Origin of the sequence: Pelomonas margarita (genome assembly GCF_043555875.1) — a bacterium.
Classification (GTDB): domain Bacteria; phylum Pseudomonadota; class Gammaproteobacteria; order Burkholderiales; family Burkholderiaceae_C; genus Pelomonas; species Pelomonas margarita.
This window is the reverse complement of record NZ_JBIGHW010000002.1, coordinates 164,996-221,933: the sequence shown is the minus strand read 5'-3', so window position 1 is coordinate 221,933 and position 56,938 is coordinate 164,996. Positions and strand designations below refer to the sequence as shown.

42 protein-coding genes (2 of these 42 cut by a window edge) are annotated in these 56,938 nt (G+C 69.4%); 26 read left to right on the top strand and 16 right to left on the bottom strand.

Going from position 1 to position 56,938, the window contains the following annotated elements; genetic code table 11:
- From ACG0Z3_RS04565 to ACG0Z3_RS04540, 6 genes are all read left to right on the top strand, one after another.
- Positions 1-734: the 3' portion of an SIR2 family protein gene (locus ACG0Z3_RS04565; RefSeq protein ID WP_394395719.1), read on the top strand. The gene continues 133 nt to the left of window position 1, outside the view; 734 of the gene's 867 nt are visible here — the last part of the coding sequence; the start codon falls outside the window, past its left edge; its stop codon occupies positions 732-734.
- Positions 735-1,121: 387 nt separating this feature from the next.
- On the top strand, positions 1,122-1,343 hold the full coding sequence (locus tag ACG0Z3_RS04560) for a hypothetical protein (protein WP_394395717.1): 222 nt from the start codon (positions 1,122-1,124) through the stop codon (positions 1,341-1,343).
- A 1,132-nt stretch (positions 1,344-2,475) separates the two neighbouring features.
- Complete coding sequence (locus ACG0Z3_RS04555) at positions 2,476-2,769, top strand: hypothetical protein (RefSeq protein ID WP_394395716.1); 294 nt, start codon at positions 2,476-2,478, stop codon at positions 2,767-2,769.
- Positions 2,770-2,793: 24 nt separating this feature from the next.
- A complete protein-coding gene (locus tag ACG0Z3_RS04550; RefSeq protein WP_394395714.1) occupies positions 2,794-3,249 on the top strand; it encodes a GNAT family N-acetyltransferase in 456 nt (151 codons plus the stop codon).
- Positions 3,250-3,309: 60 nt separating this feature from the next.
- Positions 3,310-3,705, top strand: coding sequence for a VOC family protein (locus ACG0Z3_RS04545; protein WP_394395711.1), 396 nt, complete (start codon positions 3,310-3,312; stop codon positions 3,703-3,705).
- A 226-nt stretch (positions 3,706-3,931) separates the two neighbouring features.
- Positions 3,932-4,609, top strand: a complete 678-nt coding sequence (locus tag ACG0Z3_RS04540) for a helix-turn-helix transcriptional regulator (RefSeq protein ID WP_394395709.1) — start codon at positions 3,932-3,934, stop codon at positions 4,607-4,609.
- 98 nt (positions 4,610-4,707) lie between these two features.
- On the opposite strand, the gene ACG0Z3_RS04535 is transcribed toward ACG0Z3_RS04540, so the two are convergent.
- The 4 genes from ACG0Z3_RS04535 to ACG0Z3_RS04520 form a co-directional block, all read right to left on the bottom strand.
- Positions 4,708-5,064 carry a cupin domain-containing protein gene (locus ACG0Z3_RS04535; protein WP_394395707.1) on the bottom strand — a complete coding sequence of 119 codons (357 nt, stop codon included), beginning with the start codon at positions 5,062-5,064 and terminating at the stop codon, positions 4,708-4,710.
- 23 nt (positions 5,065-5,087) lie between these two features.
- On the bottom strand, positions 5,088-7,865 hold the full coding sequence (locus ACG0Z3_RS04530) for an ATP-binding protein (protein ID WP_394395706.1): 2,778 nt from the start codon (positions 7,863-7,865) through the stop codon (positions 5,088-5,090).
- 7 nt (positions 7,866-7,872) lie between these two features.
- Entirely contained in the window at positions 7,873-8,952 is a 1,080-nt protein-coding gene (locus tag ACG0Z3_RS04525) for an acyltransferase family protein (RefSeq protein ID WP_394395704.1), read from the bottom strand.
- A gap of 71 nt (positions 8,953-9,023) precedes the next feature.
- Positions 9,024-9,830: a ParB N-terminal domain-containing protein gene (locus tag ACG0Z3_RS04520; RefSeq protein ID WP_394395703.1), complete on the bottom strand. Its 807-nt coding sequence runs from the start codon at positions 9,828-9,830 to the stop codon at positions 9,024-9,026.
- A 91-nt stretch (positions 9,831-9,921) separates the two neighbouring features.
- Between ACG0Z3_RS04520 and ACG0Z3_RS04515 the strand changes: the two genes are divergently transcribed.
- From ACG0Z3_RS04515 to ACG0Z3_RS04500, 4 genes are all read left to right on the top strand, one after another.
- Complete coding sequence (locus ACG0Z3_RS04515; RefSeq protein WP_394395702.1) at positions 9,922-10,251, top strand: thioredoxin family protein; 330 nt, start codon at positions 9,922-9,924, stop codon at positions 10,249-10,251.
- Between the two features lie 85 nt (positions 10,252-10,336).
- Positions 10,337-12,112, top strand: a complete 1,776-nt coding sequence (locus ACG0Z3_RS04510; RefSeq protein WP_394395700.1) for a hypothetical protein — start codon at positions 10,337-10,339, stop codon at positions 12,110-12,112.
- Positions 12,113-12,170: 58 nt separating this feature from the next.
- Positions 12,171-13,151 (top strand): XdhC family protein, encoded by a 981-nt coding sequence (locus ACG0Z3_RS04505; protein WP_394395699.1) that lies wholly within the window; start codon positions 12,171-12,173, stop codon positions 13,149-13,151.
- 9 nt (positions 13,152-13,160) lie between these two features.
- A complete protein-coding gene (locus tag ACG0Z3_RS04500; protein WP_394395698.1) occupies positions 13,161-13,787 on the top strand; it encodes a glutathione S-transferase family protein in 627 nt (208 codons plus the stop codon).
- A 37-nt stretch (positions 13,788-13,824) separates the two neighbouring features.
- On the opposite strand, the gene sppA is transcribed toward ACG0Z3_RS04500, so the two are convergent.
- The gene (gene sppA / locus ACG0Z3_RS04495) at positions 13,825-15,705 is read right to left on the bottom strand and encodes a signal peptide peptidase SppA (RefSeq protein ID WP_394395695.1); all 1,881 of its coding nucleotides are present in this window, start codon (positions 15,703-15,705) and stop codon (positions 13,825-13,827) included.
- An 85-nt stretch (positions 15,706-15,790) separates the two neighbouring features.
- On the opposite strand from sppA, the gene ACG0Z3_RS04490 reads away from it, so the two are divergent.
- On the top strand, positions 15,791-17,443 hold the full coding sequence (locus ACG0Z3_RS04490) for an FMN-binding glutamate synthase family protein (RefSeq protein ID WP_394395693.1): 1,653 nt from the start codon (positions 15,791-15,793) through the stop codon (positions 17,441-17,443).
- Positions 17,444-17,550: 107 nt separating this feature from the next.
- Positions 17,551-18,198 (top strand): hypothetical protein, encoded by a 648-nt coding sequence (locus tag ACG0Z3_RS04485; RefSeq protein WP_394395690.1) that lies wholly within the window; start codon positions 17,551-17,553, stop codon positions 18,196-18,198.
- A gap of 17 nt (positions 18,199-18,215) precedes the next feature.
- On the opposite strand, the gene ACG0Z3_RS04480 is transcribed toward ACG0Z3_RS04485, so the two are convergent.
- Entirely contained in the window at positions 18,216-18,842 is a 627-nt protein-coding gene (locus ACG0Z3_RS04480; protein WP_394396251.1) for a glutathione S-transferase family protein, read from the bottom strand.
- Between the two features lie 199 nt (positions 18,843-19,041).
- Here ACG0Z3_RS04480 and ACG0Z3_RS04475 point away from each other — a divergent pair, with 199 nt between their 5' ends.
- Genes ACG0Z3_RS04475 through purB form a run of 3 tightly spaced genes read left to right on the top strand, consistent with a single transcriptional unit; the run spans position 19,042 to position 22,668 of the window.
- A complete protein-coding gene (locus ACG0Z3_RS04475; RefSeq protein ID WP_394395689.1) occupies positions 19,042-20,232 on the top strand; it encodes a YjgN family protein in 1,191 nt (396 codons plus the stop codon).
- Positions 20,232-21,257 (top strand): M48 family metallopeptidase, encoded by a 1,026-nt coding sequence (locus ACG0Z3_RS04470; RefSeq protein ID WP_394395688.1) that lies wholly within the window; start codon positions 20,232-20,234, stop codon positions 21,255-21,257. Before ACG0Z3_RS04475 ends, ACG0Z3_RS04470 begins: the two co-directional genes overlap by 1 nt.
- Positions 21,258-21,291: 34 nt before the next feature.
- Entirely contained in the window at positions 21,292-22,668 is a 1,377-nt protein-coding gene (gene purB / locus ACG0Z3_RS04465; protein ID WP_394395685.1) for an adenylosuccinate lyase, read from the top strand.
- A 4-nt stretch (positions 22,669-22,672) separates the two neighbouring features.
- On the opposite strand, the gene ACG0Z3_RS04460 is transcribed toward purB, so the two are convergent.
- A complete protein-coding gene (locus ACG0Z3_RS04460; protein ID WP_394395682.1) occupies positions 22,673-23,185 on the bottom strand; it encodes a GNAT family N-acetyltransferase in 513 nt (170 codons plus the stop codon).
- A 72-nt stretch (positions 23,186-23,257) separates the two neighbouring features.
- On the opposite strand from ACG0Z3_RS04460, the gene ACG0Z3_RS04455 reads away from it, so the two are divergent.
- From ACG0Z3_RS04455 to ACG0Z3_RS04440, 4 genes are read left to right on the top strand one after another with little or no spacing between them, the layout of a single operon-like run.
- Positions 23,258-25,501: a putative bifunctional diguanylate cyclase/phosphodiesterase gene (locus ACG0Z3_RS04455; protein WP_394395680.1), complete on the top strand. Its 2,244-nt coding sequence runs from the start codon at positions 23,258-23,260 to the stop codon at positions 25,499-25,501.
- A 48-nt stretch (positions 25,502-25,549) separates the two neighbouring features.
- A complete protein-coding gene (gene pyrF / locus ACG0Z3_RS04450; RefSeq protein WP_394395678.1) occupies positions 25,550-26,353 on the top strand; it encodes an orotidine-5'-phosphate decarboxylase in 804 nt (267 codons plus the stop codon).
- A gap of 2 nt (positions 26,354-26,355) precedes the next feature.
- On the top strand, positions 26,356-29,655 hold the full coding sequence (locus ACG0Z3_RS04445; RefSeq protein WP_394395675.1) for a PAS domain-containing hybrid sensor histidine kinase/response regulator: 3,300 nt from the start codon (positions 26,356-26,358) through the stop codon (positions 29,653-29,655).
- Positions 29,656-29,685: 30 nt separating this feature from the next.
- On the top strand, positions 29,686-30,402 hold the full coding sequence (locus ACG0Z3_RS04440) for a queuosine precursor transporter (RefSeq protein WP_394395673.1): 717 nt from the start codon (positions 29,686-29,688) through the stop codon (positions 30,400-30,402).
- Positions 30,403-30,504: 102 nt separating this feature from the next.
- Here ACG0Z3_RS04440 and ACG0Z3_RS04435 read toward each other — a convergent pair whose 3' ends face one another.
- Positions 30,505-33,327 carry a TonB-dependent receptor plug domain-containing protein gene (locus ACG0Z3_RS04435; RefSeq protein ID WP_394395671.1) on the bottom strand — a complete coding sequence of 941 codons (2,823 nt, stop codon included), beginning with the start codon at positions 33,325-33,327 and terminating at the stop codon, positions 30,505-30,507.
- Positions 33,328-33,681: 354 nt separating this feature from the next.
- On the opposite strand from ACG0Z3_RS04435, the gene ACG0Z3_RS04430 reads away from it, so the two are divergent.
- A complete protein-coding gene (locus tag ACG0Z3_RS04430; protein WP_394395670.1) occupies positions 33,682-34,347 on the top strand; it encodes an alpha/beta hydrolase family protein in 666 nt (221 codons plus the stop codon).
- Here the strand turns inward: ACG0Z3_RS04430 and ACG0Z3_RS04425 are convergent, their stop codons facing one another.
- The 3 genes from ACG0Z3_RS04425 to ACG0Z3_RS04415 form a co-directional block, all read right to left on the bottom strand.
- Positions 34,348-36,069 (bottom strand): M14 family metallopeptidase, encoded by a 1,722-nt coding sequence (locus ACG0Z3_RS04425; protein ID WP_394395669.1) that lies wholly within the window; start codon positions 36,067-36,069, stop codon positions 34,348-34,350.
- Positions 36,070-36,156: 87 nt separating this feature from the next.
- The gene (locus ACG0Z3_RS04420) at positions 36,157-36,924 is read right to left on the bottom strand and encodes a LytR/AlgR family response regulator transcription factor (protein ID WP_394395666.1); all 768 of its coding nucleotides are present in this window, start codon (positions 36,922-36,924) and stop codon (positions 36,157-36,159) included.
- A complete protein-coding gene (locus tag ACG0Z3_RS04415; RefSeq protein WP_394395665.1) occupies positions 36,921-37,991 on the bottom strand; it encodes a sensor histidine kinase in 1,071 nt (356 codons plus the stop codon). The genes ACG0Z3_RS04420 and ACG0Z3_RS04415 overlap by 4 nt, the downstream gene beginning before the upstream one ends.
- Positions 37,992-38,106: 115 nt before the next feature.
- On the opposite strand from ACG0Z3_RS04415, the gene ACG0Z3_RS04410 reads away from it, so the two are divergent.
- From ACG0Z3_RS04410 to pcaF, 3 genes are read left to right on the top strand one after another with little or no spacing between them, the layout of a single operon-like run.
- On the top strand, positions 38,107-38,904 hold the full coding sequence (locus ACG0Z3_RS04410) for an enoyl-CoA hydratase-related protein (RefSeq protein WP_394395663.1): 798 nt from the start codon (positions 38,107-38,109) through the stop codon (positions 38,902-38,904).
- Positions 38,901-40,313, top strand: coding sequence for a 3-hydroxyacyl-CoA dehydrogenase (locus ACG0Z3_RS04405; protein WP_394395662.1), 1,413 nt, complete (start codon positions 38,901-38,903; stop codon positions 40,311-40,313). The genes ACG0Z3_RS04410 and ACG0Z3_RS04405 overlap by 4 nt, the downstream gene beginning before the upstream one ends.
- Complete coding sequence (gene pcaF, locus ACG0Z3_RS04400) at positions 40,310-41,515, top strand: 3-oxoadipyl-CoA thiolase (protein WP_394395661.1); 1,206 nt, start codon at positions 40,310-40,312, stop codon at positions 41,513-41,515. The genes ACG0Z3_RS04405 and pcaF overlap by 4 nt, the downstream gene beginning before the upstream one ends.
- 76 nt (positions 41,516-41,591) lie before the next feature.
- Here the strand turns inward: pcaF and ACG0Z3_RS04395 are convergent, their stop codons facing one another.
- Complete coding sequence (locus tag ACG0Z3_RS04395; RefSeq protein WP_394395660.1) at positions 41,592-42,824, bottom strand: NAD(P)/FAD-dependent oxidoreductase; 1,233 nt, start codon at positions 42,822-42,824, stop codon at positions 41,592-41,594.
- A gap of 96 nt (positions 42,825-42,920) precedes the next feature.
- Complete coding sequence (locus ACG0Z3_RS04390) at positions 42,921-45,860, bottom strand: TonB-dependent receptor plug domain-containing protein (protein WP_394395659.1); 2,940 nt, start codon at positions 45,858-45,860, stop codon at positions 42,921-42,923.
- A 621-nt stretch (positions 45,861-46,481) separates the two neighbouring features.
- Between ACG0Z3_RS04390 and ACG0Z3_RS04385 the strand changes: the two genes are divergently transcribed.
- Both ACG0Z3_RS04385 and ACG0Z3_RS04380 read left to right on the top strand, forming a co-directional pair.
- Positions 46,482-49,358 (top strand): TonB-dependent receptor domain-containing protein, encoded by a 2,877-nt coding sequence (locus ACG0Z3_RS04385; protein WP_394395657.1) that lies wholly within the window; start codon positions 46,482-46,484, stop codon positions 49,356-49,358.
- Positions 49,359-49,466: 108 nt separating this feature from the next.
- The gene (locus ACG0Z3_RS04380; RefSeq protein WP_394395655.1) at positions 49,467-49,703 is read left to right on the top strand and encodes a hypothetical protein; all 237 of its coding nucleotides are present in this window, start codon (positions 49,467-49,469) and stop codon (positions 49,701-49,703) included.
- A gap of 35 nt (positions 49,704-49,738) precedes the next feature.
- Here the strand turns inward: ACG0Z3_RS04380 and ACG0Z3_RS04375 are convergent, their stop codons facing one another.
- Positions 49,739-51,910, bottom strand: coding sequence for a malate synthase G (locus ACG0Z3_RS04375; protein WP_394395652.1), 2,172 nt, complete (start codon positions 51,908-51,910; stop codon positions 49,739-49,741).
- 175 nt (positions 51,911-52,085) lie between these two features.
- On the opposite strand from ACG0Z3_RS04375, the gene ACG0Z3_RS04370 reads away from it, so the two are divergent.
- Positions 52,086-53,003 carry a substrate binding domain-containing protein gene (locus ACG0Z3_RS04370; protein WP_394395650.1) on the top strand — a complete coding sequence of 306 codons (918 nt, stop codon included), beginning with the start codon at positions 52,086-52,088 and terminating at the stop codon, positions 53,001-53,003.
- Positions 53,004-53,127: 124 nt separating this feature from the next.
- Here the strand turns inward: ACG0Z3_RS04370 and ACG0Z3_RS04365 are convergent, their stop codons facing one another.
- Positions 53,128-54,822, bottom strand: a complete 1,695-nt coding sequence (locus tag ACG0Z3_RS04365) for an AMP-binding protein (protein ID WP_394395648.1) — start codon at positions 54,820-54,822, stop codon at positions 53,128-53,130.
- A 140-nt stretch (positions 54,823-54,962) separates the two neighbouring features.
- Positions 54,963-56,938, bottom strand: partial view of a serine/threonine-protein kinase gene (locus tag ACG0Z3_RS04360; protein ID WP_394395646.1) — the 3' portion only. 799 nt of this gene lie beyond the right edge of the window; the window shows 1,976 of its 2,775 coding nt (coding positions 800-2,775); its start codon lies beyond the right edge, outside the window — the gene reads right to left on this strand; its stop codon occupies positions 54,963-54,965.

The following is a 56,938-nucleotide window of genomic DNA, read 5'->3' as shown; positions in this document are numbered from 1 at the left end:
AGCAGTGCGCAAGAGAGCACTGCGATCCGGCCTATCTGCTTGAAGTAATCGCTAGGCGAGATTATTTGCTTGGATGTCAGCTACTCAAGACCATCATGGGGCGTGACAGATTTGTCGAACGGGTGCAAGCCGAGTTTCAACTCAAGCGTTTCAAGCCGGCCGACATCCACAAGCATTTGTACGAATTGGATGTCGCAGTCACTATCTCCCCGAATTTCGACAACATTTATGATGACTATTGTCGACAGGCGTCCTCAGGGTCTTATGTAATAAAAACTCATGCGAGCACAGATACTATCTCCTATCTGAACAAGTGCGATGTTCGTCTGCTAATTAAGAGCCACGGCTCGGCGAACGATCCTGAAGACTTGATCTTCACTTCGGAAGACTATTCGCGTGCTCGGACAAAGTACTCCATTTTCTATGATGTCATTCGATCGCTGGCGCTGACGCATACTTTCATCTTCGTCGGTTGTGGTGTTGACGACCCCGACCTTCGGATGCTATTTGAGGACATCAAGTTTGCTTACGGTCGACTTCCTCTGCACTTTATGACAATTCCAACTGCTGAAGTCGCGCCTGAGGTACTGAGGGAACTCGGAACAGTCATGCAAGTGAAGCACCTCACCTACTCGCCGGACAACGGGCATCAGGAACTGACGGAGAGCCTTGCAAACTTGGTTCAGTTGGTGGAGCAACGGCGCGACATGCTCTCAAAGGGGCGTAATTGGTAGGCGGCGCAGAGAAATCGGGATTACAAACTCGGGGTCTCAAATATTAAGTTCTTGATGCTCAATTCGGCAATTCGGCAATTCGGCAATTCGGCAATTCGGCAATTCGGGGTCGCCCATTGGCCGCCCCCCGTCAAGCGAAATCGGGGTCAGGCCTCAATTGTTAAGTCGCGGCCACCATTCGCCATATAGCAAGGGGTTTATATTTGAGGCCTGACCCCGATTTTGTTAAATTTGGCGCTTCAAGTTGGATTCCAATGGCTGTTGCTGTTGCAATAATTTGGTGGTGTGCGGAATTTGCAAAGCAACATCCATTTTGTCATTTGTCCTTGGTTATTTTGTCGTGCCAGTTTTGCTTCTAAATTTTGCTCGTGCTTAAAGGGGACTGAAATGCAAGAAAAGAAATTATCAGACGGAACATGGATCATCGCATCTGACAGCGTAAATATTCACAGCACGCATTTGCACCTGGCGCCTGACGGGACGATTTTGTCTCACAAAGTGAACGGCAATCATTCTTATAAGCTAAGCAATTCACGTCGCGACCTTTCGTCTTTGTGGGAGGAGATCACAGGTGAAAGAAATAAATTCCCTGGAGGATGGAAGCCATAGTTTATCCATGCGCCACAACATGGCGTTCGAGAGGGGCGCGTCAAAATCGGCTCGCCCCTCAGCTTTACGTTGAGCGTCACTTTAGGTGGCTCGTACAGCACCATAGAGTTAAGAAAAACGTTACCTACAACCGGAATCTGTCGGATAAATGTCATCGAGTTATAGAACATATCGGGCACGACGGTAGAGCTACGCATGGAGGCTATATGGATTTGGAAGAATTAGTTAGAGGCGTTCCGATGCTCATCATGTTCGTGTTGGTCTTGCTGTTTTTGGCAGCGCTGGGACCAATCGGCTGGGTCATCGGTGTTGTGTATGCATTCGCAGTCCTCAAGCGCTAGGGAAACGCCTGCAAAATCGGGGTCGCCCATTGGCCTTCCCCGTCAAGTGGCAAACACACGCCTCTGAGGGGCATGAGGGCTAGGAGGGTCTCAAATATTAAGTCCTCGGTGCAGGCTGTCGCGGTGAGTTGAGGTTTATATTGAGAAACTTGACCTCGATGCCCTAAATCCGATCCTCTTCCGGTACGAAAACTCGTGAATTTCAGGGCATCGACAATCTTTCCATACGAGAGGCTCGAAGGAGCTCGTAGAGCTGCGTCGACACGGCCGTGCATTGTGGCGTTGCGTGGGTAAAAAACTATGAACAGAAAATGCTGCGAGAGCCCCGATCTGCATGCCATCACATGTCCAAACTGCACCCAGTCGTGGTCTATGTGCTTTGAATGCGAGAGTTGGATTATTGGTGATGCGGACGCCGCAATTGTGCGAATGTTCTACAATTTCCTGAATAAGGAAGGGGTCTATCACTGCCCTTATTGCAAAAAACAACTTCCCCCCCGATGGTGTTAGAAGTTTGCACGGTTTGTAATGCAATTTGCGTAGAAATAGGGCGGAAATCGGGTTGCCCATTAGGGTACTTCTCGAAACCTCCCTCCCCGCCGATTCCGGGTGCTGAGACGATGGCGGCATGATCACGCCGCGCATCAAGCCGTCCGCGCAGAAATCGGGGTCTCAAAATACATCCGCACTCTCCGAGTGCCCAGCGCAATTGGTATTCGTGGCTGAAACCTTGCTCCGATTCCAAATCAGCAAGTTGTGAACGGTAGCGCTCATCGCCAACGTCAACGCCCATGAAACTCACCCGCCACGAACCCGACCACCCTCAGGGGAAGCGCGCTTTCACGCCCAAGGAAAAGGCGCTGGTGTGGCTGGGCCTGGCGGCTTGTGCGGTGATGGGGGCCGTCGTGGAGGCGCTGCAGCCCTCGCTGCCCCCGTTCACGGGCCGCTGGGCGTGGCTGCATGCCTGGGCGCATGGCGCGCTGGGGGTGCAGGGCCTGGCCGTGCTGTTTGCCGGCATGGCTGCCGCCTGTGGCATCGCGGCCTTGGCGTACTGGCTGCAAAGCCGGGCGCCGCGTGTGCGCTGACGGGGCACGGCCCGCGCTGGCGCGATGAGCAACCCCGTGCCTGCCCTGCAGCTCACCCCGGCGCAGGACGCCGACGCCCCGGCCCTGGCCGAGCTGCGTGTGGCCGCCATGCGCGAGAGCCTCTTGCGCGTCGGGCGCTTCGACCCGCAGCGGGCGCGGCAGCGGCTGCTGGACGGCTTTGTGGCGGCGCACACCTGGCATGTCGGCTGGGCGGGCGAGCGCTTCGGCTGCGTGGTGCTGCGGCGCGAGGCCGATCACCTGCGCCTGGCCCACCTCTACATCCATCCGCAGCACCAGGGCCGCGGCGTGGGCGCGGCGGTGCTGGCCTGGGTGTTCGCCGAGGCGGAGGCGGCGGGCCTGCCGGTGCGGGTGGGTGCGCTGCGGGAGAGTGATTCCAATCGCTTCTATGCGCGCCACGGCTTTGTGCTGGTGGCGCAGGCCGAGTTCGACAACGAGTACCTGCGCGTGCCGGCCTGCTGACACGCGGTGTCAGGCGGGCGCTGCAGCATGCAGGCCTTCTTCAACACGGGAGCCTTGCACATGAACTTCGCCTACACCCTGGTCTACGTGGTCGATGTGGCCGCCTCGCTGGCCTTCTTCGAGCGCGCCTTCGGCCTGCCGGCGCGCTTCCTGCATGAGAGCGGCGCCTATGGCGAGGTGGACACCGGCGCCAGTGGCACCAAGCTTGCGTTCGTGGACCACGCCACCGCGCGCGACAGCGTGCAGCACGACTACGTGGCTGCCGACGCCAGCGCCCAGCCGCTGGGCATGGAGATTGGCTTCACCGTGGCGAATGTGCCGGCCGCGTTCGACCGCGCCGTGGCGGCCGGTGCGCGGGCGCTGGCGGCGCCTGTCACCAAGCCCTGGGGCCAGACGGTGGCCTATGTGCGCTGCCCCGACGGCACGCTGGTGGAGCTGTGCACGGCGATGGCGTGAGCGCGGCGGTACGGGGGGCCATGGGCAGACGGCGGGTCTCGACCCGCCCTACCGGTTGTGCGTGGCGATGGGGTTGGGCCCGCCGGCGCGGCGAGCCTCCGGCGTAGGGCGGGTCGCGACCCGCCGCCTGCCGAACCGAATGCCGAGGTGGGTTTGCGAGGCCGAAACGGCGGGTCTCGACCCGCCCTACCTGTTGTGTTGATCCTCTGCCACAGAATCCCTGCCCATGCGCCGCGCCGACCGCCTCTTCCAGATCGTCCAGCTCATCCGCGGTCGCCGCCTGACGACGGCGGACTACCTGGCCCAGCGGCTGGAGGTGTCCATGCGCACCGTCTACCGCGACATCGCGGCGCTGGCCGCGCAGGGCGTGCCCATCGAGGGCGAGGCCGGTGTGGGCTACCGCATGCGGGTGGGGTTCGATCTGCCGCCGCTGATGTTCAGCAAGCAGGAGGCGCAGGCGCTGGTGGCCACGGTGCGCATGGCGGAGTCGCGGCTGGATGCGGCGCTGGCGCGGCAGGCCGAGAACGCGCTGAGCAAGATCCTGGCGGTGCTGCCGCTGGACGCGCGCGCCGCCGCCGAGAGCCTGGCGCTGTATGCGCCGCTGCCCGCGCTGGACGCCGCCACCAGCGCCCACCTGACCGCGCTGCGCGAGGCCACCGAGTCGCGCAGCAAGCTGCGGCTGGGCTACCTGGACCTGGGCGGCGTGCGCAGCGAGCGCGTGGTGCGCCCGCTGGCCTGTTTGTTCTGGGGGCCGGTGTGGACGCTGGCGGCCTGGTGCGAGCTGCGCGAGGACTTCCGCAGCTTCCGCGTGGACCGCATCGAGACGCTGGACGTGCTGCCCCAGACCTTCCGCGACGAGCCGGGCAGGACGCTCGCGGATATGAACCGCAGGCGGGACTGCTGATCCCTCGTGTAGGGCGGGTCGTGACCCGCCGTGGCGCGGTGATGCGCGGCCGGGACGGCGGGTCGTGACCCGCCCTACGGGACCTCGCCCCCGCCGTTTCAGCCCGCCGTGTCCACCAGCACGAACTGCTTGCGCACCGCCTCCAGCACCTCGAACTCGCCCTCGAAGCCCGGCGGGATGACGCTGCCCTGGCCGGGGCCGATGTCGGTGGCGCCCGCGGGGCCGTGTAGCCGCACGCGGCCGCTCAGCACGTGGAAGTACTCCTGCCGCGTGGCCGGGAACACGATGCGCCAGCGGCCCGGCTCGCATTCCCACACGCCGGCCGTCATGGGGCCGGCTTCGTGCATGACCCAGGTGTGGCGCAGCGGGTTGCCGGCGACGAGGCGGTCGGGGCGCGGGCGGTCGGGTGTGGGGCTCAGGCCGTCGGTGCGGTCGATGAGGACGATGGGCGGCATGGCGGGGGGGCTGGGCGCGGGGTTCAGGCCTGGCCGAGCACGCGGATCACCTCGTCCTCGGCCACGGGCTTGGCGATGAAGCCGTTCATGCCGGCGGCCAGCGCGGCCTGGCGCTCCTGGTCCAGCACGGCGGCGGTGAAGGCGTGGATGGGCAGGGTGGCGGTGGCCGGGTCGCCGCGCAGCAGCGCGGTGGCCTTGAGGCCGTCGACCTTGGGCATGTGCAGGTCCATCAGCACGCCGTCCAGCCTGCCGGCCTGCTCGCGGGCCAGCTGCACGGCCTGTTCACCGTCCTCGGCCTCCACGACCTCGGCGCCCAGGCGCTGCAGCAGCGCCGCGATGATGAGGCGGTTGACCGGGTTGTCCTCGGCCACCAGCAGGCGCTGGCCGGCCAGCGGCTGGCGCTGCGGGATGGGGATGCGGCGGCGCGCGGCGGTGTCGTCCACCGTGAGCGAGCGCGGCAGCGCCAGGCTGGCCCAGAAGGTGGAGCCATGGCGGCCGTCGCTGTCCACGCCGACATGGCCGTCCATGCGTGCGGCCAGCTCGCGGCAGATGGACAGGCCCAGGCCGGTGCCGCCGAAGCGCCGCGTGGTGGAGTCGTCGGCCTGCGCGAACGGGCGGAACAGCCGGGCCTGCAGCTCGGGCGGCACGCCGACGCCGCTGTCGGTGACGGACAGCCGCACGCGCTCGAGGCCGGCCGGCGCGAGGCTGAGCCGGATGTGGCCGCGCTCGGTGAACTTGAGCGCGTTGACGAGGAAGTTGGCAAGGATCTGCCGCACGCGCACCGGATCGCCCAGCACCAGCCGGGGCAGGCCGGCGTGCAGGTCGATCTGCATGTCCAGCCCGCGCTCGCGGCCCAGCGCGGCGCAGCCCTCGAAGCTGGCGCGGGCCAGTGCGTGCAGGTCGAACTCGATGCGCTCCAGCTCCAGGTGGCCGGCCTCGATCTTGGACAGGTCCAGCACGTTGGAGACGATCTCGTTGAGCGACTCGGCGGCGCTGACGAGGTGGGCCAGGTATTTGTCGCGGTGCGGGTCCTCGGGCGCGCCTTGCAGCAGCCGGGCCAGGCCCAGCACGCCGTTGAGCGGCGTGCGGATCTCGTGGCTCATGGTGGCCAGGAAGGCGCTCTTGGCGTGGCTGGCGGCCTCGGCCAGCTGCTTGGCGTGCTGCAGCTCGTGCTGCTGGTGGCGCTGCTCGGTGACGTCTTCGGCCACCCACAGCGTGGCGCGGTCGGCCTCGCCCTCGACGCGGCCCGACAGCGGCGGCAGCCCGCGCGCCGTCAGCCGCACGGTGACGCGCTCGCCGCCGGGGCGCAGGAAGTCGAGCTCGAAGGGCCGCGTCTCGCCGGCCGCGAGCTGGGCGGCCGGCAGCGCCGGCGCGGGGCCGCCGAAGATCTCCTGCCAGTGCCGGTTCACGCGCTCGAACTGCGCGCCGCGCGCCAGCGCGATGCCCACGCTGGCGTGGTCCAGCAGCGCGTCGGCCTCGATGCGGGCGCGCTCGCGCTCGGTGACGTCGCGGCCGATCATCATGGTGGCGGCTTCGCCATCCCAGTCCATCGGGGCTGCGGACAACAGCAGGTCGCGCCACTGGCCGTGCACGAGGATGGCGGAGCGGAAGTCGCGCACGATGCCGTTCGCGTCCAGCGTGGCGGCCAGGCGCTGGGCTTCGCGGTCGTCGGGCCACAGCCCGAGCTGGTGGGCCGAGCGGCCGATGAGGTCGTCGCGCGTGCGGCCGGTCAGTGCGCAGAAGCCGGAGTTGGCGAAGCGGATGCGGCCGTCGTCGTTGCTGGCCACGCAGATGGCGTCGGGGCTGGCGCGCAGCAGCTGGTCCAGCATGGCGGCGGTGCGCTGGTGCTGCTGCAGCACCAGCCGCTCGCCGGTGATGTTGTGGCTGACGCCGCGCCAGCCGATGTGCTTGCCGGCGGCGTTGAAGACGGGCTCGCCGGAGGTCAGCGTCCACAGCAGCCGGCCGTCGGGCGTGCGGAAGCCGTTGACGCGGTCGCGGTAGGGGCGCCGGGCGCGGATGTCTTCCAGCAGCGCGTGGTAGTCGGCATCGCGCACGAGCGTGGCGCCGCCCTCGCGGCCGAGGTTCATGAAGTCCTCGCGGCGATGGCCGGACAGCGTCTCGAACTCGTCGGACAGCGAGGTGACGCGGAACTGCTCGTCCGCCTCCCAGGCCCAGTTGTTGGCGGCCTGCACGAGGCGGGCCAGGCGCGCCTCCTCACCGATGGCGCGGGCCAGCGCGGCGCCGAGGATGCGGTTGAGCATCAGCGCCGAGGACAGGCCGGCCACCGTCAGCAGCAGGTGCGCGAGCATGCGGTCTGCCAGGTTGGGCAGCACCGGGGTGCGCATTCCCGGCAGCAGCCCCTGGGCTTCGGCCGAGGCCAGCCCGGTGATGGCCGCGAGATACACGCCGGCCAGCCCGAAGGCCGCGCCGTTGCCGGCGACGCCGCCGCCCAGCGCGATCAGCAGCCCGCCCGCCGCGAGGATGAGGGTGTGCACGCCTAGGCCCGTGTGGGCGGCGTGCGCCAACAGGGCCACCAACGTGCCGGCCAGCACCACGGTGGTGGCCACGCGCGGCCGGCCGGCGCGGTAGGCCAGCGCCGCCACGCCGCCGACGCCCAGCAGCGCCAGGCCCACCAGCAGGCGTTGGCTGGCCCAGCCGTGGCGCAGGCCGGCCAGCGTCTCGGTGCCGCCGATCAGGGCCGCAGTGGCGCCGACCGTGACGACGATCCACACCAGCGTGCGCGCGGCCATGCGCTGCAGCGCAAGGCGGGTCTCGCTGGGGTCGGTCGGCGTGCGGGTCATGAGGGGATCAGATCCAGCGTGGGCGGGGCAGCCAGGCCAGCGGGTCCAGCCGGCCGGCCGGCGCCTCCACCCAGCGGTAGAAGGGCAGGGCCAGCGCATTCGCCAGCGCCCAGGCGGTCACGCCGATCAGCAGGCCGGCCTCGGCGCTGGCGTCGGGCAGCCGGGCCAGCAGCGCGTTGGCCAGCAGCAGCACGGCGAAGTGCAGCAGGAACAGCGCATACGACGGCCGCGCCGCCGCCGCCAGCGCGCCCGCCCAGCGCGCCGGCAGCAGCGGGCGGCCCTGGGCGAGGCGGGACTGGGCCCAGGCCAGCCACAGGGCCGTGCCCAGCGCGAGGGCGAGGCGGTCACGCCAGTCCAGCGCCAGCGCCACGACCAGTGCGATGGCCAGCAGCGCCAGCCCCGCGCGGCCATGCCGGGCCCGCCCCAGCCAGTGCACCAGCGCGCCCAGGCCGTAGGCGGCGAAGAAGTAGGGCGCCCAGATGTCCAGCGCGGGGTCGAGGTTGAAGACGAAGGCCGAGGCCAGCGTCAGCACGGCCACCAGCAGCGGCCCGGCCAGCCGCCCGCCCTGCGGCCCGATTTGCCGTGCCAGCCACAGCAGCAGCGCCAGGCCGGCGAACAGTTGCAGGTCCATGGCCACGTACCAGGCGCCCACGGTCAGCGACTCGAAGCCCAGCACGTCCTGCAGCAGCAGCGCATGCGCGGCGAGCTGGCCCGGGCCGATGTCGGTCGGCACCAGCTCGGGCACGTGGCGCTCCACCAGCAGCCCGGCGCCCAGCGTGAACGCCAGTGCCGTCAGGAAGGGCAGCACCAGCCGCAGGTAGCGTCGCCACAGCAGGCGGGGCAGCGGCGCCTGCAGGCCCTCGCCCTGGGGCGACAGCGCCCGCGCGGTCAGGTAGCCGCCCACCACCAGGAACACCTGCACGGCCATGCGGCCGTAGTGCTGCAGCGCCCGCGCCAGCGGCGGCAGGGCCTCGTGCGCGGCCTCGGCGATGGGGCCGTAGCTGACGAGGTGGTGCAGCACGATGACCTGGGCGGCCAGGAACTTCAGCAGGTCGATGTGCGGCAGGCGTTGGGCGGGCGAGGGCATGGCGGGCGCAAAAGCAACGGGCCTGCGCAAGGCAGGCCCGTCAGACGGATGCGCGGATTTTAGGTGGGGGCTCAGCCGGCCTGCAGCGCGGCCAACTGGGCCCGCAGCGCGGCGTTCTCGGCCTCCAGCGCGGCAACGCGCCGGCGCAGCGTGTCCAGCGTGTCCGGGGCCGGGGTGTCGGCCAGGGCTTCGACCGGGGCGGCGGCGTCGTCGGCCGCGGGTTCTTCGACACGCACGGACGCCCGACGCTTGGCCTCGCGTACGCGCTTGGCGGCCTGTTTGAGCTCCTCGGCACCGGCTGCGGCGGCCGCGGCCTGCTCCTGCACCGGCAGCGTGGCGACGGCCGCGGCCGCGTTGATGGACACCGTGCCCGCCTTCACCGCCGCCACCAGCTCGGGCGCGGCCTGCTTCTGGATCTTCTCGATCAGCACCATCTGGTTGCTGCTGACGCGGGCGGCCTTGGCCAGCGCCTCGCGCGATTCGAGCACCTCCGGCGCCGCCACGGCCTCGACAGCCTCCACCACAGCTGCTTCGGCGGCCGCGCTGCGGGCACGCCGCTCGGCCACGATCTCGCGCTTGCGCAGCGCCAGCACGCCGCGCTGGAAGTCGGAGATGCTGCGCCGGCCCAGGTGCTGGTCGATCATCCACAGGTGCACGTCCTCGATGGACTTGAAGCGCGTGTTCTGCACCGTCTGGAAGGGCAGGCCGTGCTGGGTGCACAGGCGGTAGCGGTTGTGGCCGTCCACCAGCACATTGCCCCACAGCACCAGCGCGTCGCGGCAGCCCTCGGCCAGCAGGCTGCGCTCCAGCGCCTCGTTCTCCTCGGGCGTCAGCGGGTCGATGTAGGCCTTGAGTTCTTCGTTGACGACGATGTCCATGACGACCGGGTGCTGCTCAGGAAAAGGGGGCTGGATTCTAGAGACGGGCCCGCGCGGTGCGCGGCACACTGGCGGCAACGAGGAGATGCGCATGAGTCCAGCAAGCTATGTTGAAGAGGCCCCCAGCCGCGCCGAGGTGGACGCGCTGCCCGGCGCCACGCTCATCGAGTTCGGCGCCAACTGGTGCGGCATCTGCGCCGCCGCACAGCCGGTCATCGCCCAGGCGCTGGCGGAGCACCCGGCGCTGCGGCACCTGAAGGTGGAAGACGGTCGGGGCCGGCCGCTGGGCCGTTCTTTCGGCGTGAAGCTGTGGCCAACGCTGGTGATGCTGCGCGATGGCCGCGAGGTGGCCCGCGTCGTGCGGCCGGCCGGCGTGGCCGAGATCGCCGAGGCGCTGGCGCTGCTGAGCGGCGAGCTGTGATCCAATTGCAGGATTGGAATCGGTTCCAATTCTGCCGCACCTGCGGCTTGCACAACGACAGCCAGGCCGCTGGCGAGGACGAGACATGCCACGCAACATCGACGATGACGACGCCGCGCGTTCGCGCGCCCCTGCCGCCACCCTGACCGCGCTGCTGGCCGCCGCCGCACTGGCGCTGCCCGCCCAGGCGCAGCCCGCGCTGCCGGACCTCGGCCCCAACGTGCACGTGCTGCAGCCGTCCACGCCGGGCCTGCAGCAGCGCATCGACGCCATCTACGCCGCGCAGCAGCCCAACCATTTCGGCCCGCGCCGCGACGCCATCCTGCTGATGCCGGGCACCTACGAGAACCTGCGCATCCCGGTGGGCTTTTACACGCAGGTGCTGGGCCTGGGCCGCCATCCGGGCGACGTGCACGTGGTGGGCGACCTGCGCTCCACGGCCTTTCTGGACAACGACAACGCGACGCAGAACTTCTGGCGTGGCGCCGAGAACTTCGCGGTCACGCCGACGCTGGGCCTTGGCGACAACACGATGCAGTGGGCCGTGTCGCAGGCCATCCCGTTCCGGCGCATGCATGTGCGCGGCAATATCCGGCTGAACCAGAAGAACGGCTGGTCCAGCGGCGGCTGGTTCGCCGACGTTCGGGTGGACGGGCAGGTCAACTCGGCCACGCAGCAGCAATGGCTTTCGCGCAACAGCGAATGGGCCAGCTGGACGGGCTCCAACTGGAATATGGTGTTCGTCGGCGTGAAGCAGCCGCCGGCCGGCGAGTTCCCGACGCCGGGCCAGCGCTTCACCAAGATCGCCAAGACGCCGCTGGTGCGCGAGAAGCCCTTTCTGTTCATCGACCGGGACGGCGGCTTTGCGGTGCGCGTGCCGTCGCTGCGGCGGGACAGCGTCGGCGTGTCCTGGGCCGATGGCCAGTTCACGCCGGGCCGCACGCTGCCCATCGCGCGCTTTCACATCGCCCGGCCTGGTGACACGGCCGCCGCGCTGAACGCCCAGCTGGCGGCCGGCAAGCACCTGCTGTTCACACCGGGCGAATACCTGCTGACCGACACGCTGCGCGTGACCCGCCCGGGCACGGTGGTGCTGGGCATCGGCTTCCCCACGCTGCGCTCGGACAACGGCGCGCCGCTGCTGAAGACGGCCGACGTCAGCGGGCTGACCGTGGCCGGCCTGTTCCTGGACGCGGGCGCGCAGGACTCTGGCGTACTGATGGACGTGGGCACCCCGGGCAGCCGGCGCCGCCACCGGGCGGACCCGACGGTGCTGCACGACCTGTTCTTCCGCGTCGGCGGCGCGGCCGCCGGCCAGGTGCACACGGCGCTGCGCATCCACGCGCACGACACGCTGGTGGACCACACCTGGATCTGGCGTGCCGACCACGGCGAGGGCGTCAGCTGGACGCTGAACCCGTCGGCCCATGGCCTGGTGGTGGACGGCGAGGACGTGACCATTTACGGCCTCTTCGTCGAGCACTTCCAGCAGGAGCAGGTGGTGTGGCGCGGCAATGGCGGGCGGGTTTACTTCTACCAGTCCGAGATTCCGTACGACCCGCCCACCCAGCCGCAATGGACCAACGCGGCCGGCGGCCGGGGCTTTGCGTCGTACAAGGTGGCCGACGCGGTGACGCGCCATCAGGCCTGGGGCCTTGGCGTGTACAGCGTGTTCCTGCAGCCCGACGTCGTGCTGGACCGCGCCATCGAGGCGCCCCAGCGGCCCGGCGTGCGCTTCGAGCACATGATCACCGTGTGCCTGGTGGACAAGGGCAGCATCGAGCGCGTCATCAACGACGCCGGTGACCCGGCGCGATGCCGGGGCGGCAGCAACACCGCGACGCTCAAGCAATACCCCTGACGGCGCGGCCGGCGCGCGGGGCGTTTACGCTGCGCGCTTTTCGACGGGCAGGCGGCTGATGGACAACCTCGATCTCGGCGTGCTGCGCACGGCTGCCGGCTGGCAGGCCGAGGGGCGCGGCGTGGTGCTGGGCACGATCACGCGCACCTGGGGCTCGGCGCCGCGGCCGGTGGGATCGCTGGTGGCGGTGCGGGACGACGGACTGATCGCCGGCTCGGTGTCGGGCGGTTGCATCGAGGACGACCTCATCGCCCAGCTGCGCGCCGGCAGCCTGCGCCTGGCCTGCCCCACGCCGCTGCGCTATGGCGTGGGTGCCGAGGAAGCGCGCCGCTTCGGCCTGCCCTGTGGCGGCACGCTGGAGCTGCTGCTGGAGCCCGTGGGCCCGGCCTCCGGCCTGCCGGACTTGCTGGCCTGCCTGGCGCGCGGCGAGCGTGTGCGCCGCACGCTGGACCTGGCCACCGGCGCCGCCGTGCTGTCGCCGGCCGAGCCAGGCGCCGACACGCTGGTGCTCAGCGAGGCGCAGCTCATCAGCCACCACGGCCCGCAGTGGCGGCTGCTGGTGATCGGCGCCGGCCAGATGACCGACTACCTGGCTCAGATGGCGCTGGCGCTGGGCTACGGCGTGACCGTGTGCGACCCGCGCGCCGAGTACGCCGACGGCTTTGCGCTGGACGGCGTGGCGCTGACGCGTGGCATGCCGGACGACGTCGTCATGGCCTTCCGCCCCGATGGCGCCACTGCCATCGTGGCACTCACGCACGACCCCAAGCTGGACGACCTCGCGCTGATGGAGGCGCTGCGGAGCCCGGCCTTCTACGTGGGTGCCATCGGCTCGCGCGTGAACCAGGCCAAGCGTCGTGCGCGGCTGGCCGAGCATTTCGACCTGAGCGCCGCGCAGCTGGATCGCCTGCACGGCCCCGTGGGCCTGGACATCGGCGCGCGCACGCCACCGGAGATCGCGCTGAGCATCCTGGCCGAGATGACGGCGGTGCGCTACCGCGCCGGCTCCGCGCGGGCCGAGGCGGGCTGTGCCACGTAAAGTGCCGCCATGATCGAACTGCACTACTTCCCCAGCAACGCCAGCTTCGCGCCGCACATCCTGCTCGAAGAAATGGGCGTCCCGTTCACGCTGCGCGTGGTGGACCGTGCCAACAACGAGCACAAGTCGCCGGCCTACCTGAAGCTCAACCCCAACGGCCTGATCCCGACGTTGGTGGACGGCGACCTGGTGCTGTACGAGACGGCCGCCATCCTGATGCACCTGGCCGATTGCCACGCTGGTTTCGCGCCCGCACCCGGCACGGCCGCGCGGGCCGAGTACTACAAGTGGATGGTGTGGCTGACCAACACGCTGCAGGCCATGCTGATTCACTACTTCTACCCGGACCGCATGGCCACGGACGCTGCCGAGGTGAAGGCCCGCGCCGAGGCGCAGGTGGCGCCGCTGCTGGACCAGATGGACGCCCACCTCGTGCGCCACGGCGGCGACTGGTTCCTGGGCGCCGAGTACACGGCGGTGGACCCGCTGGCCTTCATGCTGTGCCGCTGGACGCGCATGCAGGCCAACCCGGCCAAGACGCGCCCGGCCCTGGGCGCCTACCTGAAGCGCGTGTTTGACCGTCCGGCGACGCAGCGCGTGGTGGCCAAGGAAGGGCTGGCGGACCCGGTGTACTGATCGCCGCGGCCTGCCGGGCCGCGACAAGCGCCCTGGCTCAGGGCGCCCCGCACAGGCAGTGCACTGCCGCCGCGCGCTCCAGCCGGCCGTTGGCCGACACGCGGGCCAGTTCGCGCAGCGCCGCCAGCTCCTCGACAACCGGGGCCGGCAGCGCGTCCAGCCCCAGCGCCGGCGCCAGGGCCTGCACCAGTGGCGGCGCGATCACGTCGCCCAGCGACGCGAGCAGGCGCTCGCTGCGGCTGAGGTCGTGCTCCACATAGACGATGCGCGGCTTGTCGCCCGCCTTCGCGTCGAGCTTGGCCAGCTTGGCGGCCGTCTGCACCGCGTCGTCCAGGCTGCCCAGCCGGTCGAGCAGGCCGCGCTCCCTGGCCTGGGCACCGGTCCAGATGCGGCCCTGGGCCACGGCGTCGATCTTCTCGGGCGTGATCTTGCGCGCGTCGGCGGCCAGGCCGGTGAAGCGGGCGTAGGTGTGGTCGATGCTGGCCTGCACGGCCGCCTGCAGCCGCGGGTCCAGCGGCCGGCGCATGTCATGGCCGCCGGCCAGCCAGGTGGTGCGCACGCCGCCAGTGTTCAGCGACAGCTTCTGCAGCAGGCCCTCGGCCGTGGGCAGCATGCCGAACACGCCGATGCTGCCGGTGATGGTGCCGGCGTCGGCGATGACGGCGTCGCTGGCCGTGGAGATCCAGTAGCCGCCCGAGGCCGCCACGTCGCCCATGGACACGACCACCGGCTTGCCGGCGGCGCGTGTCAGCTCCAGCTCGCGGCGGATGATCTCGGACGCGAAGGCGCTGCCGCCGGGCGAGTTCACGCGCAGCACGACGGCCTTGATGGCGTCGTCCTCGCGGGCCTTGCGGATCAGGCGCGCGGTGGAGTCGCCGCCGATGCGGCCCGGGCCGGTGCTGCCGTCCACGATCTCGCCCTCGGCCACCACGATGCCCAGGCCCGGCTGCACCGCGTTGGGCGCCGGCGAGGCCTTCACGTGGGCCAGGTAGTGCGCGAGCGACACCTGACGGAAGGACTTGCTCTCGGCGTCCGCCGCGCCCTTGGCTACCAGCAGCGCGCGCATCTCGTCGCGCGTCTTCAGGCCGTCCACCAGCCCGGCTTTCAGCGCCATCTGCGCGGTGTCGCCCTTCACGGCGGCCAGCAGCTGCGGCGCCTGCTCGATGTCGCGCGTGATGCGGCCGGCCTCCAGCTTGCGGGCTTTCTCGATGGTGCCGGTGAAGTCCTGCCACAGCGCGTGGTAGACCAGCCCGTCGGCCTCCAGCGTCTCGGGACTGGGGCCGGTGGCGGTGTAGACCTCGCCGAAGCTCTTGTAGGTGCCGGCCTTGATGACGTGGGGCGTGATGCCCAGGCGGTCCAGCGCGCCCTTGTAGTACAGGCGAGCGCGGCCGAAGCCCTCCAGCATCACCAGGCCCATGGGGTGCAGGTAGACCTCGTCGGCCTGGGCGGCCAGCGCATAGCCGCGCTGGCTGTAGCTGTCTCCATAGGCCAGCACCGGCTTGCCGCTGGCCTTGAAGCGCTGCAGCGCCGCGGTCACCTCGCGCAGCCCGGCCAGGCCGGCGGCGTTGAAGCTGTCGACGTCCAGCAGCAGCGTGCTGATCTTGTCGTCGCGGGCGGCGGCGTCCAGCGCGGCCAGTACGTCGCGCAGCCGGGTCTGGCGCGGCACGCTCTGTCCGCGGGCCTGCGCCATGAGCTGCTCGCGCGGGCTGCCGGAGAACTGCTCGACGAGGTTGCCGTCGAGCTTGAGCACCAGCGTGGTCTTGTCGGCCAGCGGCTTGGGGCCGCGGTTCAGCAGCGCCATCACGAGCACGATGAGCAGCACCAGCACCACCAGGTTCATCAGCGCGCGGCGCGTACCGTCGAGCAGCCACCAGGCTTTGGAGACAAGCCAGCCGAGTTTCGAGAACAAGGTCTTCATCGACGCCGATCCTGAGGGTTGTTGCCTGGCGATTGTGGCGGCGCGCCCGCTTAAGCTGCGAAGGTCACGGTTGCGAGGACTCCTCATGCTTGCTTGGCCCGGCTGGACGCGACGACTGAACCAGCACTTCCCGCTGCGCTACCTGACGTGGGTGCTGTGCGGCCTGCTGGCGCTGTGCTTTGCCATCGGCTGGGCCGGCGGCCTGGCCGACGGCGCGCTGGTGCTGGTGTTCCTGGGCCTGACGCTGCTGGGCCTGCGCGACATGCGCCAGACCAAGCGCTCCATCCTGCGCAACTATCCCGTCATCGGCCACCTGCGCTTCCTGCTGGAATTCATCCGGCCCGAGATCCGCCAGTACTTCCTGGAGGGCGACAACGAGGCGGCGCCGTTCTCGCGCGCTCAGCGCTCCATCGTCTACCAGCGCGCCAAGGGCGACCCCGACCAGCGCCCCTTCGGCACGCAGCTGGACACGGGGGCCACGGGCTACGAGTGGATCAACCATTCGCTGGCGCCCACGCACCTCACCGGCCACGACTTCCGCATCACCATTGGCGCCGGCCGCGCGCAGCCCTACTCGGCCAGCGTGTTCAACATCTCGGCCATGAGCTTCGGCGCGCTGTCGGCCAATGCCGTGCTGGCGCTCAACCAGGGCGCCAAGCAGGGCGGCTTTGCGCACGACACCGGCGAGGGCTCCATCAGCAGCTACCACCGCCAGCACGGTGGCGACCTGATCTGGGAGATCGGCTCGGGCTACTTCGGCTGCCGCAACGACGACGGCTCGTTCAGCCCCGAGAGGTTCGAGGCCGCCGCGCGCGACCCGCAGGTCAAGATGATCGAGCTCAAGCTCAGCCAGGGCGCCAAGCCGGGCCATGGCGGCGTGCTGCCGGGCCCCAAGGTGACGCCCGAGATCGCCGCCACGCGCGGCGTGCCGGTGGGCGTGGACTGCATCTCGCCGGCCCGCCACAGCGCTTTCTCCACGCCGGTGGAGCTGATGCAGTTCGTCGAGCAGCTGCGCACGCTGTCCGGCGGCAAGCCCACGGGCTTCAAGCTCTGCATCGGCCACCCCTGGGAGTGGTTCGCGCTGGCCAAGGCCATGCTGGAAACCGGCATCACGCCGGACTTCATCGTCGTGGATGGCGCCGAGGGTGGCACCGGCGCCGCGCCGCTGGAGTTCACCAACTACGTCGGCGCGCCGCTGCAGGAAGGCTTGCTGCTGGTGCACAACACGCTCGTGGGGCTGGATCTGCGCGACAAGATCAAGATTGGTTGCGCCGGCAAGGTCACGACCGCGTTCGACATCGTGCGTCTGATGGCGCTGGGCGCCGACTGGTGCAACTCGGCGCGCGGCTTCATGTTCGCGCTGGGCTGCATCCAGGCGCAGGCCTGTCACACCGGCCATTGCCCCACGGGCGTCACCACCCAGGACGCGCACCGCCAGCGCGCCATCGTCGTGCCGGACAAGGCGCAGCGCGTCGCCAACTTCCACCAGAACACGCTGAAGGCGCTGAAGGAGCTGGTGGAGGCCGCCGGGCTGTGCCATCCGCAGGAGATCACGGCCCAGCACATCGTGCACCGGCTGGGCAAGCACGAGGTGCGGCTGCTGGCCAACCTGCTGCCCTTCGTCGAGCGCGGCGCGGTGCTGCGCGGCGAGCTGCCGCATGCGACCTTCCGGCTCTACTGGCCGATGGCCAGCGCGCACAGCTTTGCGCCGCAGGGCCATGGCCAGCGTGCTGTCTGAGCACGCGCACCGCTGCAGCCACCTCCCGGTCGCGGGGGATAGAGGCTACGAACTAGGGAGACGCCGCGCAAAGCACGCACAATGCGCGGCGATTTCCGCGCAGTTACATGCCCACCGTCTACCTTCTCCGCCTCAACGAAGCCAGCTTGCAGCGCACGCGTTCGCAACTGCTGCGCGTCAATGGCGTGGAGCTGGCTGGCAGCAGCTCGACGCTGGCGGACGCACTCGACGAGCTGCACGCGCTGGCGCCCGACATCGTCGCCAGCGACCTGCGCCTGGTGGACAGCCACGCCATGCGCGTGGCCCATGAGCTGGGCCGGCTGCCGGTGCGGCCGCAGCTGCTGCTGCTGGCGCCCACCGCCGACGACCTGCAGCTGTTCGCCGCCTTGAGCGCCGGGGCCAATGCGTATCACGTGGACGACGGCAGCGGCGCCGGGCTCGTGGAGGCGCTCACCCGGCTGCATGACCGCCGCGCCATGCTCAGCCCGCAGCTGTCACGCCAGGCGCTGGCCGCGTTCGGCATCGAGCGCAGCCCGCTGGTGATGGCGCGCCAGAGCGCCGCCGCGCTGGACACCACGCCCGCCGGCCGCCAGATCGACCAGGCCAGCCGCCACCTGCTGACGCTGCTGGCGCAGGGCCTGCTGCTGGCCGAGATCGCGACGCTGTGGCGGCTGCAGGCGGCCGAGATCGAGGCACGCATCTGGCGCCTGGTGCGCCTGCTGCACGTCCGCTCCCGAGAGCTGCAGATCGCCTGACGCGCTGGGGGCGGCCGTCAGGCCGTCGGTGGGGTGTCGATGAAACTCTGGCGCTGAGACAGCTTGTCCATGTGGCGCGCCAGGTTGGGGTGGGTCTCGCGCCAGGCGATCTCCGGGAAGCGGAAGCTCAGCCAGCCCAGCGCGCAGCCCACCGAGATGTCGGCCAGCGAGAAATGGCTGCCCGAGCACCAGGCCTTCTCACCCAGGCCCTGGCTCATCGCGGCCAGGCCCGCATGCACCTTGGCGAGCTGGCGGTCTTCCCAGGCCGCGCTGCGCTGCGTGTCGCTGCGGTGCGGCCAGTGGCGCTCCTGGCGGGCCAGGATGGCGGCGTCCATGATGCCGTCGGCCAGCGCTTCCCAGGTGCGCACCTCACAGCGCTCGCGGCCCCGCTCCGGGATGAGCTTGCCCACGGGCGACAGCGTGTCCACGTACTCCACGATGACGCGCGAGTCGAACACCGCGCCGGTGATGGAGTCCTGCCCTTCCATGACCAGGCAGGGCACCTTGCCCAGCGGGTTCATCTTCAGGATCGTGTCGCTGCCCCAGACGTCTTCCAGCACAAGCTGGTAGTCGAGCTTCTTCTCGGCCATCACGATGCGCACCTTGCGCACGAATGGGCTGGTGAGCGAACCGATCAACTTCATCGCGGTCATAGGGCAAATACGGAGGTCACAAGTCGAAACGATTCTAGCCAGCGCCCTCTGGGGGTCTGCCCGTGAAAAAGTCCTGTCGGCCCGGCCCGACAGGCCCCAGGAAAGCAGGGGTTGCCGCTGCAGGCGGCTGTCGCCAAAGTGTCGCCCGGCCCATCGCAGCAGACGATGGCCCTCACAACAGGGAGATCCCATGTCAGACCCCATCGCCGCCGTCGACGCGGCTGCTTCGCCATCGCCCGATCGGGGGGGCCGTGTCCTCGACATCCGCTTCACCGGCTCGGGCAGCGAGTACTTCCGCATCTGGGCGGTGAACCTGCTGCTGACGCTCGTCACGCTGGGCCTGTACCTGCCGTTCGCGAAGGCGCGCCGCATTCGGTACTTCTATGCCAACACGCTGGTCGACGGCCAGGCGCTGAGCTTTCATGGCGACGCGTGGAAGATGTTCCGCGGCTTCCTGCTGCTGGTGCTGCTGATGGGCAGCTACAGCGCTGCCGGGCATTTCTCGCCCGTCGCGGCCATCGTCGCCTTCCTGATCCTGTGCGCCGTGTGGCCGGCGCTGTGGCGGGCGTCGCTGCAGTTCCGGCTCGGCAACACCAGCTGGCGCGGCCTGCGCATGCGCTTCGAGGGCTCGCTGGCGGGGGCCTACCGCGCCTGCCTGCCTAGCTATCTGCCGGCCATCGCTATTGTCGTCGGCGTGACGCTGATGGGCCCCGAGGCGGCCGAGCCCGGGAGCGAGGGCGCGGGCCTGACGCCGGCCGTGATGCTGTACGCCGTCGGCGCGCTGTGCATGGTGCTGCTGGCGCCCTGGTCGCTGGCGCTGTTCAAGCGCTACCAGCACAACGGCTACCGCATTGCCGGCCAGCATTCGCGGGTCCAGCTGTCGGGCGGGCAGGTCTACCTGCTGGCGCTCAAGCTCGTCGGCATGTCGCTGCTGCCGCTGGCGCTGACGGTCGCCATCATTGCTGTGGCTGCGGGCGCGGCGAAGTTCATGGGCCTGCCCCGAGGCCTGGCCGCCGCCGTGCTGACCGCCGGCATCGTGCTGGGCTATGTGGTGTATTTCGCCATGATGGCGCCCTATGGCGCGGCGCGGCTGCAGAACCTGGTCTGGAGCGGCACGCGCAGCGAGGCGCTGGTCTTTCACAGCCGGCTCAGCTTCCGTGCGCTGTTCGGCCTGACGCTGAAGAACTGGGTGTTGACGCTGCTGACGCTGGGCCTGTACCGGCCGTTCGCCGCCGTGGCCACCGCCCGGCTGCGGCTGGAGGCGGTTGGCGTCGACTGCGACGGGGATCCGCTGGACTGGGTGGCCGCCGCCAACACGGGCCATGAGGACGCGACGGGCGACATCGCCGGCGACTTCTTCGGCATCGACATGGGCCTGTGATGAGTGCTGCGCCGCGCCTTGCCGCCGACTGGTTCGACGGCCGCAGCGCGCGGCCCCGGCCGGTCGACGTGTGGCTGGCCGACGGCTCGCTGCACTACGGCGAGCAGCGCGTGCCGGTGGCCGCGCTGACCTGGCCCGAACGCCAGCGCCACGGGCAGCGCCAGCTGCTGCTGCCTGGCGGCGGGCTGCTGAGCTTTGCCGACGCGGCGGCCTTCGATGCCTGGGCGCAGGCCTCGGGGCGCGGCGACAGCGTCGTCGTGCGCTGGCAGCAGAGCTGGACGCTGGCGCTGCTGTCCCTGGTGCTGCTGGTGGCGGGGCTGGCGGCCGGCTACCGCTGGGGCCTGCCCTGGGCCGTGGACCGTGCGGTGGACGTGCTGCCGCTGTCTGCCGAGCAGCGCCTCAGCGAGCACCTGCTGGCCAGCTTGGATGGTGACTGGCTGTACCCCACGCGGATGGAGGCCGCGCAGCAGCAGGCCTGGCGCGATCGCTGGCAGCAGATGCTGGACCGCGCCCGCACCGCCGGCGGGCCGCCCGTGCCCGAGCGCTACCAGATCCACTTCCGCCGCGGCGCCCGCGCGCTGGGCCCGAACGCCTTTGCGCTGCCGGGCGGCGATGTCGTCATCACCGACGAGTTGCTGGAGTTGCTGAAGGACGAGCCCGACGCTGTGCTGACGGTGCTGGCGCACGAGCTGGGCCATGTGCAGCACCGCCACGGCGTGCGCATGGTGCTGCGGGCGGGTGCGGTGGGTGTGGTCACATCGGTGGTCCTGGGCGACTTCTCCAGCCTGCTGGCGGCAGCCCCGGCGCTGCTGGCCACCAATGCCTATTCCCGCGACAACGAGCGGGAGGCCGACCACTACGGCCGCGCGCTGGCCCGGGCCGGCGGCGCGGACACGTCGCGCATGGCGGTGTTCTTCGAACGCCTCGCGAAAAAGCACGCGACCGTCGAGGACCATGCACTGGCCATCGCGATCTCCACGCACCCGGCCGACGCTGAGCGGGTGCGCTTCTTCAGCGAAAACTAGAATCGCGGGTTTTCCACGACCTGCCTGGCCCGCCATGACCACGACCGACTACTCCGCCATCAGCGCCCTCTCGCCGCTGGACGGCCGCTACGCCGCCAAGGTCGCGGCCCTGCGCCCGCTGCTGTCCGAGTACGGCCTGATGCACCGCCGCGTGCAGGTGGAGGTGGAGTGGTTCATCGCACTGAGTGATGCCGGCTTCAAGGAATTCAAGCCGCTGAGCAGCGCTGCGCGCAGCCGCCTGCGCCGCCTGGTGAAGAAGTTCAGCGAGGCCGATGCTGAAGAGATCAAGGCCATCGAGCGCACCACCAACCACGACGTGAAGGCCGTGGAGTACTGGATCAAGCGCAGCTTCGCCGGCCACCCCGAGCTGGAAGCCGCCGGTGAGTTCGTGCACTTCGCCTGCACCAGCGAAGACATCAACAACACCAGCCACGCGCTGATGCTCAAGGCCGCGCGCGACGAAGTCATGCTGCCGGCGCTGGACGGCATTATCGAAAAGCTGCGCGGCATGGCCCACCAGTTCGCGGCCATCCCGATGCTCAGCCGCACGCATGGCCAGACGGCCAGCCCGACGACCGTGGGCAAGGAGATCGCCAACGTCGTCGCGCGCCTGCAGACGGCCCGCGCGCGCATCGCTGCTGTGAAGCCGCTGGCCAAGATGAACGGCGCGGTCGGCAACTTCAACGCCCACCTGTCGGCCTGGCCCCGCCACGACTGGGAAGCCTTCAGCAAGCACGTCATCGAGAAGCAGCTGAAGCTGAGCTTCAACCCGTACACCATCCAGATCGAGCCGCACGACTACATGGCCGAGCTGTTCGATGCATTCACGCGCGCCAACACCATCCTCATCGACTGGTCGCGCGACGTGTGGGGCTACATCAGCCTGGGCTATTTCAAGCAGAAGACCAAGGCGGGCGAGATCGGCAGCTCGACGATGCCGCACAAGGTCAACCCCATCGACTTCGAGAACGCGGAAGGCAACTTCGGCCTGGCCAGTGCGGTGCTGACGCACCTGAGCCAGAAGCTGCCCGTGAGCCGCTGGCAGCGTGACCTGACCGACTCCACCGTGCTGCGCAACATGGGCGTGGGCCTGGGCTATGCGCTGCTGGGCTACGACTCGCTGGCCAAGGGCCTGGGCAAGCTGGAAGTGAACGAGGCCGCGCTGGCCGACGACCTCGACGCCGCCTGGGAAGTGCTGGCCGAGCCCATCCAGACCGTGATGCGCCGCTTCGGCCTGCCCAACCCGTATGAGCAGCTCAAGGAGCTGACGCGCGGCAAGGCCATCACGCAAGAATCCATCCGCGCCTTCATCGAGGGGCTGGATCTGCCCAAGGCCGAGAAGGCGCGCCTGCTGAAGATGACGCCGGGCAGCTACACGGGTCTGGCGCAGGACCTGGCCAAGCGGGTCTGACGCGTCAGCCCAAGGCCAGCCGGAACACCCGCGAGGGCTCGCTGTAGCCCTCGATCTGCTGCCGGGCCTGCTCGACGAAGCCCAGCTTGCCCAGCAGGCCCACGCTGCGCGGGTTGTCCAGCGCGGTGATGGCCATCAGCGCAGGCCAGCGAAACACGTCGCGTGCATGGGCCACGCAGCCGCGTGCGGCTTCCAGCGCATAGCCGTGGCCCTCGTGCGCGGCCAGCAGCGCGTAGCCGATGTCAGGTTCCGGCAGCGCCGGCCGCCGGAACAGGCCGCACATGCCCACCAGCTCGCCGTCCGCCAGGCGCTCCATCGCCCAGAAACCGTGGCCCTGTTCACGGTAGCCCTTGAACAGCCGGCCCTCGGCCCAGGCCAGCGCGTCCTGCTCGTTGCGCACGCCGGGATCGTTGATGTTGCGCAGCCAGCCGGGCTCGTTGACCAGGCGCAGCAGGAAGCGCGCATCAAGCGGTGTGAATTCACGCAGCGCGAGGCGTTCGGTCCGGAGGATTTGCATGGGACCGGACAATAACCGGTCATGCTCCGCTCCCCACGCCACCGCCCGACCCGCATCGCCCCTTAGACCGCCATGAGCATCGCGCCCGACACCCGCGACAACCCCGCGCTGAGCCAGGCTCTGCGGGAGCTGGATGTCATCCTGGCCAACGCAGGCGTGGGCGTGGTGTTCGTGAAGGCGCGCACGCTGGTGCGCTGCAACCAGCGCTACGCCGAGATCTACGGCTTCGCCAGCCCCGAGGCCGCCACCGGGCGCAGCAGCGTGGAGCTCTACGAGAACGAGGACGAGGCCCGCAGCCTGGGCCGGCGTGCCTACCCGCTGCTGGCCACGGGCGAGACCTTCCGCAGCGAGCAGCTGATGCGGCGCCAGAACGGCGAGCTGTTCTGGGCGCACCTGACCGGCCGCCTCATCAACCCCGAGGACCCGGGCGATGGCTCGATCTGGATCGTCGACGACATCCACGAGCGCAAGCTGGCCGACGCTGCCCTGGCAGACCTGCATGCCGAGCAGCAGCTGATCTTCGACCACGCGATGGTGGGCATCGTCTACCTGCGCGGCCGGCGCGTCACGCGCTGCAACCGGGCGTTTGAACAGCTGTTCGGCTATGCCCCGGGCGAGTTGGATGGCCAGCTGTCGCGCGCCTGGTACCTCAGCGACGACGAGTGGCGAAGCGCCGGCGACCTCTGCTACGCGCCGCTGTCACGCGGCGACGCTTTCCATGCCGAGATGCTACTGGGGCGCAAGGACGGCACGCCCGTCTGGTGCGAGGTGCGCAGCAAGGCCATCGACCGCAGCGACCTGTCGCGCGGCTCCATCTGGATCACGCAGGACATCACGGCCCGCAAGCAGGCCGAGCAGGAGCTGGTGCAGGCCAAGGCGCAGCTGGAGGCGCTGGTGGCGCAACGAACCGAGCAGCTCAGCCAGACGGTGGCCGCGCTGGAGCTCAAGATCGCCGAGCAGCAGGCGGCCGAGGCGCGCGCGGAGCGGCTGGCGCTGTTCGACGGCCTGACCGGCCTGCCCAACCGCCACCTGCTGGCTGACCGCGCCACGCAGGCCATCGACATCGCCCGCCGCAGCGACGAGCCGCTGGCCGTGCTGTTCCTGGACCTGGACCACTTCAAGAACGTCAACGACTCGCTGGGCCACCGCGCGGGCGATGCGCTGCTCGCCCAGCTGGCCGCGCGGCTGCGCGGTGCCGTGCGCGAGCAGGACACCGTGGCCCGCATGGGCGGCGACGAGTTCGTGCTGGTGCTGCCGCTGACCGACATCGCCGGCGCCGCCCACCTCGCCACCAAGCTGATGGCGCTGGCCAGCGCGCCCTTCCAGGTGGAGGGGCAGGAGCTGACCGTCACGCCGTCCATGGGCATCGCGATGTTCCCGACCGATGGCGACGACTTCGACGCGCTGTGCAAGTGCGCCGATGCGGCCATGTACCGCGCCAAGCGCGACGGCCGCAATGCCTACCGCTTCTTCACGAGCGAGATGCAGGCCCAGTCGGCTCGCGCGCTGCAGCTGGAGAACGGCCTGCGCCGCGCGCTGGAGCGCCGCCAGCTCAGCCTGCACTACCAGCCGCAGTTCGCGCTGGACGACGACGGCCAGAGCCGCGTGGTGGGCGCCGAGGCGCTGCTGCGCTGGCAGCACCCCGAGCTGGGCTGGGTGTCGCCGGCCGAGTTCATCCCCATCGCCGAGTCGTCGGGGCTGATCCTGCCCATCGGCGAGTGGGTGCTGCGCGAGGCGCTGTCGCAGCTGCGCCGCTGGGACGCCGCCGGCCTGCCGGCGCTGACCATGGCGGTCAACCTGTCGGCCGTGCAGTTCCGCCACGATGACCTGCCCGAGCTGGTGGGCCGCGTGCTGGAGGCCGTGGGCATGCCGGCCGAGCGTCTGGAGCTGGAGCTGACCGAGGGCGCGGCAATGGATGACCCGACCATGGCCATCACCGTGATGAACGAGCTGCACGCGCGGGGCGTGGGCCTGTCCATCGACGACTTCGGCACGGGCCATTCCTCGCTGAGCTACCTGAAGCGCTTTCGCGTCGGCAAGCTCAAGATCGACCAGTCCTTCGTGCGCGACCTGACCGACGACGCCGAGGACCGCGCCATCGTCGACGCCGTCATCCGCATGGCCGGCGCGCTGGGCCTGCAGACGCTGGCCGAAGGCGTCGAGACCGAGGGCCAACTGGCCTTCCTGCGCCGCCAGGGCTGCCACGCCGTGCAGGGCTATCTGTTCAGCCGCCCGCTGCCGGCCGAGGCTTTTGCAGAATTCGTCGTCGCCCGCGCGTCTGCGGCCGACGCCCCTCTTTCCGTCTTTGCCATCTGATGAGGCCCGCACGCACGCGCACCGCCTGTGCCCGGGGCCGCCACTGACATGAACTTCGTCCACCAACTCCAAGCCCTGACTCCTCATTCCCGCCTGTGCGTGGGCCTCGACCCCGAGCCGGGCAAGCTGCCGGGCGCCTGGGCCGGCGATGCAGCCAAGTTCTACGACTTCTGCGCCGCCATCGTGGACGCCACCAAGGACCTGGTCTGCGCCTTCAAGCCGCAGATCGCCTATTTCGCCGCGCACGGCGCCGAGGCGCAGCTGGAGCGCCTGATCGCCCACATCCACGACGTGGCGCCCGGTGTGCCCGTCATCCTGGACGCCAAGCGCGGCGACATCGGCTCCACGGCCGAGCAGTACGCCCGCGAGGCCTTCGTGCGCTACCAGGCCGATGCCGTCACGCTGTCGCCCTTCATGGGCTTGGACAGCGTGGAGCCCTACCTTGCCTACGAGGGCAAGGGCGCCATCCTGCTGTGCCGCACGTCCAACAAGGGCGGCGACGACTGGCAGATGCAGCGCCTGGCCGACGTGCCGGGCCAGCCGCGGCTGTTCGAGCACCTCGCGCACCTGGCCGAGAGCCAGTGGAACCGCAACGGCCAGCTGGGCCTGGTGGTGGGCGCCACCTACCCCGCCGAGATTGCCCGTGTGCGCGAGCTGGCGCCCACGCTGACGCTGCTGGTGCCGGGCGTCGGCGCGCAGGGCGGTGATGCAGCCTCGGTCGTGCAGGCCGCTGGCCGGGATGCGCCGCTGGTGGTCAATTCGTCGCGCGCCGTGCTGTACGCCAGCAATGGGGCCGACTTCGCCGAACGCGCCCGCGCCGTGGCCGAGGCCACCCGGCAGAGCCTGCGCTGAGCATGCGCCGCGGCGAGGTCGAGCACCTCAGCAGCCTCGTCGGCCACGCCGAGCCGGCAGACCGGCAGCGTGAGCGCCTGGCCACCAGCATGCGCTGGCATGCCGCGCGCATCTTCCTGCTGGCCTGCGGCCCGGTGTTCCTGCCGGTGGCCGTGTTGCTTTGGCACACGCGCCAGCCCAGCGAGTGGCTGGACGGCTGGCTGCCGCCCGCGCAGGCCGTGCTGATCTCGCTGCTGGCCTTCGGGCGGCTGCTGGTGTTGTCGCGCAGCACGCGTCGCGAGTCGAGGCCGGTCGTGGCGCTGCTGATGATGGCGCTGGTGACGTCGCTGCCGTCCGTCGTGGCCTTGTCGCGCGACCTCGGCCTGTGGGCCTTGAGCCTGGCGCTGTCCGGCCCCGTGGTGGCCTTTGCCACCGGCATGCTGGGGCTGCGCGCCGGCCTGCTGCTGGCCGGGCTGGCCGGTGTTGGGCTGGCCGGCATGTCGGCCGCCGAGGCCATGGGCTGGGCCACCCATCCCATGGCCATGAACAGCCTGCTGCTGCGCACGGTGGTGCAGTTCTGCCTGCTGGGGGCGGGGCTGATCGCCGGCTTCGGCTTGCTGCGGATGGTGCAGCGCTCGCTGGCCGAGGCTGACGAGCGGACGGCGCGCTTTCGCGGCCTGCTGGGCATGGCGGTGGACTGGTACTGGGAGATGGACCGCGAGTTCCGCTTCACCCACGTGGCCGAGGAGCGGGCCGGCAGCTCGGGCCTGGACCTGAGTTCGCGCCTGGGCAAGACGCCGTGGGAAATCGACGGCATGGGGCTGAACGACGACGAGCTCGACGCCCACCGCGCCGACCTCGAATCCCACCGCCCCTTCCACGGCATGGTGGCGCGCCGCACGGGCCTGGACGGCAGCCCGCGCTGGGTGTCCATCAGCGGCGAGCCGCGCTTCGATGCGCAGGGCAACTTCCGCGGCTACTGGGGCGTGGGCCGCGACGTGACGCACGAGGTCACCGCCGAGCAGACCGCGCATGCCAACGAGACGCGCTACCGCGAGTTGTTCCGCCGCTCGCCCAGCCCGCTGGTGCTGCACCGCTGGGGCCGTGTGGTGGACGCCAACCCGGCGGCCATGGCCATGTTCGGCTACGCGCAGCGCTCCAGCATGATCGGGCAGGACCTGTTCAGCCACTACGAGCCGGGCGACGACGAGACCGCCCGCCAGCAGGCCGCGCGGCTGGAGGGCCTGGCGCCCGGCGCCATGCAGCCCATGGCCGAATACCGGCTGCGCACGCTGTCGCGCCGGCGCCGGCTGGTGCAGGCCACCAGCGTGCGCGTGGAGACGGCGTCGGGCCCGGCCACGCTGACCTTCTTCACCGACCAGACCGAGCAGAGCCGCGCACAGGACGCGCTGCGGCGCAGCGAGGGCCTGCTGAGCCATCTGGTAGCCACCAGCCCCGACGTCATCACGCTGACCGAGGCCGAGACCGGCCGCTACGCGATGGTGAACAAGGCCTTCGAGCACCTCACGGGCTGGAGCAGTTCCGAGGTGCTGGGCCGCACGGCCGACGACATCGGCATCTGGCACCACCCGCAGGACCGGCAGCACATCCGCGAGGCCGTGCGCCGCGACGGCATCGCCAGCAACGTGCCCATCAGCTTCCGGCGCAAGGACGGCAGCACGGTGTCCATGCTGGTGTCGGTGGCGCCGTTCGCGATGGACGGCCAGAACTACCTGGTGCTGTACGCGCGCGACGTGACGGAGAGCGAGCGCACGCGGCTCGTGCACGGCGCCATCCTGGAGAACGCTTCCATCGGCATCGCGCTGACGCGCGACCAGCAGTTCGTGCTGGCCAACCCGCGCGTGGAGGCCATGTTCGGCTGGACGCGCGGCGCGCTGATCGGCCAGCATGGCAGCGTGGTCTGGCCCAGCGTGGAGGACTGGCAGGCCATGGACGGCGAGCTGGGCGCGGCGCTGGCGGCCGGCGAGCAGGTCGAGACCGAGCGCACCATGCGCCGCCGTGACGGCGCCACCTTCCTGGCCCGGCTGCTGGCCCAGGCCGTGGACCCGGCGCACCCCAGCCGTGGCGGCACCATCTGGATCATCGAGGACATCACCGAGCGCCGCCGCGTGGAAGACCAGCTCGCCCATGCCAAGGACGAGGCCCAGGCCGCCAGCCGCGCCAAGAGCGCATTTCTTGCCAATACCAGCCACGAGATCCGCACGCCGCTCAACGGCCTGCTGGGCCTGGGGCGGCTGGCGCAGCAGCCCGACATCAGCGACACGCAGCGGCGCGACTACCTCAACCAGATGATGGACAGCGCCGAGGGCCTGTCGGGCCTGATCTCCGACATCCTGGACCTGTCCAAGATCGAGGCCGGCCGCCTGACGCTGGAGACCCAGCCTTTCTCGCTGCGCGAGCTGCTGGCCTCCATCCGCCTGGCCTACCTGACGCTGGCGCAGGCGCGCGGGCTGAGCTTTGCCGTCGAGATCGACCCGGGCCTGCCCAGCTGGGTGTTCGGCGACCCGCTGCGCACGCGCCAGATCCTGTCCAACTACCTGACCAACGCGCTGAAGTTCACCGACCGTGGCGGCATCGCCGTCAGCGTGAAGGCGCTGCCCTGCAACAGCCAGGGCAGCGTGGGCGAGTGGGTGCGTGTGGAGGTCAGCGACACCGGCCCCGGCATCGCGGCCGAGCAGCAGGCGCGGCTGTTCCAGCCCTTCACGCAGGCAGACGAGTCCACCACGCGGCGCTTCGGCGGCACGGGGCTGGGCCTGTCCATCTGCCGCGAGCTGGCCACGCTGATGGGCGGCGAGGTGGGCGTGCGCAGCGTGGTCGGCGAGGGCTCGACCTTCTGGGCCGAGCTGCCGCTGCCCGGCGCGCCCGCGCCCATGGCCCACCAGCCGCGTGAGACGCGTGCGGTGCCGGACGCGCTGCATGGCCGGCGCGTGCTGATCGCCGAGGATCACCCCGTCAACATGCTGATCGCCGTAGCCCAGCTGGAGCAATGGGGTATGGAGGTGGCGCAGGCCAGCGACGGCCGCCAGGCCATCGAGGCCGTGCTGGCGGCGGCCAGCGTGGGCAAGCCCTTCGACATCGTGCTGATGGATGTGCAGATGCCCGTCATGGGCGGGCACGACGCCACCCGCGAGCTGCGCAAGCACTTCTCGGCCGAGGAGCTGCCCATCATTGCGTTGACGGCGGCTGCGCTGGTCTCCGAGCGCGACGACGCGCTGGCGGCCGGCATGAACGACTTCCTGACCAAGCCCATCGACACGCCCAAGCTGCACCAGACGCTGCTGCGACTGACCGCCAGGCATTGACACAATGCGGGCTCCAACAGGAGGGAGCCCATGAACGTCACCGCGCCACAGCGCAGCTTCAAGTACTACGACTTGATCATGGCGGCCTGCGTCTGCGTGCTGCTGTGCGCCAACCTGATCGGGCCGGCCAAGGCGGCGCAGCTGGAGCTGCCGCTGCTGGGCACGGTGACCTTCGGGGCCGACCTGTTCTTCTTCCCCATCAGCTACATCTTCGGCGACGTGCTGACCGAGGTGTACGGCTACGGCCGGGACCGGCGCGTCGTGTGGGCGGGCTTCGGCGCGTTGCTGTTCGCGGCCTTCATGGCCTTCGTCATCGTGCACCTGCCGCCGGCGCAGAACGCCTTCATGGATGGCTACCAGGCCCATGTCGAGGCCATGTTCGGCAACACCTGGCGCGTGGTCGCCGCGTCCATGATCGCGTTCGCCGCCGGCAGCTTCGCCAACAGCTTCGTGATGGCCAAGATGAAGGTGGCCACCCGCGGCCGCTACCTGTGGGCACGTATCGTCGGCTCCACGGCGGTGGGCCAGCTGCTGGACACAGGCCTGTTCCTGAGCATCGCCTTCTGGGGCATCTGGCCGCAGGAGCAGCTGCTGGCGGTGTTCGTCGCGCAGTACTGCTTCAAGCTGGTGTGGGAGGCGGTGCTGTTCCCGGTCACGGCGCGCTTCGTCACCTTCCTGAAGCGGGCCGAGGGCCTGGACCACTACGACCGCGACACCAACTTCAACCCGTTCACGTTGAAGGTCTGACGGCGCGTTGCGCCGGGCGGCATGAAAAAGGGGCGTGCCAGGCACGCCCCTTCTTGTTGGCATCTCCCGGCTGGGAAGCCGGGTGCCTTGCGCGGGTCAGGATCAGAACTTGTATTCGGCGCTGACCTTCACCGTGCGCGGACGCCAGGTGTAGCCGTCGCGCAGGTTGACCGGCAGGTCGGTGCCCAGCGCGTTGTTGATGTTGGCCGTCAGCGCCAGGTTCTTGAAGCCGGTGTAGCGCAGGCCCAGGTCCATGCGCAGGTCGTCCGTGCGGTAGCACTGCAGGTCGCCCGGGTTCAGGCGGGCGCGGCAGGCGGCCTCGCTCCACGACGCGACGTCCGTCTCGTCGTTGTTCAGCGCCATCTTGGACGTGTAGTTCAGGCGCAGCGACGGCGTCCAGCTGCCGATGCTCAGCGAGTTGGCCCACACCATGCGCAGGCGCGGGGCGTTGCGCAGGCCCACGCGGTTGGGGCGGTAGGCGCCGGCGTCGATGTCCCACTCCTTCTGCGTCAGCATGTAGGTGGCCGTGAGGCTGCTGTTGTAGACCATCTGGTCGCCCAGGTTGAAGCGGCCCTTCACGTCCAGGTCCAGGCCCGACACCAGCGACTTGCCGAAGTTTTCGTACTGCAGCAGCAGCGTGATCAGGTCACCGGCGGCCCAGTTGATGTTGGAACCCGGCTTCAGCGTGTTCGCGCGGGCGGCGCGCTGCAGGTCGGTGGAGCTGATGGGCGCGCGGGCGACCAGGTCCTGGTAGCCGGCCTGGCCTTCGCGGGCCAGCACGTAGTCGGGGTCGCGGTAGGAGATCTCGTCGCGGCGCTCGATGCGGAAGTAGTCCATCGCGATGGAGAGTTCCTTGATCGGGTCGAACACGAAGCCCACCGTCGCCGAGCGCGACAGCTCGGGCTTGACCGACGGGTTGGCCGAAATCATGGCGGGAACAGAGACCGAGCAGCCCGAGTTGTAGGCCGCCGTCGCGTCAGCGCGGTCGTTGGCGTCGCCGGTGCGCAGGATGTCGCGGATCTGTGTGGCCGTGGCGCAGCGCTTGGGGTCCACGGTCTGGTTGAAAAAGCCGGTCAGGCCCACGATGCCCAGCGTCTCGGGGATGTTGGGCGCGCGGAAGCCGGTGCCCACGGTGCCGCGCAGCAGCAGCTTGCCGGGCAGCGCTTCGTAGCGCAGCGACAGCTTGGGCGAGACGTGGCTGTCGAAGCCGGTGGCCTTGTCCAGGCGCACGGCGCCGTTGGCGGTCAGGCCCTTGACGATGGGCGCTTCCAGTTCGGCGAAGGCGGCGTACAGCTTGCGCTCGCCCTCCACCCACACCGAGCCGCGGCTGATGATCTCGGCGTTCAGCAGGTTCTGGCTGGACTTGATGCGCAGGCTCTCGTCGCGCACCTCGGCGCCCACGGCCAGCAGGGCCGGGCCGGCCGGCAGCTGGAAGATCTCGCCGCTGGCCTTGAAGTCGGCCACGTTCTGCGAGTTGCGGCCACGCAGCTCGTTGCGCTGGAACATGCGGTCCAGCAGCGCCTGGGAGTTGGTGCCGCCGATCTTGTATTCGCCGCTGCTGATCGCGTTGATGAACTCGGTGCGGTGCGCGCCGATGCCTTGCTTCACGCCGTCGGCGCCGATGCGGCCGAGGGTGGCTTCCCAGTCCCAGTTGCGGAACACGCCACGCACGCCGACGAGGGCGCGGTACTGGTCAGCCTCGGCGGGCACGGCCCACATGCCGGTGTTGTCCATGAAGCGGTATTCCAGGCCGGCCGGTGCGCCGGTGGTGTTGGCCGGGTTGTTGGCGGCCAGCAGCGGCTTCTGCACGACCTGCACCTTGCGGGCGTAGCCGTCGAACCAGCGATAGGCCGTGCCTGGGGCGTTCATGCCGAAGGGCAGGTCCAGGTACTCGGTCTTGGTCTTCGAGTAGGAGACTTCGGCGAAGGCTTCCATCTCGTTGCCCAGGGCCACGCGGGCGGCCGAGAACAGGTTCAGGCGCTTGGCCGGGTCGGAGTACTGGTTCAGGCCGTTGATGTCGGTCGTGCAGGCGCCGGCGCTGTTCTTCTGCGAGGCCGCGCAGGTGCTCACGGGCACGCGGAAGTTGCTGCTGGCCTGGCTGAACAGGCCGGTGGTCGGGCTCACCGTGCCGCGGATCAGGTTGCCGGGGTGGGATGCCAGGCTGGGGTCGCCGAACGCCGGGCTGTAGATGCTCTTGTGCCAGGCCGGGTAGGCCGAGATCACGTCGCTCAGGAAATAGCCGTCGCGCTCGTACAGCTCAAGGTTGGCCAGCACGTTGAAGCGGTCCTTGGCCATGTCGCCCCAGCCGGCGACGAGGCCGACGGTCTTTTCCTTGCGCACGGCGGGCGAGGTGGAGGTCTGGTACGAGGCGCTCATGCCCACGCCCTGGTAGTCGCGGCGCGTGATGATGTTGATGACGCCGGCCATGGCGTCGGAGCCGTAGATGGCGGAGGCGCCGTCCTTCAGAACCTCGATGCGCTCGATGGCGTCGGCCGGGATGGCGTCGGTGTTGACGAAGGTTTCCTTGGCGCCGTCGGCCAGCGGGAAGTAGGCGACGCGGCGGCCATTCAGCAGCACCAACGTGGCGCTCTTGCCCAGGCCGCGCAGCGAGGCGCCGCTGGCGCCGGCCGCGAAGCTGCTGGAGTTGCCATCGTCACGCAGCTCGGTCGTCGTGGTGGCGGTGATGGTGTCCAGCACCTGGCGCACGGTGTTGGCGCCGGTCTGCTTGACGTCCGAGCGCGTGTAGACCTGCACCGGCGACGCGGTTTCTGCAGACAGGCGCTTGATGTTGGAGCCGGTCACCTCGACGCGTTCCAGTTGTTGCGGCGCGGCGGGGGCCTGGGCAATGGCGTGCAGGCAGCAGGCTTGGGCGGCCAGGGCCGTCAGGGTGGCGGCCAGCTTGGGAAGGCGTCGAGAAGCAGTCATGCGGGGGTGCGACGGGTTGAAGAATTTGAAGCGCGCGAGTCTGTGCCCGTCTGGGCGGGGGCGTACCCAGGCGGCAGTGCCTATTGACAGCCTCCGCAGGCTTGTCGGAACTTGTTTGACTGGTTCGTAAAAAATTGCTCGCCAAAAATGGATTGGGCAACGGGATTAAATCCATGCAAAAGCGTTTTGGCGGTGAATTTGTCAGAGGCCATTGGCCAACAAGATGTCGATTGGATGTGTGTTGTTGTGGTGGTCGCACGACAAGTCTCATGTCGACGTGTCTGGTGCGGTGTCGCTGGCCGCGGGGGGGGCGGGGCGAGCGGCCAGGCTGGCGCCGGGCCGACAATCGGTCCAATGAATGCTCAAGACCCTGCCGGCCCCGACCTGTTGTTCGCCCTGCTGCCCGACGGCGGCATCGCCCCTGATGGCCCGGACACGCTGGCCCCGCTGGCGGCCGCGTTGCAGGCACAGTACCCCCAGGCCGTCACGCTGACGCTGCATCCGCCGCTGCGGGATGGCGAAGGCCGCTGCCGCTGGTGGACGGGTGACGCGCCCAGCCCCGAGGGCGTGGCGGCGGCGCTGCCGGTGCTGATCGAGCGCCTGCGGGCGGAAGCCGCCCGGCTGGGCCTGCCGTGGCAGCGCGTGGCGCTGGCCGGGGTGGGCGAGGGCGCGTTGCTGGCGCTGGAGGCGGTGCAGGCCGAGGCCGCGCTGGCCGGCCGCGTGCTGGCGCTGGCAGGCGGCTACCTGTCCCGACCCGGCCATGCGCCGCAGGACGTCTGCGTGCACCTCGTCCACGGGCTCGCGGACCAGCGTTTCCCGTCCCGCCATGTGGTGGACGCCGCCCAGGCGCTGGTGGACCTGGGCGCCGACGTCACGGCCGACCTGCTGCCGCACCTGGACCATGGCCTGCACCCGGCGATGGTCGACAAGGCCATGGAGCAGCTGCGTACCTTCATCCCCGCGCGGCTGTGGCGCGAGGCGCTGCTGGCCGCGCAAGAAAACGAGCGGCCCGTCAGCTGATCAGTCCAGCACCACCTCGGTCCGCACCACGCCGGCCCGCTCGGCGCTGGCGCTGAGCGCCAGCCGCGTGCCCACCGGCGCGCGCACCACCCACTCGGCCACGGCGCGGTCGGCCGTGGGCTGCTTGTTGGCCAAGAAGGCCAGCTGGCTCTGCTTGGGCGCGTGGCCTTCCAGCTGCGGGCCTTCCATGCGCTCCTTGCCACTGACCAGGCTGATCGACGGGTCGCCGCTGGGCATGTGGATCTCGAACATCACGCCGCGGACGGTCTTGCGCTCGAGCGCGCGCTGCGTCACGTAGGCCGGCAGGTAGCCGGCGTTGGCCACGGCCAGGCGCACGCGCCACATGTCGGGCCCCAACGCGCGCACCTCGGTGCGGATCAGCTCCAGCTTGGGCAGGCTCATCGCGATCTGCGTCATCCAGGCCGGGAAGCGCGCGGCCTCGCGCTCGCGCAGCGCGGGCGGCGGGTTGCGCCAGTAGTTCATCTTGTCCCAGCCGCCGATCTCCACGGCGCCCAGCTGCGGGTGCTGGAAGGGCGTCCAGTCCACATGCGCCTGGCCGCCGCACTGCTCGTCGCTCCACTTCAGCAGCTTGAGGTCGTCCTCCACCGGGTGGCTGCGGTACCAGTCGATCCAGCCGCCCGTGTCGTCCACGCCGGCCTCCTTCTTGGGCGACCACAGCTCCACCACCCAGAACAGCGCGCCCAGGTGCTCGTAGACCCAGTCCTGCGTGCCGGTGATGACGTCCTTGGGGTGGTAGCGGAAGTCCTCATAGATGCTGATGGCCGGGTAGCCCGAGTGCTTCTCGCCCAGCGCCGAGAACTGCTGGAACAGCCACAGGTCCTCGGGCGTCATGTCCTTGTCGGGGCGCGTGCCGCAGGGGCGCAGGATGACGCCGCTATGGGTGTGGAAGCTCAACGCCGCGCCGATGTTGGGATGGCCGGTGATGAACTCCACCATGGCCCGCACCTCGGGCTCGCTGGTGGGGTAGGGGCCGGCGCCCAGCTGCTGGAACTCCTGGCGCCAGTCGCCAGGGAAGTTGCGGTTCAGGTCCAGGCCTTCGCGGTCGGGATTGACCTTCACGGTCAGCCCGTCGTGGTTCTTGATGAAGCCCTCGGGGATGAGGCGGTAGTACTCGCCGCCGAACTCGCCCGGCTCGCGCGGCACCATCAGGCGCGGCTCGGTGGCGTGCTTCTTGTAGCCGCCATGCGGGTCGGGCACGCGCATGGTCAGGATGCGGCCGTCACCGTCCACGTCCTCCACGGTCAGGCCGTCCACCGGCTCCTCGGTGTAGGGGTAGGCGCGCGTGGAGCTGCGGATGTGGCGCGGCCTCGGCAACAGCGCCAGCTCGGCGCCGTCGGGGTTCAGGCGCGGCACCAGGTACAGGGTGCGCGTGTCCAGCAGGCGGTTCACCTGCACGGCCTCGGGCGACGTGCCGCCATGCAGCTGCAGCAGCTGGTGCAGGTAGTACAGGCAGGTGGTGGAGGCGGTCAGCTCGGCGGCGTGGATGTTCCCGTCCACCCACAGCGCCGGCTTGTCGATGTCCATGCCACTGGCCAGGTTCGTGACCACGACGACCCAGATGTCGCGGCCCTCGTAGCTCTTGCCGATGGATCGCACCGACACCAGATTGGGCCGGGCCTCGGCGTAGGCGAAGAGCAGCGAGGTGAGCTCGTCGTGGCGGTAGAAATGGTCGAAGCGCGGCGTGGGCAGGGACAGGGTCATCGGCGATCCGTGGGCGGCGTGAATCCCCAAGCTTGGGGATGAAGGCCGCGATTGTGCGGAGCCGCCCGCAGCGCCCGCCCAGGGTTTCTACTGGCCTTTGAACAGGGCCTGGAATTGCCGGGACACCGGCAGCTTCTCCTCCCGGCCGCGCAGCGTGATGACCATGGTGCCCTCGTCCACCCGCACCGCGCGGGCGATGCAGCGGCTGTTGACCAGCACGCTGCGGTGGATCTGCCAGAACTGGTCGGGGTCCAGCTGGGCCAGCAGCTCGCGCAGCGGCGTGCGGATCAGCGCCTCGCCGCCCTCGTGCACCACGCGGGTGTAGCGTGCATCGGCCTCGAAATAGATGACCTCCTCAGGCGGGATCAGCTGCACCTCGCGGCCCAGGCTGGCCTGGATGGGGCGCGGTGCGGGCCGGGCCTGGGGCAGGCTGGCCAGCAGGCGTTGCAGCGCGGTGGTGTCCGGCGCCGTGGCGGGCGCCTGGGCCTGCACGCGGGCCTTCAGCCGCGCCAGCGTCTGCGCCAGCCTGGCGTCGTCCACGGGCTTGAGCACGTAGTCCACCGCGCCGGCATCGAACGCGGCGAGCGCGTGGTCGTCATAGGCCGTGACGAACACGATCAGCGGTGGCGTGGCCAGCGCCGCCAGCCGCCGCGCCACGTCCAGCCCGGTCAGGCCCGGCATGCGGATGTCCAGGAAGGCGATGGCCGGCTCATGGGCGAGGCAGTCGTCCCAGGCCTCCACGCCATTGGCGCTGGTCGCCACGATCTGCAGCTCAGGCCAAAGCCGGGCCAGCGCGATGCGCAATTGTTCGCGGGGGGCTTCTTCGTCGTCGGCGATCAGGGCGGTCAGGTTCATGGGTGGGGCAGGGTCAGCGTGGCCAGGCAGCCGGGGTGGTGGTCGGTCAGCGCCAGCGTGGCAAGCGGCTGGGCGTGGTGCAGTCGGCGGCGGGTGTTGGCCAGACCCACGCCGTCGCGCCAGCCGGGCGCCAGGCCGGGGCCGTCGTCGGCCACCTGGATGCGCACGGCCCCGCCGTCGCGCGCGGCCCGCACCGTGACGTGGCCACCGCTGAGCTGCGGCTCGATGCCGTGGGCGATGGCGTTCTCCACCAGCGTCAGCACCAGGCCAGGTGGCAGCTCGGTGGCGGCCACGTCGGGCGCGATGTCCAGCGTGTAGCCCAGCCGCCTGCCCAAGCGTGCCTGCATGATGGCCAGATAGCGCTGCACCATGGCCATCTCGTCAGCAAGCGGCTGCTGCTCGCGCTCGAACATCGGCAGCGTGGCGCGCAGGTAGCCGGTGAAGTCGCGCAGCAGCGGCGCGGCGCGGGCGTCGCCCGTGTCCACCCAGTGCTGCAGCGAGGCCAGCGTGTTGAACAGGAAGTGCGGCTGGATCTGTGCGGCCGCCAAGCGGGTGGACAGGCGCAGCGCGGCGTCCTGCTCGTCGAGCTCGCGCAGCCGGGCGTCGATCTGGTGCGCGCGGAAGACGGTCAGCGCCCACCACGCGGAAATCACCGCCACGAAAACCCAGCCCGTGTGCGGCAGCGCGTCCTTGATCGTCTCGCGATCGCCGACGCGTAGCGCCAGGGCCAGCGCCGCCATGAATGACAGGCCGCCGACATAGCTGTACAGGTTCAGCCGCGCCCGGGTCGGGTGGCGCCACAGCGAGCGCGCCCCGGCCAGGGCCACGCCTGTCAGTAACAGGCCCAAGCCCAGCTGCAGGCCGGCCCGCAGGGGCGGCTGGCCGACAAACCCCGCGCTCAGCAGCACGACGGCGTTGAACAGCGCGTAGCGGTCCAGCGTGGTGGGCCAGGGCTGGCTGCCGCCGCGCGCCATCTCTTCGGGCGTGAAGCTGCGGCGCGGGCCGGGGTAGAACCACTGCGAGCAATCGGTGGCGAGCCAGCGGCTTAGGCGGGACGGCGAAGTCATGGCGGGCAGTCTAGAAGCCCCCGGGCGTGGCGCCGCCAGGCGTGCGGCGAATGGCGGAATCCCGCGCTTGAATGGTTGTTCGACCGATCGGTCGGGAAAATGCAAAATGGCCGCCATGCCTGACTGGACTGCCCTGCAACTTGACCGCCGCGCCGACGGCGTGGCCGTGCTGACGATGACCCGGCCGGCCGTGTTCAACGCCTTCGACGAGGTGTTGATCGCCGAGCTGGACGCCGCCTTCGCCATGCTGGGCGCCGACACCGCCGTGCGCGCCGTCGTGCTGGCCGGTGCCGGCAAGCACTTCAGCGCCGGGGCTGACCTGCAGTGGATGCAGCGCGCCGCTGCCGCCTCGCAGGACGACAACCTCGCCGATGCCCGCCGCTTCTCGGCCATGCTGGCGCGCATGGCCGAGTGCCCGAAGCCGACGCTGGCCCGCGTGCAGGGCGCTGCTTTGGGCGGCGGCGTGGGCCTGGTGGCGGCCTGTGACATGGCCGTCGCGTCCGACGCCGCCAGCTTCGCCGTCAGCGAGGCCCGTATGGGCATCCTGCCGGCCGTCATCGGCCCGCACCTCGTCAATGCCGTGGGCCTGCGCGAAGCGCGGCGCCTTGCGCTCACCGCCAGTCGCATCGACGCCGCCGAGGCGCTGCGCGTGGGTCTGGTGCAGCGCGTGGTGCCGCTGGCCGAGTTGGACGCCGCCGTGGACGCGCTGCTGGCTGACCTGCTTGCCTGCGGCCCCGCAGCGCAGGCCGAGATCAAGCAGCTCTATGGCCACCTCGCGCCCGGCCCGGTGACGGTCGACGTGCGCGAACTCACCGCGCAGACGATTGCCCGCGTGCGCACCACGCCCGAGGCCCGCGAAGGCTTCGCCGCCTTCCTGGGCAAACGCCAGCCGAACTGGAACGCTCCCGAATGAACCTCGACAACGCCCGCCTTCTCGTCGTCGGCGCCGGCCTCATGGGAGCCGGCATCGCGCAAGTGGCCGCCCAGGCCGGCCACGCCGTCGCGCTGTTCGACACCCGCGACGGCGCCGCCGACGCCGCCAAGGCCAAGCTCGCTGCCACGCTGGACGGCTTGGTCGCCAAGGGCAAGCTCACGCCCGAGGCCGTGGCCGCCACGCTGGCCAGCATCACGCCCGTGGCGGCGTTGCAGCCGGCCGACCTCGTCATCGAGGCCATCGTCGAGCACCTGGACGTGAAGCGTGCGCTGTTTGCCGAGCTGGAGGCGCTGCTGCCCGACGATGCCGTCATCGCCACCAACACCTCGTCCATCTCCGTGACGGCGCTGGCCCGTGGCATGAAGAAGCCCGAGCGGCTCGTTGGCATGCACTTCTTCAACCCGGTGCCGTTGATGAAGCTGGTGGAGGTCGTGTCCGGCCTGGGCACGGCGCCCGAGGTCGCGCAGGCCGTGTTCGACCTGGCGGGCCGCTGGGGCAAGACCGCCGTGCACGCGCGCTCCACGCCCGGCTTCATCGTCAACCGCATCGCCCGACCCTACTACGCCGAGGCGCTGATGCTGCTGCAGGAGCGCGCGGCTGCGCCCGAGCTCATCGACGCCTGCCTGCGGGCGGCGGGCTTTCGCATGGGGCCGTGCGAGCTGATGGACCTGATCGGCCATGACACCAACTTCGCGGTCACGAACTCGGTTTTCGCGGCCAACTTCTTCGACCGCCGCTTCACGCCGAGCCTGGTGCAGCAGGAGCTGGTGGACGCGGGCTTCCTGGGGCGCAAGAGCGGGCGGGGCTTCTACCGCTACCCCGAAGGCGCGCCGGCCCTGCCGGCCGTGGACCTCGTCCGGCCGACGGCGGCGCAACTGGTCGTGCACGGCCAGGGCGAGGTGGCCGAGCGCTTCGCCGCCGCGCTGCCCGAGGCCGTGCGCGAGCGCGACAGCAGCTGGGTGGGCCTGAGCGTGGACGGCCATCAGCTGTGCCTGACCGACGGCCGCCGCGCGGCCGAGCTGGCGCATGGCGCCGCGGTATTCGACCTGCCGCTGGGCGCCACGGGCGACCTGGCCTACGCCGGTGACGCGGCCACGGCGGCCTGGTTGGGCGTGCTGGGCCTGACGCCGCGCGCCGTGGCCGACGTGCCGGGCCTTGTGGTGGCACGCACCCTCGCCATGCTCATCAACGAAGCCGCCGATGCCGTGCAGCAGGGCGTGTGCGACCCGGCTGGCGCCGACGCGGCGATGAAGCTCGGCGTGAACTACCCGGCCGGCCCCTTCGAGTGGCTGGGCCGCTGGGACCGCCGGGCCGTCGTGGCCCTGCTGGACCGACTCGATCAACACCACCGTGGCGAGCGCTACCGCGTGAGCCCCTACCTCCGATGAGTCCTCACGCTTTCATCTGCGACGCCATCCGCACGCCCTTCGGCCGTTATGGCGGCGCGCTGTCCAGCATCCGCGCCGACGACCTCGGCGCTCTGCCGCTCAAGGCCTTGATGGCCCGCAACCCCAACGTCGACTGGGCGCAGGTGACCGACGTGCTGTACGGCTGCGCCAACCAGGCCGGTGAAGACAACCGCAACGTCGCCCGCATGGCTGCGCTGCTGGCCGGCCTGCCGGTGGACGTGCCGGGCGCCACCATCAACCGCCTGTGCGGCTCGGGCTTGGACGCCGTGGGCAGCGCTGCGCGTGCCATCCGGGCCGGCGAGGCCGGGCTGATGATTGCCGGCGGCGTCGAGAGCATGAGCCGCGCGCCGTTTGTGATGCCCAAGGCCGAGAGCGCCTTCAGCCGCAGCAACGCGGTGTACGACACCACCATCGGCTGGCGCTTCGTCAACAAGCTGATGAAGTCGCAATACGGCGTGGACGCCATGCCCGAAACCGCCGAGAACGTGGCGCGTGATTTCGGCATCGAGCGCGAGGCGCAGGACCGCATGGCGCTGGCCTCACAGACCAAGGCGCTCGCCGCTCAGCAGCGCGGTTTCTTTGCCCGCGAGATCGTGCCGGTGGACGTGCCGCAGAAGAAGGGCGAGGCGCTACGCGTGACGCTGGACGAACACCCGCGCGAGACCAGCCTGGCCGCGTTGGCCAGGCTCAAGGGCGTGGTGACGCCCGAGGGCAGCGTGACGGCCGGCAACGCCAGCGGCGTCAACGACGGCGCCTGCGCGCTGCTGCTGGTCAGCGAGGCGGACGCCGCCCGCCACGGCCTCACGCCGCGCGCTCGTGTGGTGGGCATGGCCACGGCCGGCGTGGCGCCGCGCATCATGGGCATCGGCCCGGCGCCGGCCACGCGCAAGGTGCTGGCGCTGACCGGCCTGACGCTGGCGCAGATGGACGTCATCGAGCTGAACGAGGCCTTCGCCGCGCAAGGCCTCGCGGTGCTGCGCGATCTGGGCCTGGCTGACGACGACGCCCGCGTGAACCCCAACGGCGGCGCCATCGCGCTGGGCCACCCGCTGGGCGCCAGCGGTGCGCGGCTGGTGACGACGGCCGTCAATCAGCTGGAAGTGACCGGCGGCCGCTACGCGCTGTGCACGATGTGCATCGGTGTGGGCCAGGGCATCGCGCTCGTGATCGAACGCGCATAGCGAGCGCGGGCTGTGCGGGCCGAGCGCTGGGCCGCCCCAAGCCGGCCCGCCTTGGGCGATGTGCGAGGGGTGTTGTTCACTCCAGGAACAGCCGCGTGATGCCCTTGAGGCTGACGATGTTGCCCGGGTTGCTGGTCTCGTTGAGCACGCCGCTGAGGCGGCGCAGCACGCGCTCGCTCTTGCGGGCGCGCCAGATCACGAGGTCGGCCAGCCAGGGGTGGGCGTTGACGCGGTTGGCGGCCTCGTAGAGCTTGAACTTGGGCTTCAATGCGGCCAGCCCGGCTTCGTAGCGGGCGCGCACGGCCGCGTCGCCGTCGGCCTCGTGGCGGTGGGCCAGCATCGCGTCGGCGGCCAGCATGCCTGTCTCCATCGCCTTGCCGATGCCCTCGCCCGTGAAGGAGTAGGTGGAGCCCGCCGCCTCGCCAGTGACCAGCAGGCCGGGGCGCGTCCAGCGCGCGCCCTCCAGCGTGAAGCGCAGCGGCGCACCCTTGAGCCACTGCTCGCCCTCGCCCTGCTTCTCGCCCACGCGCATCAGCTCGGCGGCGGGCGGGTACTTGGCGACGAAGGCGTCGAAGATGGCGCGCAGGTTGGCGTCCTTCTTCTGGCCCTTGCCATCGCGGTCCTCGTGCGAGTTGGTGACGCCCACGCCGATGTTGAAGTGGCCGTCGGGCGCCGGGAAGATCCAGCCATAGCCCGGCCGCAGCGCCTTGTCCCAGACGACTTCCAGCGCCTGGATCTTGCCGACCATCTGCGGTGCCTTCACATAGCCGCGCAGCGCCACGCCGCTGGGTGTGTGGCGCTCGCACATGCCGGCGGCAGACAGCGCCTTGGGCACCGCCCCGGTGGCCAGCACCACCCACGGCGTGCGCACCTCCAGCAGGTCGTCGCCGCGCTTGAGGCGGGCGCCGACGACGCGGCCGGCCTCCTCCAGCGGCGCCTCGAAGCGCGCCTGCTCGAAGCGCGCACCGGCATCGCGGGCGGCCTGCAGCAGCAGCGCGTCCAGCTGCTTGCGCGGCAGCACGGCCAGGCGGCCCGGCACATCCACGCGCCCACCGCCCGGGCCGATGCAGCCCACATGCGCCACGTGCTGCGCGCGCTGCATCACGGCGTCCAGCAGCCCCAGCCGCGCGAGCGCCTGATGGGCGTCGGGGATGAGGCCGTCGCCGCAGGTCTTGTCGCGGCCCGGCGCGTGCTGGTCCACCAGCAACACGTCCACGCCGGCCTGCGCCAGCACGCGCGCGCAGGCGCTGCCGGCGGGGCCGGCGCCGATGATGAGGACGTCGGGGGGCGGGATCAGGGCGTCAGTCATGGAGCAATGCGGGATGAGCACGCAAAAAAAAGCACATCGCGGGGATGTGCTTTTCCTTGGCGATACCTGCCGGAGCAGGCACCGTGGAGACAGCCTTTACAGGCTGTAGCGCAGGCCGACGTAGTAGCGGCGGCCGATAGGATCGTAGACGCTGGCGTTGGTTTCAGCACCGGTCGTGTTGCCCGGCAGGCCCGAGATGATCGGAGGCGCCTTGGTGGCCGTCGCGTTGTCGATGCCGAAGTAGATCTCGCTCTTGCCCAGTTTGTAGTTGGCTTGCAGGTCGAGATAGGCACGCGACTTGATCTTGCCGTCCATCTTGTTGGTGCTGCCGAAGGTGTCACGCATGAACACATCGTCCAGGTACGACTGACCAAAGTAGGTCGTCGTGGCTGCCACACCGATGTTGCCGATGTTGTAGCCCAGGTTCAGCACCCAGCGGTTGCGCGCATTGCCGACTTCGCCTTGCGAGTAGTCCTTGTCGGCCTGCGGTGTCGGCTGGTTGTACGCCTTCATGATGTAGGTGTACGCGATGCGCGAATTGAACACGCCACCGAACAGCTTGGTGCGGTAGCTGGCGGTCAGGTCCACGCCTTCGACCATGTCGCCACCGGTGTTGGCTGCGGTCTCGTCGATGAACTCCAGCGAGCCGGCGCTGTTCGGGCCGACGTCGGTCGGACGACGGGTGATGAAGTTGCAGAACGTGGTGTTGCCACCGCCGTAGCACTGGTTCAGTGCGTATTGGCGTCCCGGGGTGTTGATCGCGTCCGAGATCTTGATCTTGTAGTAGTCGGCCGTGAACGTGAAGTCACGCAGCAGGGCGATCGTCTTCGGGGTGATGACGATGCCGATGGTCGTGGACTTGCCCTTCTCGGCGCCCAGATTGGGGTTGCCGCTGTCGAAGCCGCTGATGCCTTGCAGGTCAGACTGGGTCAGCTTGAACACGCCGCCATTGGCGTTCATGTTGGCGACCACACCGGGGTTGGTGCGGCAGGCGACAGAGACGGCGTCGGTGCCCGTCAGGGTCTTGCCCTGGCAGGGGTCCACCAAGCCGGTCGGGAAAGTCTGCGACGGTGCCTGGTACAGCTCGCCGATGTTGGGCGCACGGGTCGACACGGCGTAGTTGGCGCGAACACGGAAGGTCGTGTTGATGCCCCAGTCCAGGCCGCTGTTCCAGCTGGTGGTGTCACCCACGGTTGAGTACTTGCCCTGGCGAACGGCGGCCTTGGCGTCCAGCGACTTGACCAGCGGCAAGTTCTTCAGCAGCGGCGCGTTCACTTCGACAAAGGCTTCCTTCACGTCGAAGGAGCCCGCCGTGTTGGGCAGCGCATTGCCGGCGTTCAGGCCGGTCTGCGTCAGCGCGTCGAACTCCATGCTCGACGTTTCCTTGCGGTACTCGGCACCGAAGGCCACGCCCAGCGGGCCGGCCGGCAGCTCGAACGGCTCGCCGGTCACGGCGGCGCCGATCAGCGTTTGCGTGATGCGGGTGTTCAGCGACGAAGGCGCGTGGATGTACTTGGCCGCGTCGGCGCTCAGCTTGTTGGCGCCGAAGATATTGGCCGGCACGCAACCCTGGGCGCGCGCAATGGCGTCCTTGCAGATGGCTTCCGTGGTGTTGCCATTGCCGTTGACGTCGTTGACGTCGGCCACTGCGCTCAGTGCGTTCATGAAGTTCATGACGTTGACCTGGCCGGTGCCGGTCTGGCCTTCCTTCGTGAACGAGTGGGCCGCGTAGGTGTCGTAGGACCAGGTCTTGGTGATCTCGCCCTTGGCGCCACCCAGCAGGCGGAACGTATCGCGCTGGGCCTTGCTGCCGCGGTTGGCGATGTCCGACATGCGGCGGGTGAAGTTGTAGTCCTTCAGGCCGTCGCCGTCGCGGTCAACCGCATTGTTGTAGATCGTGTCCGGCACCAGGGGGTTGCGCATCTTGACGCCGTTGACCATGAACTCGGCCGGGATCAGGCCGCCGAGGTCGGTCGAGTCCAGCGGGAAGGGTTCAAGCTGGGTCTTGGTCTTGGTGGCGGCGTAGTTCGCCTCGAAGAAGACGCTGTGCGCATCGTTCAGGTTGAACTCGCCCTTGCTGGCCAGCATCAGGCGGTCCGTCGGAATGGCGATGGTGCGGATGGCCGAGCGGTTGAAGCCGGTGGCGCCAACACCGTCACCGGCCGGGCCGTTCGTGGAGAACGGGATCTGCTGGCCGGCGGCGTTGTAGGTGAAGTTGCGATTGGCTGTGCCGTCGTTGTAGAAGAAGCGGCCCTGCGGCGCGAAGCTGGAGTAGAACGGGCGCTGGATGGTGAAGATGTCTGCCACATCACCGGTCACGAAGGCGCCGCGCGAGGCCTGATCCACCGCCGCGAAATCACGATCCCGCGAGTACACGGCGCCCTGCTGGCTGGCCGACAGGTTGACCATCAGGTTGCCCTGACCGTCAGCACCGTTCATGCCGAAGGTCACGCTGACCTTCTTCTTCTTGTCGTCGCCTTCTTCGCTCACGCCGACTTGCGCGTCCATGCGCAGGCCCTGGAAATTGCGCTTCAGGATGACGTTGACCACGCCGGCCACGGCGTCAGAGCCGTACATGGCCGAGGAGCCGCCGGTCATCACCTCGATACGCTCGATGAAGTCGGCGGGGATGGTGTTGAAGTCGACTGCCGTGTCACCGGGAACGCCGGACACGTAGCGGCGGCCGTTCACGAGCACCAGCGTGCGGTTGGAGCCCAGGTTGCGCAGGTCCACGGTGGACACGCCGGCGCTGGACGTCGAAAAGTTGGAGTTGGTGCGGCTGATGGCCGGGGTGCCGAACACCGGGTTCTTCAGCAGCAGTTCCTGCAGGTTGGCCACGCCGGAGGCGGCGATGTCCGCAGCGCTGAGCACCTGGATGGGCGCGGCCGATTCAGCGTTCAGCGACAGGATGCGGCTGCCGGTGACTTCGACACGCTCCAGCTGCTGGGCGTTGCCCTGTGCCTGGGCGAAGGCGGAGGACGTGAAGAATCCCAGGGCTGCCACTGCAGCGGTAGAGATCAGGGTTCGTTTATGCATGAGCACTCCAAGTTGACCGGATAGGTCATGAACACCGCGAGGCGCCAGAGTCAGGTGCCTGCACGTTCTCCCGATGGGGGAAGCGGTCGCCATTGTCCCGACGCTATGGCGGGTTTCGTGCTCAGGGAAAGTCCAGGGGCGGGGTGTTTGCATCCCCGTTTGGTGGCCAGGGGATTCGTGTCAGCCGGTGGTGGTGAGTGCTAAGTGGCTGATTTACTGTGGTTTTTCTGCGTGAGGCGGTGCCGGGTTCGGGCTCGGGGTGGGTTGGGTAAAGCCGCAGGCCGGTTGTGACAGGAAAGAGACAGCTTCGGCGGCGGAGAGGCTGAAAAAGCGTTGCGAGGAGGGCGACACCGCCGGAGATGCCCTTTGGAGCGCTGGGGTGGCTGTCAACGCGCAGGACGGGATTGACAGGATTTGTGGATGTGCAGCAACACGTTGGCACGCTACATGCTAGTGAAACCCCTGTCTTTTGGCACTTGCAGGCGGTCCATTGGGAGTATCCCGAGACGCCGCGCATGCGCGCCTTGCCAGACTCGATGCGTGAAAGACGATCGCGTTGCCGATCGCAGTTCCGTTCCTTACTCAGCCACAAGCTCAGACATCCCCACAAAGGAGAAGTAGATGTTCAAACGCAATGCCTGCAGCGCTGCCGCGCTGGCGCTGATCGGCACTTTTGGTGCCGTCACCGCATTCGCTCAGGGCGCGGACGCCCAGAAACTCGAGCGCGTCGAGATCACCGGCACGCGCATCAAGTCGCTGGGCGCGGCCTCCAGCAGCCCGATCACGTCGGTGACCACCGCCGAAATCAATGCCTCGCAGCCTGTCGGGGTCGAAGAGCTGTTCCGTTCATTGCCTGCAGCGATGCCGGCCATTGGTTCGGGCACCAACAACGGCTCCGGCGGCTTCGCCACCATCGACCTGCGCGGCCTGGGTACCAACCGTTCGCTGGTCCTGGTCAACGGGCGGCGCCTGGTGCCCTCGACGCTGACCGGCGTGGTTGACACCAATGCCATCCCGGTGGCGCTGCTGGAGCGCGTGGACCTGGTCACGGGCGGTGCCTCTGCGGTGTACGGCGCTGATGCCGTGGCCGGCGTGGTGAACTTCGTGATGAAGCGCAATTTCAGCGGCCTTGTGGCGAGCGCAACCTACGGTGCCTCCGAAGAGGGCGATGCCAAGCGCCGCCGTGCCGACCTGACCATGGGCGGCAACTTTGACGGCGGCAAGGGCAATGTGGTGCTCAGCATCGGCACCACCACCACCGACGCCGTCCGCCAGGGCGAGCGCCCGTGGGGCGCCGTGTCGCTGAACTCGGTGAACGGTCTGGGGTCAGGCTCCGCCACCTCCACACCCGCGCACTGGTCGGTGACGGGCCTGGGTGCGTTGCTGCCCAGCACCACGGGCCTGTACGTGCTGGACGGCAGCACCGGCCGCCTGCGTGCCTCGACCCAGGCCGATGAGTACAACTTCAACCCGCTGAACTATTACGAGACGCCGCTCAAGCGCACGCAGATCACGGCGCTGGGCCGCTACGAGATCACCCCTGGCATCGAGGCCTACAGCGAGCTGTTCCACACGCGCAGTTCGGTGGTGCTGAACCTGGCGCCCACGGGCTCGTTCACGTCGACTTACCGGGTGCCTATCGGCAACCCCTTCATCCCGCAGGCTGCCCGTGAGCAGATCTGTGCGGCCCAGAGCATTGCTGCGGCCAACTGCGTGCTGGGCAACACCACCGAAGTGCCGCTCATCGTTGCGCGTCGGTTCACGGAACTGGGCCCTCGCATCAATGACTTCCAGAACACGCTGAACCAGTTCACCGTCGGTGTGCGCGGTGACCTGCCGTTCACCGACTGGAGCTTCGACGCCTACCTGCAGCGCGGTACGGCCGACCAGGTCTCGTCGCGTATCAACTGGGGGTCGTTCAGCAAGGTGCAGCAGGCGCTGCGCGCCGTGAACACCACCACGTGCATTACCGCGACCAACGGCTGCGTGCCGCTGAACATCTTCGGCGCGGAGGGCTCGCTGACGCAGCAGATGATTAATTTCGTCAACCTGTCGTCGGTGTCCAACACCTCGGTCAAGCAGAACGTGGTGGCGGCCAGCGCGAACGGCGAGATCGCCATGCTCAAGAGCCCCTGGGCCAAGGCGCCGGTCAGCGCTGCCGTGGGCTTGGAGAGCCGCGAGGTGAAGGGCGGCAACCAGAGCGATGGCCCTTCGCAGATCCAGGGTGAAGTGCTGGGCACCGGCGCGCCAACCCCTGACCGCAGCGGCACGCTCAAGCTGAGCGAGGCGTATGTGGAGTCCATCGTGCCTCTGCTGTCGGGCTTGCCGCTGGCGCAAGCGGTCAACCTGGAGCTGGGCTACCGCCACACCGAGTTCAAGACCACCGCCAGCAGCCAGGAATACGGCAGCTGGAAGGCCGGCCTGGACTGGGCCCCCATGCGCGGGGTGCGCGTGCGTGGCATGCAACAGCGTGCAACGCGCGCGCCCAACGTGAATGAGCTGTACGCGCCGGTGATCACGGGCCTGTCCAACCTGGCTGTGGACCCCTGCGCGGGCAACCGTATCAACACGGGTGATGCCAATACTGCGGGTACGTTGAGCAGCCTGTGCCGTCAGACGGGCGTGCCAGGCAGTCAGGTCGGTTTCGTGCCGAATCCTTCCGCCGGTCAGATCAACAACACCAGCGGTGGCAATCCCAATCTGGGTCCTGAGGAAGCCGACACGACGACCTTCGGCATCGTCTGGGAGCCGACGTTCGCCAACAACCTGAGCCTGACGCTGGATTACTACCGCATCAAGATCAAGAAGGCGGTCTCGTCGCCCACGACGACGCAGGTCATCCAGGGTTGCTACAACACGACGGGCCTGAACCCGACGCTGGGTTACAACGCGATGTGCCAGCTGATCGTGCGCGATCCGCTGACGGGTTCGATGAATGGTGGTCCTGGTGTGGTCACGCAGTCGTCCAACCTGGGTGCGTATGACGTGTCCGGCATTGATCTGGGCGCCAATTACCGGCTCAACCTGGCCGGTATGGGCCGCGTCGACCTGGGCTTGATCGCCTCGTACGTCAGCAAGTGGGACTTCAAGTCGCTGCCGACATTGCCGACGCTGGACTGCGTGGGCTACTACGGCACCAGCTGCGGAGGCCCGACCTCCAAGCTTCGCTTCACGCAGCGTGCAACGTGGTCCATGGGCGACTTCAGCGCCGGCTATGTGTGGCGCTTCATTGGCGGTACCGAGGAAGAGCCGGGCGGTTCGCCCTACCTGCCGGCCTTTGCCAAGATCAAGAACGTCAACTACGTGGACCTGAACGGTTCTTGGCAGGTCACCAAGAACTTCGGTCTGTCGATGACTGTCAACAACGCGTTCGGCAAGAAGCCGCCGATTGTTGGCAACACCATCGGCACGACAACCACGAACAGCGGCAACACCTTCCCGCAGTGGTACGACGTGATCGGCCGTCGCTACTCGGTGACGGCGACCGCCAAGTTCTGATGAACTGATCGCAGCCGTTTGACGGTCTCGCAGCGCCCGGCAGCCGCCGGGCGTTTTTGTGTGTGGCGCTTTGTGCGCGATTGCCAACGATCTGGCGAAGGGGTTCCGATGAAGAGTCTGTTGTCAGCGCTGGGCTTGCTGGCCATGGTCGGCTGCGCGGTTGCGCCGCCAGCGCCGCAGGAGGGAAAGACGCAGGTGTGCCATCGCGAGAAGCCGACCGGACTCGCGCACTACGTCAAGGTGTGCCGCGATGCCGATGAGGTGGCCAGGCACGAGAAGGAGTCGCGCCAGATGATGGACAACGTCCGACAGCCGCCAGCGTCCGAGCAATCACTGGGGCGCTGACGAGGGTGGGCGCGGCGTCGGCCGCGCCGCCGCCCTCAGCCCTTGACCCGCAGCCGCCACGCATGCAGCAGCGGCTCGGTGTAGCCGCTGGGCTGGGCTTCGCCCTTGAAGACGAGATCCAGCGCCGCCTGCATGGCCGCGCCCTGCGGGTGGGCGGCCAGCGGCAGGTAGGCCGGGTCGCCGGCGTTCTGGCCGTCCACCACCTGGGCCATGCGGGTGAAGGTCTCGCGCACCTGGCTCGCCGTCACGATGCCGTGGCGCAGCCAGTTGGCGATGTGCTGGCTGCTGATGCGCAGCGTGGCACGGTCTTCCATCAGGCCCACGCCGTTGATGTCGGGCACCTTGGAGCAGCCCACGCCCTGGTCCACCCAGCGCACCACGTAGCCCAGGATGCCCTGCACGTTGTTGTCCAGCTCCTGCTGGCGCTGCTCGGGTGTCCAGTCGGCCCGGGGCGCGACGGGGATGGTCAGCAGCGCGTTCAGGATGCCTTCGCGCTCGGCGGCCAGGTCCACCTTCTCCAGCTCTTGCTGTACGGCGCTCACGCTGACCTGGTGGTAGTGCAGCGCATGCAGCGTCGCGGCTGTGGGCGACGGCACCCAAGCGGTGTTGGCGCCTGCCTTGGGGTGGCCGATCTTCTGCTTGAGCATCTCGGCCATCAGGTCGGGCATGGCCCACATGCCCTTGCCGATCTGCGCGCGGCCACGCAGGCCGCAGGCCAGTCCCGTCAGCACGTTGGAGCGTTCGTAGGCCGTGATCCAGCTGGACGTCTTCATATCGCCCTTGCGCAGCATGGGGCCGGCGCGCATGGCGGTGTGCATTTCGTCGCCGGTGCGGTCCAGGAAGCCGGTGTTGATGAAGGCCACGCGGCTTGCCGCGGCGGCGATGCAGGCCTTCAGGTTGACGGACGTGCGGCGCTCCTCGTCCATGATGCCCAGCTTGACGGTGCTGTCGGGCAGGCCCAGCAGCTGCTCGACGCGCGTGAACAGCTCGGCGGCGAAAGCCACCTCGGCCGGGCCGTGCATCTTGGGCTTCACGATGTAGACGCTGCCGGTGCGGCTGTTGCCACGGCGCTTGAGGTCATGCATCGCGATCGTCGTCGTGACGACGGCGTCCATGATGCCCTCGGGAATCTCGCTGCCGTCGTCCAGCAGGATGGCCGGGTTGGTCATCAGGTGGCCGACATTTCGCACGAACATTAGCGAGCGGCCGTGCAGCGTGACGGTGCCACCGTTCGGGGCCGTGTAAACGCGGTCGGCGTTCAGGCGGCGCGTGAAGGTGGTGCCGCCCTTGGCGACCTCCTCGGTCAGCGTGCCGAGCTGGATGCCCAGCCAGTTGCGGTAGGCCAGCAGCTTGTCCTCGGCGTCGACGGCGGCGACGGAGTCTTCCAGGTCCAGGATGGTGGACAGCGCCGACTCCAGCACCACGTCGGCGACGCCGGCCGCGTCGGTCTTGCCGATGGGCGTGCTGCGGTCGATGCGGATGTCCAGGTGCAGGCCGTGGTGCACCAGCAGCACGCTGCTGGGCGCTTCCGGCGAGCCCTGGTAGCCGGCGAAGGCTGCGGCGTCCTTGAGGCTCGTGGTCGCACCGGAGGCCAGCGTGACGACCAGTTGGCCGCCCTCGACGCGGTAGCCGGTCGACTCTGCGTGCGAACCGGCAGCCAGCGGCGCGGCTTGGTCCAGCACCTGGCGGGCGAAGGCGATGACCTTGGCGCCGCGCACCGGGTTGTAGGCACCGGCGCGCGTGGCGCCGTCGGTCTCGGGGATCGCGTCGGTGCCGTACAGCGCGTCGTACAGCGAGCCCCAGCGCGCGTTGGCCGCGTTCAGCGCGTAGCGCGCGTTCAGGATGGGCACCACCAGCTGCGGGCCGGCCTGCAGCGCCAGCTCGGCATCGACGTTGGCCGTCGTCGCCTGCACCTGCGCCGGCGGCTCGACGAGGTAGCCGATGCGTGCCAGATGCGCGCGGTAGGCCGGCATGTCCGTGATGGGGCCGGGGTGGGCCTCGTGCCAGGCGTCCATCTCGGACTGCAGGCGGTCGCGCTCGGCAAGCAGCGCGCGGTTCTTGGGGGCCAGGTCATGCGCGATGGCGCTGAAGCCGGCCCAGAACGCGTCCGGCGCGACGCCGGTGCCGGGCAGCACCTCGGTGGCTATGAAGCGGGCCAGGTCGGCGTCGACCTGCAGGCGGTGGAGAGGGGTGCGGGTGGTGGACATGGACAAGCTCCTGGGAAGGCGAAGAACGCTGTGAAATCGACGAGAGATTGCCGTGCATCTTGCCGCCGCGCGAGCCCTCGATTCGCAGCCGTGCACGCAGGGAATCTGTGACGAAAACGCAAAGATGGGGCGTGAAAACGCTGTCTTTGCGTTCGTCAGTCAGCACAATCGGCACATGGACAAGCTCAAGCAGATGGAGTCCTTCGTGCTCGTGGCGGCCAAGGGCAGCCTGACGGCGGCGGCGGCGGCGGAAGGGCTGGCGCCCGCCGTCATGGGCCGGCGGCTGGATGCGCTGGAGGCGCGGCTGGGCGTGAAGTTGATGCTGCGCACGACGCGGCGGCTGACGCTGACGCCCGAGGGCCAGGCCTTCCTGGAGGACTGCCAGCGCCTCATCGCATCGCTGGCCGACGCTGAAGCCGCCGTCAGCGCCGGCGGGCTGAAGGCCAGCGGCCATCTGCGCGTGACGGCGCCGGCCGGCTTCGGCCGCCGCCACGTGGCGCCGCTGGTGCCGGCTTTTCTCGCCGAGCATGCCGAACTCAGCCTGTCGCTGAATCTCAGCGACCGCGTCGTGGACATCGTGCACGAGGGCTTCGACTGCGCGGTGCGCGTGGGCGACCTGCCGGACTCCAGCCTCGTCAGCACGCGGCTGGCCGACAACCGGCGCCTGTGCGTTGCGTCGCCGGGCTACCTGAAGCGCGCTGGCGTGCCGCGCCACCCCGACGAGCTGGCGCGACATGCCTGCCTGACGCTGAGTTCCGAAGCCAGCCAGGTGCGCGGCTGGGCCTTCCAGGTCGATGGCGCGGTACAGCACCTGCGGCCCGAGACCCGCACACAGGGCCGGCTGGACTGCAGCGACGGCCAGGTGCTGCACGACTGGTGCGTGCAGGGCCTGGGCATCGCGTGGCGCAGCACCTGGGAGGTGGAGGCCGACCTCGCGGCCGGCCGGCTCGTCACCGTGCTGGACGACTTCGCCGCGCCGCCCAACGGCATCTACGCCGTGTTCCCGCAGTCACGCCACCTGCCGCTGCGAACGCGGTTGTGGGTGGAGCATCTGCGGGCGCACTACGGGCGAGCGGAGTACTGGCGCGGTTGACGCGGCTTTCGTGCGGGCCGAGCGCCGGGCCGCTCCTGAGAGCTGCGGCGCAAGCCGCGGCGCGGTCTGCAAGACCGACCAGGCCTGCCCGCGTGCAGCAGCCCAGGACTGGGCGAGGGGCACGTCAGTCCCCGAACTGCACCTTGGACCGCTTGCCCACCCAGCTTTCCAGCTTGCCGCCGTAGACCTCTTCCACGCGGTTGCGCTTGACCTTGAAGGTGGGCGTGATGAAGCCGTTGTCCACCGTCCACGGCGTCTTGATGAGCACCAGCGTGTCCAGCTGCTCATGCGGGTCCAGCTTGGCGTTGACGTCCTCCAGGTGCCGGGCCAGTTCGGCCTGCAGGCCGGCAGCATCGCTGGTGGCCCGCTCCACGCCCTGCGGCGACAGCATCGCGATGCCCAGCGGCTGGCCCAGGTTGGCGCCGGCCACGCAGACGGCCTCGATGGCGGGGTTCATGCCCAGCTTGTCCTCGATGGGCGCGGGCGCCACGTACTTGCCCTTGCTGGTCTTGAACAGGTCCTTCACGCGGCCCGTGATGCGCACGCAGCCGTCTTTGTCCTGGCTGGCCTTGTCGCCGGTGCGCAGCCAGCCGTCCTCGGTGAAGCTGTCGCGCGTCTGCTCGGGCGCCTTGTAGTAGCCCAGCATGACGGCGGGGCTGCGCATCTGCAGCTCGCCCGACGCGGGGTCGATGCGCACCTGCACGCCCTCGTAGGCTGGGCCCACGGTGCCGCGCTGGTTCTTGCCGGGCAGGGTCAGGTGGGACAGCGCGAGGTTCTCGGTCATGCCGTAGCCCTCGTTGATGTGCAGGCCCAGCGTGGCGTACCACTCCAGCAGCGCCACCGGCATGGGCGCGGCGCCGCCGGCGGCGAACTTGCAGTGGTTGAGCCCCAGCGCCTTCAGCACCTTCTTGCGCACCAGGCCGCCGATGATCGGCAGGCGCAGCAGCTTGTTCATCTTCTGCGGCGGCATCTTGGCCTGCACGCCCTGCTGGAACTTGACCCACAGGCGCGGCACGCTGAAGAACACCGTCGGCAGCGCGCGCTGCAGGTCGGCGGTGAAGGTGTCCAGCGACTCGGCAAAGAAGATCTTGATGCCGCGCGCCAGCCAGCCGTGCTCCACCAGCGTGCGCTCCACGACGTGGGCCAGCGGCAGGTAGGACAGCATGCGGTCCGAGCCCACCATGGGGATGCGCTTCAGTCCGGCGTCCACTGCCCAGGCAAAGGCGCCGAAGGTGTGCATCACGCCCTTGGGCAGGCCGGTGGTGCCGGAGGTGTAGATCAGCGTGCAGAGCTCGTCGGCGCCGCGCACGGGCGAGGCCTTCAGCGGCTCGGTGCGGGCACAGATGGCGTCCCAGCCTTCGTAGGTCTTCTTGGCGTCGTCGGGCGACAGCGCGTAGCTCGCACCGGGCAGGTGGGCCGGCACGCCGGGCTTCATGCCCTCCCAGCCGTCGAGCTTGCCGATGAAGATGAAGCGCGACTCGCTGTGCTCCAGGATCTGCGAGATGGTCTCGGGCGCCAGCGTCGGGTACAGCGGCACGCTGACATAACCAGCCATCCAGATGGCCAGGTCGCTCATCAGCCACCAGGCGCAGTTCTTGGACAGGATGGCGACCTTGGCGTCAGCCGGCCAGCCCTCGGCGGCGCCGCGCGCCTGGAGGTGGGCCGCCATGCGGCGCACCTGGTCACCCACCTGGGCCCAGGTGAAGTCCTTGACGTTGCCTGCGCCCATGGGTTGCGTCAGCGTCACGGTCTGGCCGGCACTGCGCTCCCAGTGGTAGAGGCGTTGCAGGGCGAGCTGGTCAGCGGCGATGGTGGCCATGAATGTCTCCAGGGGCTTCTTGTTCGGGAGCCGCGAAGTTACCGCGAGCTGGGCGTCTGCCAGAGCGGGTAAACGCGTTTTGACGTGGCAAGCTGCCCGAAAACCCTAGGTCGGCGACTCTAGAAATCGTGGCCCGGCGCTCAGAACTGCCCGGCCCAGTGAGGTTGCCAGGTGCCCCGGCCCAGTTCGGCGCGCAGCGCGTCCAGCGGATGGGCGGCCAGCCAGGCCGGGCGCAGCGTGTCGGCGCGCGCCAGGGCGGCTGCCGCCTCAGGCGTGCGTGCCAGGCTGGCCGCCAGGTCCAGCTGCGCGCGCCAGTGCGGCAGGCCCTGCGGCTGGGGCAGGGCGTCCAGCAGCGCCACACGCTGGCGCAGCGCCGCGACGGCGTCGTCGTGCCGGCCCTCGGCGCGCAGCAGCTCGCCGTGCAGCTGCGCGATGCGGCTGGTCAGTTGCGCGTGCAGGCGCAGCCAGGGCTGGGCGTCCTGCGCCTGCAGCAGCGCCAGCGTGCGCCGCGCCAGCGGCAGGTCGCCCAGGCGCAGCGCCACGCGCGTGACGGCCATGCCGGCCTCGGCCCAGGGCGGGCCGGAGATGTCGAGGCTGCGCGCCAGCTCGTCGGCGATGCGGTGGGCCGCAGGCAGCCAGTCGGCGGCACGCGTCGGCGCGGCCAGCGCGCGCGACAGCAGCGCGGCGCTCTCGCGTGGCAGCCGCAGCGTGGGGTGGCCGGCGGCCTCGGGCGGCAGCATGCGCTCCAGCTCGTCATGCACCTGCACGGCCTGCGCGTACTCGCCCAGCTCCACGAGGTGGCGGGCCAGGTCGGCGCGCATGCGCTGGCTGCTGGAGTTGCCGGGGCCCAGCAGCGCGTCCATGTCGGTAACGATCTGCCGGGCCACCGCGACGCTGCCCTCCGGCCGGCCCAGCCGGGCCTGGATGTTCCACACGTGCTGGCGCAGGCGCGTCACGAAGCGGGCGCGGTGCGCGGGCGCCGTGGCCCAGGAGGCGCGCGTGGCCTCGATGAGGCGCTCGGCGTCCAGCAACCGGCTCTGCGCGAGCCGCAGCTGGTAGAGGTAGGCGTTGTAGTAGGGGTACTCGAAGTCGCTGGGCTTGAACTGCCGCTGCACGATGGGCCAGGCCCGCACGTGCATCGCTTCCGCGTCCGCGAAGCGACCCGCGCCGGCATAGGCCACGATGAGCTGGTAGAGCAGGTTGACGTGGTCGTTCTCCTGCTCCGAGCCGGCCGGCGCGCGCGCCAGCACGGGCAGCAGCGGTTCGCCCAGCGCGATGACCTCCAGCGGCGAGTTCAGCGCCGTGTAGATGCGCGCCAGCCGCAGCCGCGCGATGCGCGTGCGCTCGTCGTCATCGCCCCAGCGCCTGGCGTTCAGCGCGATGAACTCCTGCGCCAGCGGGATGGCGATGTCGTGGCGGTTCATGTCGGAGTAGGTCGCCACCATCACGTCCAGCACGCGCAGGTAGGTCAGCTCGTCGCCGGCAAAGCGCTGCTTCAGCTCGGCCCGGCTCTTCTCCAGCACCTCGAAGATGGTCGGGATGTGGCCACCGTGGCGGTCGGGATTGGCTGAGGCCAGCAGTTCGGTAAGGTAGCGCGTGACTTCCTCGCTCTGGCGCGCAGCGGCCTGGGCCTGGTCGCGCTGCCACAGGCTCAGGCCCAGGCCCAGGCTCAGCGCTGCGAAGACCAGCGCCGCGCCGCCGGCCAGCGCAGCGTTGCGCCGCAGCCAGAGCCGCCCGCGGTGGCGCCAGTCCTCCGCGCGCACGCTGACTGGGCGCTGCGCCAGCCAGCGCTCCAGGTCGTCGATGAAGCTGCCCACGCTGGCATAGCGATCGGCGGCATGGCGGCGCATCGCCTTGGCCGCCACGGCTTCCAGGTCGCCCGCGGCGCGGCGTGCGTCAGCCGGCCGCCCCGGGCCCTGCTCGCTGCTGGCGTCGTCGGTCTGGCCCAGGCTGCGCGTGATGCGCTGGGCCTGGCCGTGCAGCACGGCATGCTCCAGCGCCGTGCGACTGGCGCCGCGCTGGCCGAAGGGCAGCTGGCCGCTGGCCAGCTCGTACAGCATGACGCCCAGCGAGTAGATGTCGGCCGCCGCGCCGATGGGCCCGCCGAGGATCTGCT

Excerpts from the sequence above, each read along its gene's own strand:
- ACG0Z3_RS04560 (WP_394395717.1), top strand. The coding sequence starts at position 1,122 with ATGCAAGAAAAGAAATTATCAGACGGAACATGGATCATCGCATCTGAC.
- ACG0Z3_RS04555 (WP_394395716.1), top strand. The coding sequence starts at position 2,476 with ATGAAACTCACCCGCCACGAACCCGACCACCCTCAGGGGAAGCGCGCT.
- ACG0Z3_RS04550 (WP_394395714.1), top strand. The coding sequence starts at position 2,794 with ATGAGCAACCCCGTGCCTGCCCTGCAGCTCACCCCGGCGCAGGACGCC.
- ACG0Z3_RS04545 (WP_394395711.1), top strand. The coding sequence starts at position 3,310 with ATGAACTTCGCCTACACCCTGGTCTACGTGGTCGATGTGGCCGCCTCG.
- ACG0Z3_RS04540 (WP_394395709.1), top strand. The coding sequence starts at position 3,932 with ATGCGCCGCGCCGACCGCCTCTTCCAGATCGTCCAGCTCATCCGCGGT.
- ACG0Z3_RS04535 (WP_394395707.1), bottom strand. The coding sequence starts at position 5,064 with ATGCCGCCCATCGTCCTCATCGACCGCACCGACGGCCTGAGCCCCACA.
- ACG0Z3_RS04530 (WP_394395706.1), bottom strand. The coding sequence starts at position 7,865 with ATGACCCGCACGCCGACCGACCCCAGCGAGACCCGCCTTGCGCTGCAG.
- ACG0Z3_RS04525 (WP_394395704.1), bottom strand. The coding sequence starts at position 8,952 with ATGCCCTCGCCCGCCCAACGCCTGCCGCACATCGACCTGCTGAAGTTC.
- ACG0Z3_RS04520 (WP_394395703.1), bottom strand. The coding sequence starts at position 9,830 with ATGGACATCGTCGTCAACGAAGAACTCAAGGCCTACATCGACCCGCTG.
- ACG0Z3_RS04515 (WP_394395702.1), top strand. The coding sequence starts at position 9,922 with ATGAGTCCAGCAAGCTATGTTGAAGAGGCCCCCAGCCGCGCCGAGGTG.
- ACG0Z3_RS04510 (WP_394395700.1), top strand. The coding sequence starts at position 10,337 with ATGCCACGCAACATCGACGATGACGACGCCGCGCGTTCGCGCGCCCCT.
- ACG0Z3_RS04505 (WP_394395699.1), top strand. The coding sequence starts at position 12,171 with ATGGACAACCTCGATCTCGGCGTGCTGCGCACGGCTGCCGGCTGGCAG.
- ACG0Z3_RS04500 (WP_394395698.1), top strand. The coding sequence starts at position 13,161 with ATGATCGAACTGCACTACTTCCCCAGCAACGCCAGCTTCGCGCCGCAC.
- sppA (WP_394395695.1), bottom strand. The coding sequence starts at position 15,705 with ATGAAGACCTTGTTCTCGAAACTCGGCTGGCTTGTCTCCAAAGCCTGG.
- ACG0Z3_RS04490 (WP_394395693.1), top strand. The coding sequence starts at position 15,791 with ATGCTTGCTTGGCCCGGCTGGACGCGACGACTGAACCAGCACTTCCCG.
- ACG0Z3_RS04485 (WP_394395690.1), top strand. The coding sequence starts at position 17,551 with ATGCCCACCGTCTACCTTCTCCGCCTCAACGAAGCCAGCTTGCAGCGC.
- ACG0Z3_RS04480 (WP_394396251.1), bottom strand. The coding sequence starts at position 18,842 with ATGAAGTTGATCGGTTCGCTCACCAGCCCATTCGTGCGCAAGGTGCGC.
- ACG0Z3_RS04475 (WP_394395689.1), top strand. The coding sequence starts at position 19,042 with ATGTCAGACCCCATCGCCGCCGTCGACGCGGCTGCTTCGCCATCGCCC.
- ACG0Z3_RS04470 (WP_394395688.1), top strand. The coding sequence starts at position 20,232 with ATGAGTGCTGCGCCGCGCCTTGCCGCCGACTGGTTCGACGGCCGCAGC.
- purB (WP_394395685.1), top strand. The coding sequence starts at position 21,292 with ATGACCACGACCGACTACTCCGCCATCAGCGCCCTCTCGCCGCTGGAC.
- ACG0Z3_RS04460 (WP_394395682.1), bottom strand. The coding sequence starts at position 23,185 with ATGCAAATCCTCCGGACCGAACGCCTCGCGCTGCGTGAATTCACACCG.
- ACG0Z3_RS04455 (WP_394395680.1), top strand. The coding sequence starts at position 23,258 with ATGAGCATCGCGCCCGACACCCGCGACAACCCCGCGCTGAGCCAGGCT.
- pyrF (WP_394395678.1), top strand. The coding sequence starts at position 25,550 with ATGAACTTCGTCCACCAACTCCAAGCCCTGACTCCTCATTCCCGCCTG.
- ACG0Z3_RS04445 (WP_394395675.1), top strand. The coding sequence starts at position 26,356 with ATGCGCCGCGGCGAGGTCGAGCACCTCAGCAGCCTCGTCGGCCACGCC.
- ACG0Z3_RS04440 (WP_394395673.1), top strand. The coding sequence starts at position 29,686 with ATGAACGTCACCGCGCCACAGCGCAGCTTCAAGTACTACGACTTGATC.
- ACG0Z3_RS04435 (WP_394395671.1), bottom strand. The coding sequence starts at position 33,327 with ATGACTGCTTCTCGACGCCTTCCCAAGCTGGCCGCCACCCTGACGGCC.
- ACG0Z3_RS04430 (WP_394395670.1), top strand. The coding sequence starts at position 33,682 with ATGAATGCTCAAGACCCTGCCGGCCCCGACCTGTTGTTCGCCCTGCTG.
- ACG0Z3_RS04425 (WP_394395669.1), bottom strand. The coding sequence starts at position 36,069 with ATGACCCTGTCCCTGCCCACGCCGCGCTTCGACCATTTCTACCGCCAC.
- ACG0Z3_RS04420 (WP_394395666.1), bottom strand. The coding sequence starts at position 36,924 with ATGAACCTGACCGCCCTGATCGCCGACGACGAAGAAGCCCCCCGCGAA.
- ACG0Z3_RS04415 (WP_394395665.1), bottom strand. The coding sequence starts at position 37,991 with ATGACTTCGCCGTCCCGCCTAAGCCGCTGGCTCGCCACCGATTGCTCG.
- ACG0Z3_RS04410 (WP_394395663.1), top strand. The coding sequence starts at position 38,107 with ATGCCTGACTGGACTGCCCTGCAACTTGACCGCCGCGCCGACGGCGTG.
- ACG0Z3_RS04405 (WP_394395662.1), top strand. The coding sequence starts at position 38,901 with ATGAACCTCGACAACGCCCGCCTTCTCGTCGTCGGCGCCGGCCTCATG.
- pcaF (WP_394395661.1), top strand. The coding sequence starts at position 40,310 with ATGAGTCCTCACGCTTTCATCTGCGACGCCATCCGCACGCCCTTCGGC.
- ACG0Z3_RS04395 (WP_394395660.1), bottom strand. The coding sequence starts at position 42,824 with ATGACTGACGCCCTGATCCCGCCCCCCGACGTCCTCATCATCGGCGCC.
- ACG0Z3_RS04390 (WP_394395659.1), bottom strand. The coding sequence starts at position 45,860 with ATGCATAAACGAACCCTGATCTCTACCGCTGCAGTGGCAGCCCTGGGA.
- ACG0Z3_RS04385 (WP_394395657.1), top strand. The coding sequence starts at position 46,482 with ATGTTCAAACGCAATGCCTGCAGCGCTGCCGCGCTGGCGCTGATCGGC.
- ACG0Z3_RS04380 (WP_394395655.1), top strand. The coding sequence starts at position 49,467 with ATGAAGAGTCTGTTGTCAGCGCTGGGCTTGCTGGCCATGGTCGGCTGC.
- ACG0Z3_RS04375 (WP_394395652.1), bottom strand. The coding sequence starts at position 51,910 with ATGTCCACCACCCGCACCCCTCTCCACCGCCTGCAGGTCGACGCCGAC.
- ACG0Z3_RS04370 (WP_394395650.1), top strand. The coding sequence starts at position 52,086 with ATGGACAAGCTCAAGCAGATGGAGTCCTTCGTGCTCGTGGCGGCCAAG.
- ACG0Z3_RS04365 (WP_394395648.1), bottom strand. The coding sequence starts at position 54,822 with ATGGCCACCATCGCCGCTGACCAGCTCGCCCTGCAACGCCTCTACCAC.